This is a genomic window from Actinacidiphila paucisporea, assembly GCF_900142575.1.
Taxonomy (GTDB): Bacteria; Actinomycetota; Actinomycetes; order Streptomycetales; family Streptomycetaceae; genus Actinacidiphila; species Actinacidiphila paucisporea.
The window spans coordinates 385,137-429,213 of sequence record NZ_FRBI01000003.1 but is presented as its reverse complement, the minus strand read 5'-3'; the positions used below and the strand labels follow the sequence as shown (position 1 = coordinate 429,213).

46 protein-coding genes, 1 tRNA gene and 1 pseudogene (1 of these 48 running past the window's edge) are annotated in these 44,077 nt (G+C 73.0%); 22 read left to right on the top strand and 26 right to left on the bottom strand.

The window, feature by feature from the left end; all coding sequences use genetic code 11:
* Positions 1–241: 241 nt before the first annotated feature.
* Positions 242–1,774: an MDR family MFS transporter gene (locus tag BUE44_RS08065; protein WP_079189579.1), complete on the bottom strand. Its 1,533-nt coding sequence runs from the start codon at positions 1,772–1,774 to the stop codon at positions 242–244.
* A 300-nt stretch (positions 1,775–2,074) separates the two neighbouring features.
* On the opposite strand from BUE44_RS08065, the gene BUE44_RS08060 reads away from it, so the two are divergent.
* Positions 2,075–2,263 carry a hypothetical protein gene (locus BUE44_RS08060; RefSeq protein WP_073495344.1) on the top strand — a complete coding sequence of 63 codons (189 nt, stop codon included), beginning with the start codon at positions 2,075–2,077 and terminating at the stop codon, positions 2,261–2,263.
* 25 nt (positions 2,264–2,288) lie between these two features.
* Here the strand turns inward: BUE44_RS08060 and BUE44_RS08055 are convergent, their stop codons facing one another.
* The 8 genes from BUE44_RS08055 to BUE44_RS37795 all read right to left on the bottom strand — a co-directional run bounded on the left by BUE44_RS08055 (position 2,289) and on the right by BUE44_RS37795 (position 6,605).
* Complete coding sequence (locus tag BUE44_RS08055) at positions 2,289–3,125, bottom strand: RNA polymerase sigma factor SigF (RefSeq protein WP_073495341.1); 837 nt, start codon at positions 3,123–3,125, stop codon at positions 2,289–2,291.
* 166 nt (positions 3,126–3,291) lie between these two features.
* Positions 3,292–4,113, bottom strand: coding sequence for an RNA polymerase sigma factor SigF (locus tag BUE44_RS08050; RefSeq protein ID WP_407640009.1), 822 nt, complete (start codon positions 4,111–4,113; stop codon positions 3,292–3,294).
* 178 nt (positions 4,114–4,291) lie between these two features.
* On the bottom strand, positions 4,292–4,585 hold the full coding sequence (locus tag BUE44_RS08045) for a Dabb family protein (RefSeq protein ID WP_073495335.1): 294 nt from the start codon (positions 4,583–4,585) through the stop codon (positions 4,292–4,294).
* Between the two features lie 34 nt (positions 4,586–4,619).
* Positions 4,620–4,784, bottom strand: coding sequence for a hypothetical protein (locus BUE44_RS37800; protein WP_200804360.1), 165 nt, complete (start codon positions 4,782–4,784; stop codon positions 4,620–4,622).
* 205 nt (positions 4,785–4,989) lie between these two features.
* Positions 4,990–5,076, bottom strand: a tRNA-Ser gene (locus BUE44_RS08035).
* A 41-nt stretch (positions 5,077–5,117) separates the two neighbouring features.
* Positions 5,118–5,555: a nucleoside deaminase gene (locus BUE44_RS08030; protein ID WP_079189562.1), complete on the bottom strand. Its 438-nt coding sequence runs from the start codon at positions 5,553–5,555 to the stop codon at positions 5,118–5,120.
* 92 nt (positions 5,556–5,647) lie between these two features.
* Complete coding sequence (locus tag BUE44_RS08025; protein WP_073495326.1) at positions 5,648–6,187, bottom strand: tRNA adenosine deaminase-associated protein; 540 nt, start codon at positions 6,185–6,187, stop codon at positions 5,648–5,650.
* A 253-nt stretch (positions 6,188–6,440) separates the two neighbouring features.
* Positions 6,441–6,605, bottom strand: a complete 165-nt coding sequence (locus BUE44_RS37795; RefSeq protein ID WP_200804359.1) for a hypothetical protein — start codon at positions 6,603–6,605, stop codon at positions 6,441–6,443.
* A 158-nt stretch (positions 6,606–6,763) separates the two neighbouring features.
* Here BUE44_RS37795 and upp point away from each other — a divergent pair, with 158 nt between their 5' ends.
* Positions 6,764–7,399 (top strand): uracil phosphoribosyltransferase, encoded by a 636-nt coding sequence (gene upp, locus BUE44_RS08015; RefSeq protein ID WP_073495323.1) that lies wholly within the window; start codon positions 6,764–6,766, stop codon positions 7,397–7,399.
* Between the two features lie 47 nt (positions 7,400–7,446).
* Here the strand turns inward: upp and BUE44_RS08010 are convergent, their stop codons facing one another.
* From BUE44_RS08010 to BUE44_RS08000, 3 genes are all read right to left on the bottom strand, one after another.
* Entirely contained in the window at positions 7,447–8,109 is a 663-nt protein-coding gene (locus BUE44_RS08010) for a LytR C-terminal domain-containing protein (protein WP_073495320.1), read from the bottom strand.
* Positions 8,110–8,130: 21 nt separating this feature from the next.
* Positions 8,131–8,427 carry a type II toxin-antitoxin system VapB family antitoxin gene (locus BUE44_RS08005; protein WP_033173270.1) on the bottom strand — a complete coding sequence of 99 codons (297 nt, stop codon included), beginning with the start codon at positions 8,425–8,427 and terminating at the stop codon, positions 8,131–8,133.
* Between the two features lie 139 nt (positions 8,428–8,566).
* Positions 8,567–9,469, bottom strand: a complete 903-nt coding sequence (locus tag BUE44_RS08000) for a LysR family transcriptional regulator (RefSeq protein ID WP_073495317.1) — start codon at positions 9,467–9,469, stop codon at positions 8,567–8,569.
* 132 nt (positions 9,470–9,601) lie between these two features.
* Here BUE44_RS08000 and BUE44_RS07995 point away from each other — a divergent pair, with 132 nt between their 5' ends.
* The 4 genes from BUE44_RS07995 to BUE44_RS07980 all read left to right on the top strand — a co-directional run bounded on the left by BUE44_RS07995 (position 9,602) and on the right by BUE44_RS07980 (position 13,971).
* Positions 9,602–11,011 (top strand): MFS transporter, encoded by a 1,410-nt coding sequence (locus tag BUE44_RS07995; protein WP_073495477.1) that lies wholly within the window; start codon positions 9,602–9,604, stop codon positions 11,009–11,011.
* A gap of 100 nt (positions 11,012–11,111) precedes the next feature.
* Positions 11,112–12,815, top strand: a complete 1,704-nt coding sequence (locus BUE44_RS07990; RefSeq protein ID WP_073495314.1) for a SpoIIE family protein phosphatase — start codon at positions 11,112–11,114, stop codon at positions 12,813–12,815.
* A 58-nt stretch (positions 12,816–12,873) separates the two neighbouring features.
* Positions 12,874–13,377: a DnaJ family domain-containing protein gene (locus BUE44_RS07985; RefSeq protein WP_079189560.1), complete on the top strand. Its 504-nt coding sequence runs from the start codon at positions 12,874–12,876 to the stop codon at positions 13,375–13,377.
* A 33-nt stretch (positions 13,378–13,410) separates the two neighbouring features.
* Positions 13,411–13,971, top strand: coding sequence for a hypothetical protein (locus tag BUE44_RS07980; RefSeq protein ID WP_079189578.1), 561 nt, complete (start codon positions 13,411–13,413; stop codon positions 13,969–13,971).
* Positions 13,972–13,993: 22 nt separating this feature from the next.
* Here BUE44_RS07980 and BUE44_RS07975 read toward each other — a convergent pair whose 3' ends face one another.
* Positions 13,994–15,133, bottom strand: a complete 1,140-nt coding sequence (locus BUE44_RS07975) for a TolB-like translocation protein (RefSeq protein ID WP_073495307.1) — start codon at positions 15,131–15,133, stop codon at positions 13,994–13,996.
* A gap of 298 nt (positions 15,134–15,431) precedes the next feature.
* Here BUE44_RS07975 and BUE44_RS07970 point away from each other — a divergent pair, with 298 nt between their 5' ends.
* From BUE44_RS07970 to BUE44_RS07955, 4 genes are read left to right on the top strand one after another with little or no spacing between them, the layout of a single operon-like run.
* The gene (locus BUE44_RS07970) at positions 15,432–15,860 is read left to right on the top strand and encodes a FluC/FEX family fluoride channel (protein ID WP_073495304.1); all 429 of its coding nucleotides are present in this window, start codon (positions 15,432–15,434) and stop codon (positions 15,858–15,860) included.
* Between the two features lie 39 nt (positions 15,861–15,899).
* Positions 15,900–16,289, top strand: coding sequence for a DUF190 domain-containing protein (locus BUE44_RS07965; protein ID WP_073495301.1), 390 nt, complete (start codon positions 15,900–15,902; stop codon positions 16,287–16,289).
* On the top strand, positions 16,286–16,660 hold the full coding sequence (gene crcB, locus BUE44_RS07960; RefSeq protein ID WP_073495298.1) for a fluoride efflux transporter CrcB: 375 nt from the start codon (positions 16,286–16,288) through the stop codon (positions 16,658–16,660). The genes BUE44_RS07965 and crcB overlap by 4 nt, the downstream gene beginning before the upstream one ends.
* Before the next feature lie 40 nt (positions 16,661–16,700).
* Entirely contained in the window at positions 16,701–16,973 is a 273-nt protein-coding gene (locus tag BUE44_RS07955; protein WP_073495294.1) for a hypothetical protein, read from the top strand.
* Between the two features lie 92 nt (positions 16,974–17,065).
* On the opposite strand, the gene BUE44_RS07950 is transcribed toward BUE44_RS07955, so the two are convergent.
* Positions 17,066–17,569, bottom strand: a complete 504-nt coding sequence (locus BUE44_RS07950; protein WP_073495291.1) for a DUF5949 family protein — start codon at positions 17,567–17,569, stop codon at positions 17,066–17,068.
* A gap of 180 nt (positions 17,570–17,749) precedes the next feature.
* On the opposite strand from BUE44_RS07950, the gene BUE44_RS07945 reads away from it, so the two are divergent.
* The gene (locus tag BUE44_RS07945) at positions 17,750–18,025 is read left to right on the top strand and encodes a chaplin (RefSeq protein ID WP_073495288.1); all 276 of its coding nucleotides are present in this window, start codon (positions 17,750–17,752) and stop codon (positions 18,023–18,025) included.
* A 57-nt stretch (positions 18,026–18,082) separates the two neighbouring features.
* On the opposite strand, the gene BUE44_RS07940 is transcribed toward BUE44_RS07945, so the two are convergent.
* Both BUE44_RS07940 and BUE44_RS07935 read right to left on the bottom strand, forming a co-directional pair.
* Positions 18,083–18,952, bottom strand: coding sequence for a tyrosinase family protein (locus tag BUE44_RS07940; protein WP_073495285.1), 870 nt, complete (start codon positions 18,950–18,952; stop codon positions 18,083–18,085).
* Positions 18,953–18,967: 15 nt separating this feature from the next.
* Entirely contained in the window at positions 18,968–19,393 is a 426-nt protein-coding gene (locus BUE44_RS07935) for a tyrosinase cofactor (RefSeq protein ID WP_235001962.1), read from the bottom strand.
* Between the two features lie 425 nt (positions 19,394–19,818).
* Here BUE44_RS07935 and BUE44_RS07930 point away from each other — a divergent pair.
* A pseudogene (locus BUE44_RS07930) lies at positions 19,819–20,964 on the top strand (glycoside hydrolase family 26 protein); the annotation flags it as partial.
* Positions 20,965–21,267: 303 nt separating this feature from the next.
* Here BUE44_RS07930 and BUE44_RS07925 read toward each other — a convergent pair.
* From BUE44_RS07925 to BUE44_RS07890, 8 genes are all read right to left on the bottom strand, one after another.
* Positions 21,268–22,437 carry a GNAT family N-acetyltransferase gene (locus BUE44_RS07925; protein ID WP_073495276.1) on the bottom strand — a complete coding sequence of 390 codons (1,170 nt, stop codon included), beginning with the start codon at positions 22,435–22,437 and terminating at the stop codon, positions 21,268–21,270.
* The gene (locus tag BUE44_RS07920; RefSeq protein ID WP_235001961.1) at positions 22,434–23,033 is read right to left on the bottom strand and encodes a lipopolysaccharide biosynthesis protein; all 600 of its coding nucleotides are present in this window, start codon (positions 23,031–23,033) and stop codon (positions 22,434–22,436) included. The genes BUE44_RS07925 and BUE44_RS07920 overlap by 4 nt, the downstream gene beginning before the upstream one ends.
* 8 nt (positions 23,034–23,041) lie before the next feature.
* Positions 23,042–24,157 (bottom strand): glycosyltransferase, encoded by a 1,116-nt coding sequence (locus tag BUE44_RS07915; protein WP_073495269.1) that lies wholly within the window; start codon positions 24,155–24,157, stop codon positions 23,042–23,044.
* A gap of 361 nt (positions 24,158–24,518) precedes the next feature.
* A complete protein-coding gene (locus BUE44_RS07910) occupies positions 24,519–25,259 on the bottom strand; it encodes a polysaccharide deacetylase family protein (RefSeq protein WP_073495266.1) in 741 nt (246 codons plus the stop codon).
* Positions 25,249–26,925, bottom strand: a complete 1,677-nt coding sequence (locus BUE44_RS07905) for a lipid II flippase MurJ (protein WP_079189559.1) — start codon at positions 26,923–26,925, stop codon at positions 25,249–25,251. The genes BUE44_RS07910 and BUE44_RS07905 overlap by 11 nt, the downstream gene beginning before the upstream one ends.
* Positions 26,886–28,223, bottom strand: coding sequence for an O-antigen ligase family protein (locus tag BUE44_RS07900; RefSeq protein ID WP_073495259.1), 1,338 nt, complete (start codon positions 28,221–28,223; stop codon positions 26,886–26,888). The genes BUE44_RS07905 and BUE44_RS07900 overlap by 40 nt, the downstream gene beginning before the upstream one ends.
* A 7-nt stretch (positions 28,224–28,230) precedes the next feature.
* Entirely contained in the window at positions 28,231–30,090 is a 1,860-nt protein-coding gene (locus BUE44_RS39225; RefSeq protein ID WP_265737151.1) for a sugar transferase, read from the bottom strand.
* On the bottom strand, positions 30,087–31,307 hold the full coding sequence (locus BUE44_RS07890; protein ID WP_073495255.1) for a glycosyltransferase family 4 protein: 1,221 nt from the start codon (positions 31,305–31,307) through the stop codon (positions 30,087–30,089). Before BUE44_RS07890 ends, BUE44_RS39225 begins: the two co-directional genes overlap by 4 nt.
* A gap of 378 nt (positions 31,308–31,685) precedes the next feature.
* Between BUE44_RS07890 and BUE44_RS07885 the strand changes: the two genes are divergently transcribed.
* The 8 genes from BUE44_RS07885 to BUE44_RS07850 all read left to right on the top strand — a co-directional run bounded on the left by BUE44_RS07885 (position 31,686) and on the right by BUE44_RS07850 (position 40,381).
* On the top strand, positions 31,686–32,096 hold the full coding sequence (locus BUE44_RS07885; RefSeq protein WP_073495252.1) for a rodlin: 411 nt from the start codon (positions 31,686–31,688) through the stop codon (positions 32,094–32,096).
* 276 nt (positions 32,097–32,372) lie between these two features.
* Positions 32,373–32,612 (top strand): chaplin, encoded by a 240-nt coding sequence (locus BUE44_RS07880; protein ID WP_073495249.1) that lies wholly within the window; start codon positions 32,373–32,375, stop codon positions 32,610–32,612.
* Between the two features lie 130 nt (positions 32,613–32,742).
* Positions 32,743–33,291 carry a chaplin family protein gene (locus tag BUE44_RS39505; protein ID WP_073495246.1) on the top strand — a complete coding sequence of 183 codons (549 nt, stop codon included), beginning with the start codon at positions 32,743–32,745 and terminating at the stop codon, positions 33,289–33,291.
* Positions 33,292–33,473: 182 nt separating this feature from the next.
* Positions 33,474–33,812 carry a hypothetical protein gene (locus tag BUE44_RS07870; protein WP_143172488.1) on the top strand — a complete coding sequence of 113 codons (339 nt, stop codon included), beginning with the start codon at positions 33,474–33,476 and terminating at the stop codon, positions 33,810–33,812.
* A 136-nt stretch (positions 33,813–33,948) separates the two neighbouring features.
* Positions 33,949–34,356, top strand: coding sequence for a rodlin (locus BUE44_RS07865; protein WP_073495240.1), 408 nt, complete (start codon positions 33,949–33,951; stop codon positions 34,354–34,356).
* A 163-nt stretch (positions 34,357–34,519) separates the two neighbouring features.
* On the top strand, positions 34,520–35,488 hold the full coding sequence (locus BUE44_RS07860; protein WP_073495236.1) for a GlxA family transcriptional regulator: 969 nt from the start codon (positions 34,520–34,522) through the stop codon (positions 35,486–35,488).
* 2 nt (positions 35,489–35,490) lie between these two features.
* Positions 35,491–36,186 carry a DJ-1/PfpI family protein gene (locus BUE44_RS07855; RefSeq protein ID WP_073495233.1) on the top strand — a complete coding sequence of 232 codons (696 nt, stop codon included), beginning with the start codon at positions 35,491–35,493 and terminating at the stop codon, positions 36,184–36,186.
* A 157-nt stretch (positions 36,187–36,343) separates the two neighbouring features.
* Complete coding sequence (locus BUE44_RS07850; RefSeq protein WP_235001960.1) at positions 36,344–40,381, top strand: bifunctional nitrate reductase/sulfite reductase flavoprotein subunit alpha; 4,038 nt, start codon at positions 36,344–36,346, stop codon at positions 40,379–40,381.
* Positions 40,382–40,442: 61 nt separating this feature from the next.
* Here BUE44_RS07850 and BUE44_RS07845 read toward each other — a convergent pair whose 3' ends face one another.
* Together BUE44_RS07845 and BUE44_RS07840 are read right to left on the bottom strand one after the other, a co-directional pair.
* Positions 40,443–40,859, bottom strand: a complete 417-nt coding sequence (locus BUE44_RS07845) for an SHOCT domain-containing protein (RefSeq protein ID WP_073495230.1) — start codon at positions 40,857–40,859, stop codon at positions 40,443–40,445.
* A 13-nt stretch (positions 40,860–40,872) separates the two neighbouring features.
* Positions 40,873–42,333, bottom strand: a complete 1,461-nt coding sequence (locus BUE44_RS07840) for a DUF2252 domain-containing protein (protein WP_073495227.1) — start codon at positions 42,331–42,333, stop codon at positions 40,873–40,875.
* 177 nt (positions 42,334–42,510) lie between these two features.
* Between BUE44_RS07840 and BUE44_RS07835 the strand changes: the two genes are divergently transcribed.
* Positions 42,511–43,362, top strand: a complete 852-nt coding sequence (locus BUE44_RS07835) for an ABC transporter ATP-binding protein (RefSeq protein WP_073495224.1) — start codon at positions 42,511–42,513, stop codon at positions 43,360–43,362.
* A 98-nt stretch (positions 43,363–43,460) separates the two neighbouring features.
* A protein-coding gene (locus tag BUE44_RS07830) for an ABC transporter permease (protein WP_079189575.1) crosses the window boundary here: on the top strand, positions 43,461–44,077 show its 5' portion. Its footprint extends 142 nt past the window's final position; 617 of the gene's 759 nt are visible here — the first part of the coding sequence; it begins with the start codon at positions 43,461–43,463; its stop codon lies off the right edge, out of view.

The window sequence follows — 44,077 nt, the reverse complement described above, 5'->3', positions numbered from 1 at the left end:
GCCCGCCCGCCTCCCGCCGGAGCCCGCCCGAAGGGGCACGCGCGCGTCTGCCGCGAACGCCCCGCCCATCGGCGCGACCCTCGACACGCGTGTGCGGGCCCCGGCGAGCAGCCTCGGCCGTCCCCTGCCTCAGCCGTCGCCGGAACCCAGGGCCTGGTGTCCAGGCCCTCCCCGCGCCTCCGTGCCTGGACCTCTCCGCTGTGGCACAGGCCGGGTGGACGGGAGTCTCAGTGACCGGCCGTCATTCCTTCTCCTCGGCCGTCGCCGTACCCGGCGCGCTCTGCTGCAGACCGCTGCGGGTGCGCAGGGCCACCTCCTTGACGAAGACGACCAGCAGGAAGGACAGCAGGGCGAAGGGTGCCGCGTAGAGGAAGACGTCGCCGATGCCGTGCCCGTACGCGCTCTCGACGACGCCGCGGACCGGCGCCGGCAGGGTCGCGACGTCGGGGATGCCGCCGCTGTCGCCGGCCGAGGCCTTGACGTGCAGTGCGCTCAGGCCGTCGGAGACGAAGTGGGTGACGCGGTTGCCGAGGACCGCGCCGAGCGCGGTGACGCCCACCGCGCCGCCGAGCGACCGGAAGAAGGTCACCAGGGAGCTGGCGGCGCCGAGGTCGGCGGCTGAGACCTGGTTCTGCACGGCGAGGACCAGGTTCTGCATCATCATGCCGACGCCGAGGCCGAGCAGCGCCATGTAGACGGCGACCTGCCAATACGGGGTGTCGTAGCGGAGCAGGCCGAGTGTCGCGGAGCCGGCGGTGAGCAGCAGGCCGCCGGCGACCAGGAAGGCCTTCCAGCGCCCGGTGCGGGTGATGATCTGACCGGTGACGGTCGAGGCGGCGAACAGCCCGGCGATCATCGGGATGGTCATGATGCCGGACATCGTGGGCGTGCGGCCGCGGGCCAGCTGGAAGTACTGGCTGAGGAAGACCGTGCCGGCGAACATCGCGACGCCGACGAAGAGGCTGGCCAGCGAGGTGAGGGTGATCGTCTTGTTGCGGAACAGCCGCAGCGGCACGATCGGCTGCGGGGCCCGCGACTCGACGAAGAGGAAGACGGCGCCGAGCAGGACCGCGCCGGCCACCATGACGTACGACTGCCAGGACAGCCACGCGTAGTTCTGGCCGGCCAGCGAGACCCAGATCATCACCAGGGAGACGGCCGCGGTGATGAAGAAGGCGCCGGCCCAGTCGATGGTGACCTTCCGCTTGACCACCGGCAGGTGCAGCGTCTTCTGCAGCACGATCAGCGCGATGACGGCGAAGGGCACGCCGACGTAGAAGCACCAGCGCCAGCCGAGCGCGGAGTCGACGATGACGCCGCCGACCAGCGGGCCGCCGACGGTGGCGACGGCGAAGGTGGCGCCGAGGTAGCCGCTGTAGCGGCCGCGCTCGCGGGGCGAGATCATCGCGGCCATGATCACCTGGGTGAGCGCGGACAGGCCGCCCGCGCCGACGCCCTGGATCAGCCGGCAGCCGATGAGCATTCCGGGGCTGGTGGAGAAGCCGGCCACGACGGAGCCGGCGACGTAGATCACCAGCGCCAGCTGGATCAGCAGCTTCTTGCTGAACAGGTCGGAGAGCTTCCCCCAGATCGGGGTGGTGGCGGTGACGGCGAGCAGCGAGGCCGTGACGACCCAGGTGTACGCGCTCTGGCCGCCGCCGATGTCGCCGAGGATCCGCGGCAGCGCGTTGGAGACGATGGTGGACGACAGGATCGCCACGAAGAGCCCGAGCAGCAGCCCGGAGAGGGCTTCCATGATCTGCCGGTGCGACATCGGCGCCCCGGCCGAGATGTCGGGCGGGGTGCTCGTGCGTGCGGTTGTCGACGGGATCGCCATCAGGCCTCCATTTGATTGCCTGAAGCAACCATAGGCTCGATGGTTGTATACGGCAAGTTCTGTGGGTCCGCTGTGGCGCACACCACGAAGCGGCCGCGCGCCCGTCACGGAGCGCCGCGGCCCGTCGCCGAGGTGTGAGAATCGCCCCGAACAGGCGCGCGTCAGGCGCGCATCAGCGCGGATGAGGGGCCTGCGGGGGGTGCGGGGGATTCCGCCGACACGCTAGGGTCAGGCGGCATGTCGAACAACCCTGAGAACAACTACGATCCGGCCGGCAACACTCAGATGTTCCGCGCCTTCGTGGACGAGCAGCCGCCCGCCGTCGAGGTGCAGCGGGCGCAGGCCCGACCCCGTACGGGGCTGATCATCGGACTGGTCGTCGCGGTGCTCGTCATTGTCGGAGTGGTCGCACTCGCCATGAAGTAGGGCGCCCGACCACTCCGTCCCGTCCTCACGCTTCCGCGGTCAGGCCCTCGCGCAGCTGGGCCAGTGTGCGGGTCAGCAGCCGGGAGACGTGCATCTGGGAGATGCCGACCTCCTCGCCGATCTGCGACTGCGTCATGTTCGCGAAGAACCGCAGCATGATGATCTGCCGCTCGCGCGGCGGCAGCTGGGCCAGCAGCGGCTTGAGCGACTCGCGGTACTCGACGCCTTCGAGCGCGGCGTCCTCATAGCCGAGGCGGTCGGCCAGCGTGCCCTCGCCACCGTCGTCCTCGGGCGGCGGGGAGTCCAGCGAGCTGGCCGTGTAGGCGTTGCCGACCGCCAGGCCGTCGACCACGTCCTCCTCGGACACGCCGAGGCACAGGGCGAGTTCCGCCACGGTCGGCGAGCGGTCGAGCCGCTGGGACAGGTCGTCGCTGGCCTTGGTGAGGGCCAGCCGCAGCTCCTGGAGCCGCCGCGGCACCCGCACCGACCAGGACGTGTCGCGGAAGAACCGCTTCACCTCGCCGACGATGGTCGGCATCGCGAAGGTGGGGAATTCCACCCCGCGCTCGCAGTCGAAGCGGTCGATCGCCTTGATCAGGCCGATCGTGCCGACCTGGACGATGTCCTCCATCGGCTCGTTGCGGCTGCGGAAGCGGGCCGCCGCGTAACGCACGAGCGGGAGGTTCAGCTCGATCAGCGTGTCGCGTACGTAGGTGCGTTCCGGGCTGTCCACCGGCACTTCCGCAAGGCGCAGGAAGAGCGAGCGGGACAGCGTACGGGTGTCGATGGCCTCGCCGTGAAGAGCATCGTGCGGTGCGTCGGTGGTACGGAGCACCTTGGGACTGCCCACCTGTACGGACATGCCACCCCCTTGAGGTCGCGGACGGGTGTCGCTAGCGACGTTGTTCCTCCACTGGAATACCGGAGGTGCGCTCGCGACAAACGCGGTATCCGCAGAATGTCACATGTCGGCAACACGCTGTAGCGCCAAGTCGACATATCTGCGCAGGTGACTTACTCCCTTTCGGTTACGCTTCGAGCTGGTTTGCGGACCTCAGCCGGGCGAAGCTCCGGGACAGCAGGCGGGACACGTGCATCTGGGAAACCCCCAGCTCAGCACTGATCTGCGACTGCGTCAGGTTGCCGAAGTAGCGCAGCAACAGGATCCGGCGTTCCCGCTCGGGAAGCTGCACCAGAAGATGCCGGACCAGGTCGCGGTGCTCGACGCCGGACAGGGCCGGGTCCTCGTAGCCGAGCCGGTCGAGCAGCCCCGGGGCGCCGTCGCCCTCCTGGGCGGCCTCCAGCGAGGTCGCGTGGTAGGCGCGGCCCGCCTCCAGGCAGGCCAGCACCTCGTCCTCCGACAGCTTCAGCCGCTCGGCGATCTCCGCGGTGGTGGGCGATCTGCCGTGCAGCACGGTCAGGTCCTCGATCGCGCCGCTGACCTGTACCCACAGCTCGTGCAGCCGGCGCGGTACGTGCACGGTCCGCACGTTGTCACGGAAGTAACGTTTGATCTCGCCGACCACGGTCGGCATCGCGAAGGTCGGGAACTGCACCCCGCGCTCCGGGTCGAAGCGGTCGATCGCGTTGATCAGCCCGATCGTGCCGACCTGGACCACGTCCTCCATGGGTTCGTTGCGGCTGCGGAAGCGGGCGGCGGCGTAGCGCACCAGCGGCAGGTTGACCTCGATCAGCGCCGCGCGGACCCGGGTGTGCTCGGGTGTGCCGGGATCCAGTGTGCGAATCTGTTCGAACAGCACCTGGGTGAGTGCCCGCGCGTCCGCCGCGTTGGTGCTCGGGGTGCGCGTCCTGCCGCGGGGATACGTCGTTGACGCCGTACGGGCCGGCACCGGCACATCACACCCCACACTGGTCGACTCATCCGGCAAAAGCGGTCATAGCATCACAATTGATGTGTGGGGTGCGCAAGCACCGCATATTGCCGTGTTGTACAACCGCAGTGCGCCCCGGCACGAAGAAGCCCCCCGCCGCAACCGGCAGGGGGCGTACAGCGAACGTCCGTACGGCTCAGATCTCGTAGTCGGCGATCACCCAGGTGGCGAATTCCGCCCACGGCGCGACCGCGGCCTGGTGCGCCGGGTGTGCGAGGTAGCGCTCCAGCGCGTCGCCGTCGGCGACCGAGGAGTTGATCGCGAAGTCGTACGCGACGGGCCGGTCGCTCACGTTCCAGCCGGTCTCCCAGGAGGCCACCTCCGGCACCAGCGCCCCCAACTCGGCGAACCCCCGCGCGCCCGCCACGACGCGTGGCTCGTCCCGCGAGACGCCCTCGTTGAGCTTGAACAGCACCAGATGCCGGATCATCGAACCCCTCGCTCGCTACGTGCTGGCAGTCCTGCTAGTTGACCAGATCGTGCATGAACTGCCCGATGCTCTTGGCCGCGTTCGATATCCCGACGAAGCCTACTTGCACAAGATCGGCAGCCCTGGCCGGCTGGCTGATGATCGTGTAAAGCACGAAGATCACCAGCAAGTACGTGGCGACCTTCCTCGCCTGCGCCATGCTCCTTGCCCTCCCCAGCAGCAGCCACGCACCAATGGTCACAAGTGTGCAATCAGCGAAGTCTATCCATCAGTTGGCGCCATCGGGCGCCCGCCCAGCCCTCTGATCCTATGAACGTGACACCCGCCATCCACCCGTTCCCCGCAGAAAACGACGATGGGCGCCCACTCGACTGAGTGGGCGCCCATCGTCGTCACGATCAGAGCGGTAGCGGTGGGATTTGAACCCACGGAGGAGTTGCCCCCTCACACGCTTTCGAGGCGTGCTCCTTAGGCCGCTCGGACACGCTACCGAGACAGATCCTAGCCCACGCGACGGCGTGCGCCGAAATCCTCAGGGGCCGGCTGTCCGGAAGAAGTGGGTGAGGAGGGCGGACGCGGGGGCGGGGAGGACGCCGGAGATGACCTCGGGGCGGTGGTTGAGGCGGCGGTCGCGGACCAGGTCCCACAGGGAGCCGGCGGCGCCGGCCTTGGCGTCGGTGGCGGCGTAGACGACCCGGTCCAGGCGCGACTGGACGATGGCGCCGGCGCACATCGTGCAGGGTTCGAGGGTGACCACCAGGGTGCAGCCGGTCAGCCGCCACTGGCCGGTGGCCGCCGCGGCGCGGCGGATGGCCAGGATCTCGGCGTGCCCGGTCGGGTCGCCGGTGGCCTCGCGCTCGTTGCGCGCGCGGGCCAGCACGGTCGTACCGTCCGCGGACAGCACGACCGCGCCCACCGGGACGTCGCCGGTGAGCGGGGCCTGTTCCGCCTCCGCCAGGGCCAGCCGCATGGCGGCGGCCCACGGGTCGCGTACCGGGTCGGCCGGGCGGGCCGGACCTGCGGCATCCCCTGGCGGAGGCTCCGGTGGCGGTGGGTGTGCTGTCAGCGGACCGCCTCCAGTACGTCGGCACAGCCGAGCGCCTCGGCGATCTCGCCCAGTGCCTCACCGGTGAGCGCGCCGTCGCCGCTGAGCGCCAGCAGCTCCTTCGTGCTCATCCCGAGGTCGACCAGCAGATCGGTCTCCCCCAGCGGGCCGGTCGGCACATGGTCGTCGGAGGAGCCCGCCACGGCTTCCTCGTCGTCGTCGGTTTCGCCGTCCTCGGTGCCGTCGAGGTCGACCAGGTCGTCGAGGTCCTCCGGGTCGCGGCCCAGCACCTCGTCCGTGAGCAGGATCTCTCCGTACGAGCTGCGGGCGGCGGCTGCCGCGTCGGACACGTAGATTCTGGGATCCTCTTCACCGTCCACCCGGATGACGCCGAACCAGGCGTCCTCCTGCTCGATGAAGACCAGAACCGTTTCCTCCTCGTCGCCGGCCGCGCGGGCCAGATCGCTCAGATCGGCGAGGGTTTCCACATTGTCGAGATCGGGTTCGCTCGCGTGCCAACCGTCCTCGGTGCGCGCGAGCAGTGCGGCGAAGTACACCGTGACTCTCCCACTGGTCTCAGGCCGTCCGGACCGGGTGGGGCCGCTTTCGACTTCTGTCGGCCCCGCCCATCGGCATCGTGGCAGAAACCGGGGCGTTGCGAAGGGTCTTCGGCACTGCGACGTGCCAGGTCTTCGTCACTTCTGCGAGATTCGGCGATCTTGTACGGCCATTGTGGGGGTGCGGAGGTCACCCCGAGGCTGACAAGCGGTCACGCTGCGCACACGGGTGCGCAGCAAAGATCACGGACTTTCACCAACGGAAGGTCCGCATCCGCATCTGCTGCCGCATCCGCGCGGCGCGCGCCTTGCGGGGCTGGACCCGCTCGCGCAGCTCCTTCGCCTCGTCGAGCTCCCGAAGGAACGAGGCGCGCTTGCGGCGGCGCTCCAGATCGCGGTCGTCGTCGTGGTCCGCCATGGGCGCCCACCATCCCTGGACTCGGTTCACCCGGGTGACGCACCGGGCGTACAGACCCAGTTTCCCTCTCACGGGCGGTTTACCCCACCGGCCGCGCAGGAGCCGCGAGTGAAGCGGGGCTGGCAGGGACCCACGGGGTGGCAGATACAGTCATCCGTATGCGTCTCCACGTTGTCGACCACCCGCTGGTCGCGCACAAGCTCACCACCCTGCGCGACGAGCGCACCGACTCCCCGACCTTCCGGCGCCTGGCCGACGAGCTGGTCACCCTGCTCGCCTACGAGGCGACCCGTGACGTCAGGACCGAGCAGGTCGACATCCGCACCCCCGTCGCGCCCACCACCGGGGTGCGGCTGTCCCACCCGCGGCCCCTGGTGGTGCCGATCCTGCGCGCCGGCCTCGGCATGCTCGACGGAATGGTCCGGCTGCTCCCCACGGCCGAGGTCGGCTTCCTCGGCATGGTCCGCGACGAGAAGACCCTGGAGGCGACGACATACGCCACCCGGATGCCCGATGACCTGTCCGGCCGGCAGGTCTACGTGGTGGACCCGATGCTGGCCACCGGCGGCACCCTGGTCGCCGCGATCAACCTGCTGATCGACCTGGGCGCCGACGACGTCACGGCCCTGTGCCTGCTCGCCGCCCCCGAGGGTGTCGAGGTGATGGAGCGCGAGCTGGCGGGCAAGCCGGTCACCGTGGTCACCGCGGCGGTCGACGACCACCTCAACGACCGCGGCTTCATCGTCCCGGGCCTCGGCGACGCGGGCGACCGCCTCTACGGCACGGTCGGCTAGCCGCCGGCCCCCTGCGAGCGTGCCGGCGCCCCGGAGGGCGCCCCTCGTCAGTGGCGGACCGCCGCCACTGACGGGGTCGGCGTGCAGGCGGGCTCGGGCGCGGGCGGGTTGGCCGCCACGATGCGGGCCTTGTTCGCGTCCGCAGGTGTGGCCAGCGCGGTGAAGCGCGCCCCGATCATCAGATCGACACTCTTGTCCTTACGTGTCGGATCGATCTTCACCGTCGATCCCGCCACCTGGGTGCCGGCCTCCCGGGCAGCGGCCTCCGCGGCGGGGCCCGCCACGATCAGGGCCGACTGGGTGACCTTCTTGTCGTAAGGCGCCGGCGCATTGCCGAACTTGCCCACCTTGAAGCCGCGTTTGGCCAGCTCATCAGCGGTGGACTTGGCGAGACCGCCCCTCGGTGTGGCGTTGTAGACGTTCATCGTCACGCCGGCGGGCTGCGGCAGCGCCATCGGCTTCAGCGCGGGCGACGGCGTCGCGACGCAGGGCCGGCTCTGCGGGGCCGCGTTCGCCTTGGTGTCGTCGCCGGCGCCCTTGAAGACGTGAAAGAGCTGCAGCGCGCCCCAGCCGAACAGGCCCAGCACGACGACCGAGGCGACGAGCGCGGCCGCCACACGGCCGCGCTTTCTGGGTCGTCGCATCCGCGGATATGTATCCCCGGTGACTCGGTACTTCCCGCCCATCCCAGAGGGCGTCAGCATGCTCATGAGCGCAGCGTAAGCGGATTGTCAGTCCATCTCCAGGACCCGGGCGTGGAGCACTTGACGCTGCTGCAGTGCGGCGCGTACCGCCCGGTGCAGGCCGTCTTCCAGATAGAGATCACCCTGCCATTTGACGACATGTGCGAAGAGGTCGCCATAGAAGGTGGAGTCCTCGGCGAGCAGCGTCTCCAGGTCGAGCTGTCCCTTGGTGGTCACCAACTGGTCCAGCCGCACGGGTCGGGGGGCGACGTCCGCCCACTCACGCGTACTCACCCGGCCGTGGTCCGGGTACGGCCGAGTGCTTCCGATGCGCTTGAAGATCACACGGAAAGCCTACCGGTCCGGCTCGCGCGGGCGCAGCAGTGGCGGCGCGGTGCCGTGGCGGCAAACGGTGCATATCCGGACGGGACGGGAACATGTCATGCCGGAAGGTCGACATGGCGGGCGTTCCCCGCCCGCGGGATCAGGCGGTGGCCGCGTAGAGGAGGGCGCGGGTCGCGGGGTGAGTGGGGGTGGAGGGGGGCCAGGTGAGGCGGAGGTGGAGGGTGGGAAGCGGGAGGGGCAGGGAAACCAGGGTGCCGGCGGCGAGGTCGGGAGTCACCGCGAAGGCGGGGAGCAGGGCCATGCCCACGCCCTGCCTGGCCCAGGCCCGCATGACGGCGACGCTGCCCGCCTGAACGCGTTCGACCGCCGGCCCGAAGAGCCGGCCCGCGGCGAGCGCGAAGGAGCAGGACGACGCCGTGTTGACCAGCAGCCGCTGCCCGTCGAAGTCGGCGGGGACCAGGCCGCGGGCGCCGGCGTGCGGATGGGTGGGGGAGCCGACCAGCACCAGTGGGACCGGGTCGAGGTCGAGGAAGTCCAGCGGGCCGGCAGGGGGCACCGGGAAGCCCAGGTCACCCAGGGCGTCCCCGGTGTCGAGCACCAGGGCCGCGTCCAGCTCGCCGGCGACCACCGCGGCGAGCAGCACGTCGCGGGACGGCTCCGAGCGCACCTCGACCCGCAGCCCGGGGCGCCGGGCGGCGAGCCTGGCCAGGATCGCCGGGACCAGCTCGGCGGCGATCGACTCCAGGGCGCCGAGCCGTACGCGCGTCACCTCCCGGGCCGCGGCGTCCGCGGCCACCACCTCGCGGCGGGCCTGCTCGGCCTGGTCGAGCAGGCGGCCGGCCCAGGCCAGCAGCCGCTCACCCGCGGCGGTGGTGCGCATGCCGCGCGGGTCGCGGACGAAGAGCTGGACGCCCAGGGACCGCTCCAGTGTGCGGACGGCCTGTGACACCGAGGAGGGCGCCAGGCCGAGCGCGACGGCGGCGTCCGTGACGCTGCCCTCGCGCACGACGGCCTCGAAGGTCCGCAACTGGCGCAGTTCCATCGCTCACTTCCCTCTCCCGTGCGTTCGGGCGGGCCGAACGCCGTGTGCGGCCGCGCCGGTGGAGGCGGTGTGCGGCCCGGCCGCACGCTGGCAGCCCTTGCGGACCGCACGACTGGAATGGTGATGCCCGGCATGTCCCCCGACCGGAAACCGTACGCGCTGATCGGTATCGCGCTCGGCTACTTCATGGTGCTCCTCGACATGACCGTGCTGTCGGTCGCGGAGCCCGACCTGTCGCGTTCGCTGGGCGGCTCGGTGGCCGGCCTGCAATGGGCGGTGACCGGCTACACGGTCGCCTTCGGCGCGCTCCTGCTGTCCGCCGGCGCGGCCGCCGACCGCTTCGGCGCCCACCGGCTCTTCCGCGGCGGCGTGGCCGTCTTCGGCGCCGGGTCGCTGCTGTGCGCGGCGGCGCCCGGGTTGTGGACGCTGGTCGTGCTGCGCGGGGTGCTCGGCGCCGCGGCGGCGGCCTGCGTGCCCAGCTCGATGGCACTGATCACCCGGCTCTACCCGGAGCCCGCCCGGCGGGCCCGCGCGGTCTCGGTATGGGCCGCGGTCAGCGGGGCGGCACTCGCCGCCGGGCCGATCGCGGGCGGGCTGCTCGTCGGGCTCGCCGGCTGGCGGGCCGTCTTCCTCGTCAACGTGCCGATCGCCGCGCTCACCCTCGCCCTGGTGTCGGGAAGCGCCGTCCACTGCCCCGCCGCGCCCGACCGGCGCGTCGACCGTACGGGGCAGGCACTCGCCTGCGCCGCCCTCGCCCTGGGCACGGACGCGCTGATCGCGCTGGGCGGCCGGCACTGGGCGCACACCGCGTGCTCGTTCGGCGCGGCAATTGCCACGGGCGGCCTCTTCGCGGCACGCGAGCGGCGCAGCACCTCGCCCGTGCTGGCAGGGGCGGTGCTGCGGGCTCCCGGCATGGCGGCGATGCTGCTGGCCGGGGCGGCGGTCGGCTTCGCGCTCACCGGGGCGCTGTTCGTGCTCCCGCTGCTGCTCCAGCAACGCCTCGGCTACAGCGCCGTCGGCACCGGCCTGGCCTTCCTGCCCATGACGCTGCCGACCGCCTTCAACCCGCTGCTCACCGGCCGACTCGTCGCCCGCACCGGCCCGCGCGGCCCGGTCCTGGCCGGACTGTGCCTGCTCACCGCGGGCGCCGCGGCCATGGGCGCCACCGTATGGGCCGGGGCGCCCTACGCCTTCCTCGCGGCCGGGCTCGCCGCCGCCGGCTTCGGCGTCTCCTTCGCGCTCCCCGCGCTGACCACCGCGGTCATCACCTTGGCACCCGAGGGCACGGCCGGGTCGGCGGGCGGCCTCTTCAACGCCGTGCGCCAGCTCGGTGCCACGATGGGTGTCGCGGTCCTCGGCGCCTTCGCCACGGTCGCCCCGCACCGCGGCGGGGGCCGCGCCGACCACGGTGTGGGCGGCGCGCTCCTGCTCGCCGCCGCGGTGTGCGCCGTCTGCGCGACCGTCGCCTCCGCCGGCCGCCGCCGCTCCCCACAACCCGCGGCGCCCCGGCCCCTCACGCCCGCCCGCGAACGCCAACCCTGAACGGCGGCGCCGACCCGGTGGGTGGTGTCGCAGATCGTGCGGGTCGCGCGCACTGTGGAAGGTAGGTGCGGGACGGCAGGAACGGGCAGGAGGGACGGGGATGCGCGACGACCCTCCGGCGGACTTCGGGGCGTGGGCGTGGCGGGCGCTGCTGGACGGCACGACGGCCGGGGTGGCGGTGCTGGACACCGAGCTGCGCTTTGCCTACGTCAATCCGGCGCTGGCGGCCATGAACGGGCTGGACGCGGAGGCGCACATCGGGCGGACGATCGGCGAGATCGCCCCCCGGGTGGACGCCCGCGTCGAGACCATGCGCAAGGTCCTGGAGGACGGCCGCACCCGCGAGGTCGTGTCGAGCGGGCAGACCCGCGCGCACTCGAAGCACCCGCTGCGGGTGTGGCGCGGCAGTTACCACCGGCTGGAGGACGCGCAGGGCCGGGTGCGGGGGCTCGGCGCGGTGGTCTTCGAGGTGAGCGCGGAACGCGAGGTGCAGGCGGAGCTGGAGCGGACCAGGGAGCGGCTGCAGCTGCTGGACGCGGCGGCGGTGCGTATCGGCCGGACGCTGGAGGTGGACCGCACCTGCCAGGAGCTGTGCGACCTGCTGGTCGAGGTGATCGCGGACGTGGCGACCGTGGAGGTGCTGGCGATGAACGGCGCCGAGGGCCGCCCGCCGCCGGGCGGGATGCTGCGGCTGTGCCGGGCGGCGATGGCGGCGGTGCCTCGGCTGGGCGAGTCGGTGCGGCAGTTCGGCGTGCCGGGCGAGCACGTCGACTACCAGCCGGGCTCGGCGATCCCGCGCTGCCTGGAGACGGGCCGCCCGATGGCGTACAACGTGCCCTCGGACGCCGACCTGCGCCGGTCGGCGCCGAGTGCGGAGCGGGTGGACGCCTACCGGGCGGTGGGCATCCACTCGGGGCTGGTGGTGCCGCTGGCGGCGCGCGGGGAGCAGCTCGGCACGGTCACGATGATCAGGGCGGGCTCGTCGCCCCCCTTCGACGACGAGGACATGGCGGTGGCGCACGCGCTCGCCGACCGGGCGGCGATCAGCATGGACAACGCCCGCCGCTACAGCCGCGAGCACGGTATCGCCGTTGAATTGCAGCGGGCGCTGCTGGCGGCGCCCGGGATCCCGCACCCGCAGATCGATGTCGCCACCCGCTATCTGCCGGCCGGGGAGACGGATCTGGTCGGCGGCGACTGGTTCGACACCCTGGCGCTGCCGTCGGGGATCACGCTGCTGGCGATGGGCGACGTGATGGGCCACGGCGTCGAGGCGGCGGTGGAGATGAGCCACTACCGCTCGATGCTGCGGGTGGTCGCGGGCGAGGGCGAACCGCCGGACGGCATCCTGCGCAGGATGGACGCGCTGCTGGCCGCCGCGGGCACCGAGCGGCCGGCGACGTGCCTGCTGGGGCTGGCCGACCCGGTGCACGGCGGCTGCTGGTTCGCGAACGCCGGCCACCTGCCGCCCGCCGTGGTCTCCCCCGACGGCCGTGTGCGGCTGCTGGACGTCCCGCCGGGCCCGCCGCTGGGAGCGGAGCTGAGCGGGCGGTACGAGGCCGTGTACGTGCCCTGGCGGGCCGGCGACACGCTGCTGCTGTACACCGACGGACTGGTCGAGCGGCGCACCGAGGACATCGACACGTCGTTGGCCAGGCTGGCCGGGATGGAGCTGCCGCACGCGGCGGGTCCGCTGGACGCGCTGCTGGCCCGTATCGTGCACCGGCTCGCGCCGTCCGTCGTGGAGGACGACGTGGCGCTGCTAGCCGCTCGCGCCCGGCTGCCGCTCGCGAGCCGCTTGTAGCCTGGAGGCGGCGCCGTGTGTGGCCGGGCGCCCCGTGCGGGAGCGGGAGGAGTGCGGCATGACCGAACGCAAGCCGCCCGGTGTCTCCTTCGAGACCTGGGCCGACAAGCAGATCCGCGACGCCGAGCGCCGCGGGGATTTCAAGGCGCTGCCGGGCGCCGGCAAACCGCTGCCGTCGCTGGACGCGCCCTATGACGAGCTGTGGTGGATCCGCGGCAAGATGCAGCGCGAGGGCCTGTCCGCGCTTCCGCCGTCACTGGTGCTGCGCAAGGAGGCGGAGGACGCGATGGAGGCCGTCGCGCGGGCCGCCACCGAGGCGCAGGTGCGGCGGATCGTCGGGGAGATCAACGACAAGCTGCGGGAGGCGCTGCGGCGCCCGCCCGAGGGGCCGCCGCTGGGCCGTGGGCTCTTCGACGCCGAGCAGGTCGTCGCCGACTGGAGGGCCGCGAGGGCGGTGGCCGAGTCCGCGCGGGAGCCGGCACCGCCGCCGCGGCCCGCGGTGGGCGAGGCGCCGGCGCGGGGTGGTTGGGGCCGGCTGTTCCGCAGGCGCCGTTCGGCCTGATAAGCAAGGCGGATGCGCTTCGAAGCCGTTCCCATGCCGGAGTCCGTCGGAAACAGGCCGCGCGACGTACGCGGCTATCCCGTGCCCGCGATCACGCCGTGGGAGGAGGACCGGCCGCAGTTCGCGCTGACCGACTACGAGCGCAGCGCGAAGTGCGCCCGCGAGCGGCTGTGTTCCGTGTGCGGTGTGCTGATGCCGCGCGGCCCGGTGTGGCGGGTGGTGGGCGGTCCGGAAAGCGCGGCAATAGGCGAGGCCCTCGCGGCCGGGCGCCCGTACCGCAACATGGCGGCGACCCTCGAAGGCCCGGGGCATCGGGCGTGCATGCTCTACGCCTCGATGGTGTGCCCCTACCTGGCCAGGCCCAACGCCCGGCGCGGCACCAGCGCGAACACCCCGGACGACATGACGGCTCATGTGGTCCGGGGTGCGGTGCGCGGTTCGATGGGCGCGGTGGTCGGCTTCGCGGACTACGAGTTCGCGGTGACGCCCTCGCAGGTGCTCTTCCGCTTCGTGGACGTGGTGGAGTTCCTGCCGCACGATGTCGCCGACGCCCATCTGGACAGGCTGCGGGCGGAGTTGGCGGAGGGCCGCTGACCGGGCCGTACCGCCGGGCGGATCAGTTGCGGTAGGCGGGCAGGCCCACGTAGCCGGACACCTTGACCGGGGCCTTGGAGCCGTCGGCGGGCAGGGTCACGATGCCGCCGGGGGTGCGGGCGGCGATGGTCCTGCCGTCGGCGGAGAAGGTCGGCTCGGTGTAGTCGGTGGTGGCGTGCGGCGTGAGGTCCTTGAAGGTCGGGCCGCCCTTCGCCCTGGGCGTCTCACGGAAAAGGTGGTCGTGGCCCCCGACGGAGCGCACGAAGACGAAGCCGCCGTCATCGGTGGGCGCGGACGCGGGCTCGGAGCCCTTGGTGATGGCAGAGCCCTGCTGCCGCAGGTAGTCGTCGCGGATGTAGACCTGCCCGTCGGCGCTGTTGGCGTAGACGGAGCTGCCGTACGTGCCGCCCCCGCTGGGCCACGTGTTGCCGGCCTGCGGCAGCAGCTGGATGTCCGGGCCGGACTCGCGGTTCAGGGACAGCACGGTGGGCGTGGCATTGTGCCCGGTGGCCGGGACGCGGTAGAGCTTGGATACGCCGCTCTTCCGGCCGGCGAAGATCAGGTTGTCCATCTTCGGCAGGTTGACGGTGCTGTCCGCCTTCCGCACCTGCCAGGTGGGATGGGACCAGTTCTGGCCGCCCGGGTTCTTCGCGACGACCGTACGGCCGCTGCCGTCCGGGTTGCTGACGACCAGGTTGCCGGCGCCGTCCACGAAGGCCGCCTTCCTGCCGTCGGGGGACCATGCTAGGTCGCGTACGGCGGTGCCGAAGTCGACCCGGGTGCCGTTCATCACCACGAAGCGGGTGCCGTCGCTGATGGTCAGCCCGTTGTGGGCGGTGCCGTTGACCAGCGGCTGCGCCTTGGGCGCGGTGTCGGCGGCCGGCTTGCCCGAGGCCGCGGTGCCGCCCGTGCCGCCGGTGCCGCCCGTGCCGCCCGTGCCGCCGGTGCCGCCGGTGCCGGTGCCCGTCGCCGTGGCAGTCGCCGACGGGGCGGCGCTGGTGGTGCTGCCGCCCGCGGTGCTGGTCGCGGACGGCTTGGCGCCGTCGGCGCCGGTGGCGTCCTGGGGGCCGCAGCCGGTCAGCACCAGGCCGAGGCCGGCGGTGATGCCCGCGGTGAGGGCGATGGCGATGGCGGTACTGCGGCGCTTGGGACGAGCGGACATGGTGGTTCCCCCCACGGGATGTGTACGGCGGCTGGTGCAGCGGCGCTGTAGGCGCCCCCTGCTGTGAGACAAAGCCTGCCCGGCCAACGTCCCTCTCCTGTGCGCCGGTTGTCACGTGCGTGCAACAGCCGCAAAGCGCCGCCTTCCCACCCCTGCCCGGTGCACTCCGCCCGTGGCCGGCTCGTAGCGGTCGGCCGCCGCAATGTGCCGCGGGAAGGCGCACTGATGTGCACGCGGGAAGGCGCACTACGCTGGCCGTCCCCGCGATCCGCACCCGAACAGCAGGAGACGCCCGACCATGCAGGCGCAGCAGCGGCCAGGCCTCATGCACGACCAGTGGCCCGTGGTCGGCGCGGTGGCGGCGGGCGGCGCCGCCGGGGCGTGCGCCCGCTACGGCGCCGTCCTGCTGTGGCCGCAGACGCCCGGCACATTCCCGTGGACGACGTTCTGGGTGAACGTCTCCGGTTGCGCGGTCATCGGCGTCTTCATGGTGGTGATCACCGAGGTGCTGGTGCCGCACCGCCTGGTGCGGCCGTTCTTCGGCACCGGAGTGCTCGGCGGCTACACCACCTTCTCCACCTACGCCGTCGAGATCCGCCGCCTAACCGATGCCCACCAGGCCGCCACCGCCTTCGGCTACGCGGCCGCGACGCTCGCTGCGGCGCTCGGCGCGGTGTGGGGTGCGGCGTGGGCGACCCGCCGGGTGCTGGTCCGCAGGGCACGATGAGAGGCGACCAGAGGGGTCACGAGGGGACAGGTGACGGCCATGGCGGCCGATGAGCCGGACGACGGCGGCGACGGGACGCGGCGGCTCTCCGGCGCCGCGCTGCGGATGACGGTGCTGCTCGGCGAGAGCGCCCGGTGGCACCACAAGCCGGTCTACACCGAGATCGTGCATCGGGCGCGGCGCGCTGGCCTGGCCGGTGCCAGCGTCTTCCACGGCGTCGAGGGCTTCGGCTCGTCGTCGGTGATCCACACCGCCCGGCTGCTCTCGCTCAGCGAGGACCTGCCGGTCGCCGTGGTCGTCGTGGACACCGAGGAGCGCGTCCGCGGCTTCCTGCCCGAGCTGGACGAACTCGTCGGCTCCGGCCTGGTGGTGCTGGACGCCTGCGAGGTCGTCAGGCACACCGCCCGCACCGGCGGCGGCGCGTCGTGAACTGGCTGCTGGTCATCGCGGGCGCGGCCGTCGGGGCACCGATGAGGTACCTGGCCGACCGGGCGGTCCAGTCCCGGCACGACTCGGTCTTCCCCTGGGGCACCTTCCTCGTCAACGTCGCCGGCTGCCTGGTGCTCGGCGCCCTCACCGGCGCCGCCGTCGAGGGCGCCGCGTCCTCGCACCTGCAACTGCTCGTCGGCACCGGGCTGTGCGGCGCGCTGACGACGTACTCGACCTTCTCGTACGAGACGCTGCGGCTCGCGGAGAGCGGCGCGAAGGCGTACGCGGCCGGCAACGCCCTGCTGAGCGTGGTTGCCGGGCTCGGCGCCGCCTTCGCCGGGGTGACGCTGGGCACCAGCGTGTGGGGGTGAGCGGGCGTGCCCTGGCGGGCGGTCACTCGTTGCACGGACCATGAACGTACGCCGAATCCTCAGCAAGGCGGCGGCAGGCTCGGTCCTGCTCGTCGCCGCCACCTCCGCGTCCGCGGCGGCCCAGGCCGCCGAACTCGGCAACACCCTCAGCACGACGGCGGTGACCGCCCAGTCCGCCGGTCAGCAGGCCACCACGGCGACGCAGGGAGTGCTCGCGCAGTCCGGTGTCGGCAGGAAAGTCACCGCCGTCAAGAAGGCCGTCCAGGCCGGCTCGGACGCCGTCAGCGCCGGCAACGAGCTGGTGAACCCCTAGGTCCCCGCGTTGCGTGTCCCCGCCCGCGGCGGCCGAGTGGGGACAGGCGATCCGGCTGACCAGCCGCGTGGCGACGGCGTTCGCGGTGACCGTCAGGACCTGAGCGAGCTCACCGGCACCAGGCAGTGCGCGGCCGTGCCCAGGACGGACTCGTCCGCCGCGAAGCTCTGGAGGGCGGCCTCGGTGACCGCCCTTCCCGGTACGGCCTCGGGCCAGGGCCGGCTGGCGAGGATGACGTAGACCGTCCCGCGGTCGCGCGCGGCCGCGACCCACTGCTCGGGGACGGGGCAGGCCACATGCAGGTACGGCATCGTCAGGACCGCCTTGCCGCCCTCGACCAGTACCTTCACCGGGGACTTCGGCACCCGGGCGACATCGAGAACGGTCCCGCCGACAGGCAGCCCCGCCTCCTTCGCGACCGTCAGAGCGGCTTCCTCGGAACCCTCCCGGCCCGCCACGCCGTCGCCGAGGGTGTAGGCCATCAGGAAAGCCATGTCGCGGTCGTCGTTCTGGTTCCCGCCCGCCCACGGGATCACCACGAGGGTGCCGAGGCGGCTCATCAGTGACGTGCCGGACGCGGCATTGGTCTGGGTCATGCGCCGGACCCTAACCGTCGGAAGCGGCGGGCTGCCGCGTATGTCACTCCATCGGAGCAACCCGATATCGAATCACTGGTTCAGCTCAACCTGCGTGACTATTCGTGATCCCCTTACGTTGCACACTGCGTCAAAGCCGCAGTGTTTTGCGGCTGTTTTTTCGTACCAGGGAGATGCTTGATGTCGCGTATCGCAAAGGCTGCGGCTGTCACCGCCGCCGCGGGTGCCGTTCTGGCCGCAGGCGCCGGAATGGCCGCTGCCGACTCCGGTGCCCAGGGCGCTGCCGTCGGTTCCCCGGGTGTGCTCTCCGGCAACCTGGCCCAGGTCCCGGTGCACGTCCCGGTCAACGTCTGCGGCAACTCCGTGAACGTGATCGGCCTGCTGAACCCGGCGTTCGGCAACCAGTGCGTGAACAGCTCGGAGACGCACGTGCACGACGACGGCGGCGAGTGGTAATTCCGCGTCAGTACGGCCTCCCGTCACCTCGCGTACGGGAGGCCGTTTCGCGTGCCCTCAGTCCTCTTCGTACGTGTAGAACTGCCGGTGGTCGAAGACTGCCGACGGCTTCACACCGAAGGGCGGCATCGGTTCGTCCGCGCTGACCACCCGGCCGTGCTCGGGGTCGTTCGCGGCCAGCGGCTCGGCCGGCAGGTAGGGCGATGCCGGGTGCAGGCGCTGCCAGCGCACCCAGATCAGGTCGATGAAGGAGTGGTGCAGCCAGAAGACCGGATCGTTCGGCGAGGCGGCACCGATCATGTGGCCGCCGACCCACTGGTGCACCCGGTTGTGCAGATAGCCGCCGAGGGTCTCGCTGACCGTCCAGCCCTCGATCTTGTTGCGGAAGCCCTGCGTGCCCGGCGCTGAATTCCACGGCGCCGTGTCGTACGTCCCGATCGCCAGCGCGTCGCTCAGCTCGGCCTGGCTCGGCAGCGCGATCGGGTTGTCGGGCCGGCCCATGTTGCGGGTCAGGTACTTCTCGTCGGTGACGCCGTAGGTGATCGGCCAGTCGCCCGTCCGGTACGCGAACGGCCCGGTCGTCACCTGCCCGTCGCTGTCCCGCCCGTCGCCGCCCATGAAGTCCGCCGCCCACAGCGCGGACATCGGCTTGTCGTCGACGGTCCAGTCCCAGTACGGGATGGTGATCTCGGCGTCGATCGTCCGCAGTTCGCGCTCGAACAGCAGCAGGAACTGTCGGTGCCAGGGGAAGAACGTCGGCGCCATGTGCGCCATCCGCAGCCCGCTCTCGCCGTCGGCGGCGAAGTATTCGGCGTGCAGCCGCACGTACTTGTCGTAGCCCCCGGAGTGCTTGAGCTCGATGACCGCCTCGACGAAGCGGGTGCGCTGGCTGCTGGTCAGATTGCGCTGGTTCATACGGGTGTACACCGGTGACGGCCCCGATCAGTGGTGGTGCTCGGTTGTCATGGACAGTCCGGCCCGCCCGATGACGTCGACCGCGCCCCTGGCGGTGGCCAGCGGCGTCGTATACGGCTGGTAGTGGTTGGCCGCGCTGATCCAGCTGCCGTCGACCCGCCGCATGACCCGCAACGGCATCCCGTCGACCGTGAGGGCCACCCCGTCCTCGCCGGCGTCGGGGAAGCCCTGGATGCGGCGGCCCCGGTAGACCTCGTCGAAGAGCGCGGCCACCGCCCCCGGTGCGAGCGGCGCCTCCGGCGCGCCGTCGGCCCCTGTGTCGGCGAAGGGGTCGCCGGGCACGTCGTCGGCCGGCTGCTGATGCGACGTCAGCATCGGCCGCAGCGCCGCCGCGGTCCCCGACACTGCGGCGACGGCCGTCACGCCCGTCCTGATCACCCGTCTGCGGGTCACGGAGGAGCGCGGAGATTTCCCGCGGCTTTTCTCTGTGGCATCGGATTCGCCCATGGCCGACTCCCCTTGTCCGTTTGTGACGGTCGACTGCCGGGCCATCATGCAGCCGTAGGGGTGAGCAACTCCGGACTATCGGTGAGCGGCGACCGGAAATTCATCCGCCCGAGTGATTCCCGCATCGGCTTCCTGCCGGTATGAATCGGCGGCATTGACGATACGTCGGATGACGGTCCAGGGCCCGTATTCCCTCATGTGTACGGAGCTTGACGACGCGTATGGCCCATGTCCGGGCGCACATTGATTCCTCATACGTTATGACTGGCGGAGAGGAGGCACGCTCACCCCACCCGTGCCTGTGCGGGTGTGCGTCCCCGGCGCCCGCGCCCGACGAGCAAGGAGTGACCATGGCCAACGGACGCCACTGGATGGCGGGCACGGGCGTCGGAGTCGCCGCGGCTGCACTGCTGATGACCGGCACGGCGCCTGCCGCTCTCGGCTCCGCCTTCACCGGCACTCCTCCCCGCCCGGCGCCGCTGAACGCCCCGTATATGGGCGCCTTCACCGACTCCGGCAGCCAGGGCGTCCAGAACCTCGCCGACCTGGAGGACTGGCTCGGCGGCACACCGGTGCGGGTCGGCCACACCTACCTTCCCGGTGACAGCTGGGACGCCATCGAGGGCGAGCAGGACCTGCTGCAGCCGTGGGCAGACTGGCGGCGGGCCGACCCGAGCCGGCTCTTCGTGCTCAATGTGCCGATGCAGGAGCGCAACGAGGACCACCTCGGCGACCGCGAGGTCCGCTCGCTGATCCGGCGGGGCGCCGAGGGCGACTTCGACGAGCACTTCACCCGGCTGGCGCGGCACCTGGTGGAGCTGGGTGTGCCCGACACCGTGATCGTGCTCGGCTGGGAGATGAACGGCACCACGTACTCGCACCGCTGCGGCCCCGATCCGGAGGACTGGAAGGCCTACTGGAACCGCATCGTCACCGCGATGCGGGCAGTGTCCGGCCAGAACTTCCGCTTCGACTTCGCGCCCAGCCGCGGCACCGACGACGTCCCGTGGACCGAGTGCTACCCCGGCGACGACACCGTCGACATCATCGGCATGGACTCCTATGACCAGCCGCCCGGCGAGTCCTTCGACGAGCAGGTCACCCAGCCCTACGGGCTCCAGGCGCAGGTCGACTTCGCCTCCCGGCACGGCAAGGAGGTCTCCTACCCGGAGTGGGGGCTGTTCAGGAACGGCGACGACCCGGACTACGTCGAACACATGCTGCACTGGATGAGCGAGCACAAGGTCCTCTACCAGACCGTCACCGACTACTGCCCGCACGGGGTGTGGCAGTGCTCGGAGAACCCGAAGTCCTCCAGGGTCTTCCGTGCGATGCTCTCCGCCGCCGGCACCCGGCCCGAACCGCTGCCGTCCGCGACGCCAACGGCGACCCAGAAGCCCATTGCCACGCCTTCCGTGACGCCGAAACCCTCCGTGCGGCCCCCGGCTGTGACGCCGAAGCCGACGGCGCCGCCGAAGCCCTCCGTGACGCCGACCCCGGCTGTGACGCCGAAGCCAACGGCGCCGCCGAGGCCCACCGTGACGCCGAAGCCGACGGCGCCGCCGAGGCCCTCCGTGACGCCGAGACCGGTCCCCGCCGTACCGACGCCCGCGCCGACCGCGCCCGGCACCCCCGCGACGCCGCCAGGGGCCGCGCCCGTACCGAAGCCGTCGCGCCCTGCCGAGGGGTGCCGGCCTCTTGAGCTGAGCGACGAGATGAAGAAGCAGTACGAGAGCGGCGAGGTCTGTATCCACCTCACCAAGAAGGTGCCGAAGGCGAAGGGGGCCCCGAAGAGGACCGCGTGACGCACCGGCCCCGCGTCACACCCGGCGTGCCCGCAGGTCGTTCAGGCGGGCGCGCCAGGCCCGGAGCGCGGGCAGCCGGGACGCGGCGGCGCGGACCAGGCGGGTGCGGGCCGCGGCCAGTGCGTGGCGGGTGTGGAGAACCGGCGCGAGCGGGCGGTTGGCGAGCAGCAGCCGCTCGTTGGCCAGGTGCTCGGGCCGCCAGTGGAATTTGTGCGGCTCCGCGCCCCGCAGCAGCGACAGCACCGGCCGCCCGGCGCCTGCCGCGTGGCGTACGCCGTGCCGCATCAGCAGCGTCGTCACGTCGACCTTGGTGCGGCGCAGGTCCGGGTGGGCGCCGTAGAGGTATCCGCCGGCAAGGGCGGGCGACAGGACGGTCAGGTTCGCCGCGACCACCGTGCCGCCGACGCTGAATTCGGTCACCACCGCGTCGCCCGCCGCCACCATCGCGGCCGCCGCGCGCGTCAGGTGCTCGGCGAACCGCGGCCGCACGTGCTCCGGTGTCACCCCGCGCCCCCGCCACTGCATATGGTGCAGCCGCAGCATGGTGGCGACCGCGTCCCGCACCTCGTGCGCGGCGACGTCGCGCTCGACCACGCCCGCCGCGTCCAGCTTGCGCAGATCGGCCCTGATGCGCTGGCCGCGCGAACTGCCGACCCGCGCGACGAGCCCGTCCATCGGCAGCCCGGGCAGTTCCAGGCACACGGAGCCGGCCGCCCGCCGCTTGGGCCCGCGCCACGTCTCGTACAGCGCCAGGGCCGCACCGCCCGGCCGCACCTCGCGCAGATCGACCACCGCCCCGCGCGCGGCACGTCGCAGCCCGGCGGCGAGGGCGGCGGTCACCTGCGCGTCGGGCGCGCCGCCCGACGAGGCGTCGGCCGCGACCAGGACGTCGGCGTAGTCCGTGATCCCGCCGCCCAGCGGCAGCAGCACCGGCAGCGGCCGATAGGTGCGCAGCAGCGGCGCCGCGCCCACCAGGACGCCTTGGCGGCGCACCAGCACCACCCGGAGCCGGTCCCGGCGGGTGGCGTACGACAGCCACCAGGAGTGCAGCCAGGCGTGGCTCTGGAAAGGCGTCGCCTGCGGGCAGCGCCGGTGCAGGGCCGTCCACTCCTCCGCGAGCGCGGCGAATTCCCGCGGGTCGCGGCAGACGGTGACGGCCAGGTCGCCGGCGGGGGCGGGCGTCACACGCTCTCCCGGACCGCGCGGGCGTGCGCCGGCGCCGGTACGGCCGCCGCGCCGTCCGCGTCCTCGCGCCGCGAAGCCGGCCGTACCAGCAGCGCCAGCGCGCCCAGCAGGCCGCCGGCGCTCGCGCCTACGGCCGCGGAGAGCGTCGCCGACGGCGAGGCGGGGGAGGCGGGCGCGGAGGCGGGCGAGAAGACCAGCAGGCGTACGCCCGTACTCGCCGCGCTGCGGTTGCCGGTCGCCGTCAGCGACCGCGCCACGGCATTGGCGTAACGTGCCGCGGCCGCGCCGCTGGACGCCGTACCGGTCACCGAGATCATCGGCGCGTCCGGGGACGTCTGCGCCTGTACGTGCCCGCGCAGGCTGTCCGCGGGCGCCCCGGCGGCGGCCTGGGCCCCCGCGAGCACCGCGGAGCCGGTCACCACCCGGCCGTACGCCTGGGCGAAGCCCAGTGCCGTCGGCGAGTCGGCGTGGTCGGGTACGACCATCACATAGCTGGTCGCGGCATATTGCGGCGCCGCGGTGAGCCCGTAGCCGAGGCCGCCGAGCAGGCCGACGCCGATGCCCAGCGGGAGCGGAAGCCAGCGGGGTGCCTTCATGGGCGTGCTCATTTCTTCCTGGCGGACGCGAGGGCCGAGGCGTACAGGGCCAGGACGCGGTCCGCGGTGTGGGCGATGTGGTAGTGCTCGACGGCCGCGGGCACCGCCAGCCGCACCGGGCCGGCCCGGCGCTGCCGGCCGATCGCCGCGGCCAATTTCCCCGGGTCGCCGCCGACCCGGCTCGCGCCGGGCGCGTCGCACGGCGGCAGGTCCTCGATCGCCGGGCAGGCCGCGTACAGCACCGGCAGCCCGGCCGCCAGCGCCTCCACCACGGCCAGCCCGAAGGCCTCCTCCGGGCTCGGCGACACGAACAGGTCCGCCGCGGCGAGCACGCCGGGCACATCGGGCCCGCCGTCCTCGGAACTCATCACCGCGACGCGGTCCGCCGCCCCGAGGTCCGCGGCGAGCCGTAGCAGATTGCCGCGCTCCGGGCCCGTTCCCGCGAGCAGCAGAAAGGTGCCGGGGTTCGCGGCGGCCGCGCGGACCAGCAGGTCGAAACGCTTGGCCGGCACGAGGCGGCCGACGCCTGCCACGGCGTAGTCCGCGGGCGACAGGCCAAGCCGCTCGCGCACCGCCGCGCGTACGGCGGGGTCGTGGCGGAAACGCGCCGGTTCGATGCCGTTGGGCACCAGGCGGATCCGGTCCTCCGCGACACCCCAGTCACGCAGCCGTTGCGCGACGGTCGCGGACACCGCGGCGGTGCCCGCGCCCATCCGCTCCGTCACGCGGTACAGCGCCCGCGTGCCCGCGCTCAGCGGCCGCCCCTCGATCTGCGAGTCCCCCAGCGAGTGCTCGGTAGCCACCACCGCCGGCACCCCCGCCAGGCGGGCGGCGATCCTGCCGTACACGCAGGCGCGGTAAAGATGCGTGTGCACCAGGTCGAACCCCCCCGCCCTGATCACCCGCACCAGCCGCGGCACCGCCCCCAGATCCCGGTTCCCCCGCATCCCCAGGTGCGTGACCCCCGTCCCGTCCGCTCTGATCCCCTCCGCGACAACCCCGGGATTCGTCAACGTCACGACATGACACTCCGCCTCCTCCACCGGCAAATACCGCAACAACAACCTCAACTGCTGCTCAGCCCCCCCAACCCCGAGCCCAGTGATGACATGCACGACCTTCACCCCCTCTCACCCCCCACCCACTGCAGTTGCAAACCATCGTGTGAAGTCGCCGTCCAGCCCCGACAGGGGCGCGCCTGATGGACGGTCGTGTGTAGACGGCGGCCAGCCAACAGCAGGGGCGTGGGGAACCGCGCGCGCAACCACGTCGGACGGTCGTGTGAAGTCGTCCAGCCCCGACAGGGGCGCGCCTGATGGACGGTCGTGTGAAGGCGGCGGCCAGCCACGACAGGGGCGCGGGGAACTGCGCGTCCAACCACGTCGGACGGTCGTGTGAAGGCGGCGGCCAGCCACGACAGGGGCGTGGGGAACCGCGCAAGCAGACCCACTCGCAGCGGTGCCCACCTGCCCGCCGCGGCAGCGGCTAGGCATGGAGGCTCCGCAACCGCTCAAGCGGCCCCCGCCCCGCGGGAAACGCGTGCAGGATCCGCTTCGCACGCAGCCGCGCGGCCGAGTCGCGGTCGCCGACATACGTGCGGGCCAGCGCGAAGGACCCGGCGAGCGCGCCCGGCGCGACACCGCACGCGTAGGTGTAACCCGCGGAGCGCACCGCGCGGACGGCCCGCGCGTCGACCGCGCCGTACGGGTAGCAGAAGCCCTCGGGCGCGTGCCCGGTGAGTTCGGCGAGCAGCGCGCGGCTGTCGGACGCCTCGGCGGCGAGCCGTACGTCGTCCAGCGACGTGAGGTCGGTGTGGACGAGCCCGTGCGACCCGACCTCCATCCCGGCGGACCGGACCTGCCGGATCTCCTCCGCGGTGAGCAGCGGTTTTCGCGGCCCGTCCGCATCCCACGCGTTGGTGCCGCCGAGACGTCCGGGCAGGACGAAGACGGTGGCGCGGTGGCCGTACCGGAGCAGCAGCGGCACGGCCGTGGTGAGGAAGTCGGCGTAACCGTCGTCGAAGGTGAGCCCGACGAGCCCGCGCCCGCGGCCTTCCGCCCGGGCCCGCAGGAGTTCGGCGACGCCGACGCCGGTGAGGCCGCACCGCCGCAGCCAGTCGAGTTGTGCGGCGAGGCGCCGCGGGCTGACGGTGACGAGGTATGGGTCGTCGCGGCAATCTCCCACGGAGTGGTACATGAGCACCCAGGGGGCGGCTTCAGGCGGCATGGGGCAGGCTCCGAACGGGTGCGCCGACCGCGGCGGCCGCGGCGGCGAAGGCGAGCGGGACGGTGAGACAGCAGGCGGCCGCGGCGAGCGCGGCGGGGGCCCCGGGGAGCAGCCGGGTGGTGCACCACCCGGCACCGGTGGCCGCGGCGGCGGCGAGCACGTACCGGGACACCGCCGCGGTGAGGGCGGGCACCCGGACGGGCACCGCGCGTGCGGGCAGCCCCCGCAGCAGGAGGACGGCGGTGAGGCTGATCCCCGCGGCATTGCCGGCCGCGATGCCGTACGCGCCCCACGGCGTGACGGCGGCGCCGTCGACGACGGCGGTGAGGCTCAGGCCCGCGGCCATGGCGGCGACGGGATACCAGGTGGGCCGGGCGGCGGAGAAGTACGGCCGGATGAGCGCGCCGACGAGGCTCTGCCCGAGCAGCCCGAGTGCGTAGACCCGCATGACGGCGGCCGTCGCGGCGGTGTCGGCCGCGTCGAAGGCCCCGCGCTGGAAGAGCGTCGAGACGATCTGCGGGGCGCAGGCGACGACATAGGCGGTGCCGAGCAGGACGACGACGCAGGCGAGCGTGAGGTCCCGCTCGACCCGCTGCCTGGCACGCTCGCGGTCCCCCCCGGCGAGGGCGCGCGACACGACGGGAAAGGTGACCGTGCAGACCATGAGCGACAGCGCCATGGGCAGTTGCGCGACCTTCTGGGCGTAGTTGAGGTGCGAGATCGCCCCCGCGGGCAGCCCGGCGGCGAAGAACCGTTCGACGAGCACCTGCGTTTGCCGGGCGACGGCGAACAGGACGACGGGCACGACGAGCCCCATCCCGAGCCGTACCCGCCCCGCACTGCCCGGGCCGTCAGGGCCGGCCGTGGCCGTGTCGCCGCCGTTCACCCCTGCCGGGTGGCCCGGAAGGCGCGACTGGCCCGGCACCATTGCCACGCCTTCCGCGCGCGTCGCCCCCGACCGCATGACGCGGACGAAGGACGGCAACTGGACCAGGACCATCAGCGCGCCGCCGACCGCGACACCGGCGGCGGCCGAGCGGACGCCCCAGCGGCCGTGGAGGGCCAGCAGGGTGGTGATGATGCCGACGTTGTAGGCCACGTAGACGGCCGCCGGGGGGAGGAAGCGGTGGTGGGCGCGGAGGGCGGCGCTGAGGTAGCCGGCCAGGCCGAAGGTGAGGATCGTGGCCGTGGTCAGGCGGGTGCAGGTGACGGCGAGGCCCGGGGCGGCGAGGCCGGGGGCGAGAAGGTGGACGGCGAGGGGGGCGGCGGCGAGGAGGGCGGCGGTGGCCACGGCCAGGAGGGCGGCGAGGCGCGGCAATGTACCGCGGACCAGCGGCCTGGCGCCGCCCTTGGCAAGGGCCGCACTGAAGGCCGGGACGAGCAGCAGGGCCATCGCGTCCTCGATGAGGACGGTGGCTGCCAGTTCGGGGACCGTCCATGCCACGAGGAAGGCGTCGCTGTCCGCGCCCGCGCCGAAGAACCGCGCGATGACCTGGTCGCGTAGCAGCCCGAGCACGGAGCCGGCCACGCTCAGCCCGGCCGTCACCGCGGCGGCCCGCGCCACGAAGCCGGGCGGGGGCGCCGCGTGCCGTGGGCCGGGCCGCGGCCGTACGCGTACGACGTCGGTCACCGCGCGCCGCCGCCCTCGGTGTGCAGCGCCCACCATGCCGCGAGGCCCAGAAGCAGCGCGGTCAGTACGGTCGAGGGGCCGCCGATGTCGGCGTAGAGGAAGTCGACGCACTGCCAGAGCAGCAGCCCGACCGCGGCCAGTCCCGGCCCGGCCCTGCGGGCGGCGGGCCGGCCCGTGAGGAGCCGGCGCAGGCCGAGCGCGATAAAGGCGGCCCAGCCGCCGACCAGCAGGGTGCAGCCGAGCAGGCCCTGCTCGCTCAGCGCGAGCAGGTACATGTTGTGCGGAGAGAGCAGCGGTTCGCGCGCGAACGCCTGCCCTGCCCCCGCGGTGTCGCTCGCCGACGACAGCGCGAGACCGGCGTGGCCGTCGCGCTCCGCGGGGAAGTTCTTGAGGCCGACGCCGGTGACGGGGTGTTCGCGCCACATGCCCAGCGCGGCGGACCAGAGGGTGTAGCGGTCGGTGACGGAGGAGTCGGGGGCATCGGTGACCTGGGTGATGCTGGCGGCGCGCGCGCCGATCAGCTGGGATCCGACGCCGAGGCCGCCGACGACGACGACGGCGCTCGCGGCGAGCGCGGCCAGGACGCGTACCGCCTGGCGCCGGCCCGCGAGCAGGATCATCGCCGTGCAGGCGACGGCGGTGGCGATCCACGTACCGCGGCTGAAGGACACCGCGAGCGGGACGACGAGCACCGCGGCGCAGCAGATCGCCGCGGGCCGCAGCCATTGCGGGGCGCGGGGAGCCGGCGGTGCCAAGGCGTAGCCGGCGGAGATCACCAGTCCGTACGCCACGACCGTCGCCATGCCCATCACGTCGGAGGGGCCGAAGGTGCCGACCGCGCGGATGTCCTCGCCCATGTACGACGCGCCGCTCGCCGTGGCGTATTGCCACGTGCCGATCGCACCCTGCACAAGGGCGAGCAGCACGATCGCGGCGGCGACCACGCCGAAGTCGCGGCGGTCGCGCAGCAGCAGGACCACGGCGGCGGGCACGGCCACGAAGACCTGCACATAGCGCAGGAATCCGGCGAGCCCCGCGCCCGGGTCGAGCGAGGTGACGGCTGCCGCGGCGAAGCCGAGCGCGGGGGCGCCGAGCACGGCGGCCGCGGAAGGGGTCAGCGGGCGGGCGCGGTCACGCAGCAGCCGGACCGCCGCGGTCGCGACGAGCACCGCGGAGGCGGCGTCGGCCGGGGTGACCTTCCCCGAGGTGCTGACGTCGCCGGTGGTGACGGGCGCGGCCAGCAGCAGCACGGTGGCCAGCGCCGGCAGCAGCGGCGCGTACCGCCGCAAGCGGTGCGGGATGAGCGGCGGGAGGGCCGCCGTCGCAAGGGCCATGAGCCGGTCAGCTCCCGCCGCAGCGGAACAGCGTGGCGGCGGTCCGCAGCAGGATCGACACGTCCTGCCACAGCGTCCAGCTGTCGATGTAGTGGTTGTCGAAGCGCGCGCGGTCGGCGATCGAGGTGTTGCCGCGCAGCCCGTGCACCTGGGCGAGGCCGGTGATGCCGGCGGGCATCCGGTGCCGGTCGGCGTAGCCGGGCAGGGTCTGGCTGAACTGCGTGACGTAGTAGGGGCGTTCCGGGCGCGGCCCGACCAGGCTCATGTCGCCCCGCAGCACATTCCACAGCTGCGGCAGTTCGTCGAGCGAGGTGCGCCGCAGCAGGTGTCCCGCGCGGCTCATCCGGTCGTCGTCGGCGACGCTCCACAGCGTCGCCGACTCGTGCTCGTCCGCGGGGCGCAGCGTACGGAACTTCAGCAGCGTGAACGGCCGCCCGTGCAGACCGATCCGCTCCTGACGGAAGATCACGCCGGGGCCGTCCGCCAGCCGCATGGCGAGCGCGCACGCGGCGAGCACCGGCGCCAGGCAGAGCAGCGCGGCGGCGGCGACGGCGGCGTCCAGCAGCCGCTTCCCGCCGCGGGCGGCGCGGCCCGGGGTCGGCGGATACGGTTCGAGCCGGCGGCACGGATGGCCCCACAAATGGCCGGCGCCGGCGCCATTGCCGGGCCTTCCGCCGTCGACCTGCCACAGCCGGCAGCCCTGCGCGGCGAGCAGCCGTACGGTCGCGGTGGTCCTGGCGTCCAGCGCCGCGGGTCCCGCGACGACGGCGTCCCGTACGGCGTTCTGGATCACCGCCCGGGTCACGTCGCCGGGCGAGGGCAGCACGGGCAGCACCGGCGGCGGTACGTACGACGCGTGCGCGGCCTGCGGGCCGCCGCGGGCCGGCCGTTCGGGCGGCGCCGGGCGTACGGGGATGGGCGCGGCGAGGCCCACCGGGCGCATGCCGTACTCGGGGCGGGCGTGCAGGACCGCGGCGATCCGGGCGGCGGACGCCGCGTCGGCGCCGACGACCAGCGTCGAGGACGGGCGCCTGCGGGCCGTCCAGCGGCGCGCCGCGTAGACCACGGCCCGCAGCGCGCCCGCGACGCCGACGGTCACCCCCACCGCCGCGGGAAGCGTCCCCCAGCCGAGGGCGCCGGTCCCCGCCACGACCGCGAGCAGGCCCCATGCCAGCACCGCGCGCCAGGCCAGCCCGGGCAGTTCGGCGAAGGCCCCGGGCGCGAAACCGGGCCGGTACAGCCCGGCCCTGTACTGTGCGAGCAGCAGGCACCCGGCGACCACACACCCGGCCAGCACCCCACGCGGCAGCGCGGCCGCGACCCCCGCGACCGCCCCCACGCAGTCCGCGGCGGCCAGCACTCCCCCGACCCGCTCCCGCACCGCCCGATGCCGCGGCTGCCCGGCCCCCCGCCGCCCGGGGGCACGGGAGGGGGCGGCCACGGGGGCACTCCGGGCGCCGCGGTAGGCCGCGGTGCCGGCGGACTGCGGGGCGCCGGCGTCGTACGTCCGCGTGCCACCGGCGTGGGCGGGGCCCGTGGCGGCGTCGTACGTCCGCGTGCCGGCTCCGGTGGCGCCCCCGCCGGTGTCGTACGTCCGTGTGCCCGCCGGGTGCTGGGTGGTCGTGCGGTTGCCGTGGCCGTCGGTCCCCGGGCGGCCCGGGGCCTGCTCGAACGGGCGCGGGCCGCCGTCCTGCGCGGCCTCCGCGCGGTAAGTGGTCGTGCCCCGGGCCGGTGCGGGCTCGAACGGGCGCGGGCCGTCGGGGCGTTCGGCATCCGGGCGGCCGGGTCCGTACGTCCGCGGTGCCGTCACCCGTTCGGAGTCGGGGCGGGTCGCGTCGCAGGTGCGGGGAGTGGGCTCGGGGGTCACCGGGGGAGCCGCCGGGCGCGGGCGGGGTGCGGGAGGGCCAGCACCTCGCGATAGACCGCCGCGACGTCGGCCGCGGCTCTCGCCCCGTCGTGCCGGTCGCGGGCCTGGGCGAGGGCGCGCAGGGACGCGGCGGTCCGCACGGGCCGGTCGGTGAGCAGCCGAAGCAGCGCCGCGGACAGGGCGGCGGCATCCTCGACGGGGACGACGCAGTCGGCGGCGTCGACCGGGTGGAGGCCTTCGCGGGCACCGCTCACGTCGGTGGCGACCACCGCGCGCCCGCAGGCCATCGCTTCCAGCGGCGCCAGCGCCATGCCCTCCCAGCGGGAGGGCAGCACGACGACGTCCGCTGCCTGATACCACGGCACGGTGTCGCGGGCGGCGCCGGCGAGCAGGACGCCGGGTGGCGCGCCGAGCAGCAGCCGCCGGTGGTCGGGCCCGTCGCCGACCAGGACGAGGCGGGCGGCGGGAAGTGCCGCGGTGACCGCCGGCCAGGCGCGCAGCAGCACGTCCTGGCCCTTCTGCGGGCACAGCCGCCCGACGCAGACCACCAGCGGCGCGTCCGGCCCGGCATCGGACAGCGCGGGCAGCGCGGCCCTGACGGCGTCGCGGTCGGCGGTGGGCCTGAAGCGGGCGAGGTCGACGCCGTTGCGCACCACGGCCCAGCGGGCGCGCAGGCCGACCCGCCGCCCGGCACGGCACTCCGCGTCGCTGACGCACAGCACCCGGTCCGCCCAGCGCGCGGCGTACCGCTCCCAGGCCCGCGCGGCCGCGGCGGTGGCGCCGCCGACCGCGTCGAAGGACCAGGCGTGCGGCTGGAAGACGGTCGGCACCCGGCCGCGTACGGCGAGGCGTACGGCGAGGCCCGCCTTGGCGCTGTGCAGGTGCAGCAGGTCGGGGCCCACCGCGCGCACGAGTCGGGCCGCCGCGGCGACCTCGCGGGGGAGCGCGGGGCCGGGGGCGCGGCCGGCCGGCCAGTGCACGATCCGCGCGCCGGCGCGCTCGGCGGCTTCCGGCAGCATGTCGGGCGCCGGCATCTGCGGGTCGGGCGCCCTCGTCCGCCCCCGGGCGCCCGGGTCGGGGCAGCCGACGACGACCCGCGCCCCCGCCCGTACCTGCGCGCGGACCAGGTCCGCCACGACGCGGGCCACTCCGCCGTCGACGGGCTGGGCCATGTGCAGCACCGTCAGCCCGGCAAGTCCGTCCTGCTGTTGCGGCATCGCGCGCCGTTCTCCCTCTACGAGCCCGTCAAACCCCGCCACTCGGTCCCGCGGGCGGGCGGCTGTGTGGTCTCAACGAATGCCGAGCCGACCAGGTAATCCCGGGAAACAGGAATGCACCGTCGCAGAAGGCGCGTCGAGAATCACGTAAGCCGCGCGAACAGGCGGGCCGTTCAGCTCTTATGAAGATCACATCGCAGGGAGAAGACGTCATGTCAGCCTGCCGGTGCAGGCTCACTCCTGTGCCTGGTTCAGGCGACGGCCACGGGTGAAAATATCCGTTCGGATGAAGGGTCATTACCAAACTTCTGAATCGGTGTTGGGCAGTTCGACCCATTTTCCGGGGGCGTTCCCCCTCCGGTTCGGAAAGGACCCACCGTGATCAAGGAATTCCTCGCCGCGGCTGCCGTGGCCGTCTCCGTCGCAGGCGTCTCGGCGTCGGTTGCTCCGCAGGCGATGGCCATCGGAGACGATCACGGGACTGCGACGGCCAACGGCAACGGTTCCGAGCAGAACTACGGCAACACCTCCACCGGCGGCTACATGAGCCCCTCGTTCGCCCTGATCCAGGGCTCGCTCAACAAGCCGTGCGTCGCCCTCCCGGCCAAGGCCAACCTCGGCGCGGTCGCCGGCGTCATCCCGGTGCAGGTCCCGGACGTCAACGTGCTCAGCTCGCCGCAGAACCAGCAGTGCACCGAGAGCTCCAGCCAGGTCAAGGGTGACGAGCCGCTGTCGCACGTCCTGGACGGCATCCCGGTGCTGTCCGGCAACGGCCGGACCAACCACTGAGGACGCGGCCGCCACAGGGGCCGCCGAGTCCCCCCGGTCGCGGCTCCGACCGCCGGTGGAAAGTCGGCGACTGGGGCCGTTCCTCGTAACGGTAGGCAGATTCACGCCCTCCATTCGAGTGGACAACGTCCCCGAACGGGGGTTGTGAGTCACCTATCGGCATCAATCGTCGTTGACCGTTCGGCGCGGTGCACGACACCCGCGAATGGCGGGTCCGCCGTCACGAAAGCCGTGACAGGGGGAGGTCGCCGCCGCCGACAAATAAGGAGTAAAACCATGAAGAAGATCACCAGGGCCGCAGCGTTCACCGCCGGAACCGTCATCGCGATGGGCATCGCCACCCCGGCGTTCGCCAGCGCCGGCGCGAGCGCCGTTGCCGCGAACTCCCCGGGCGTGGCCTCCGGCAACCTCATCCAGGTGCCGGTGCACGTACCGGTCAACGTGTGCGGCAACACCGTCAACGTCATCGCGCTGCTGAACCCCGCGTTCGGCAACGCCTGCGTCAACGCCGACTGACGACCGGAGTCGAACCGGTCGGGCACCACGCTCTGATCAGGTCCCGCCCGGCCGAGTGCGCAGCGCTCCCGGGCGCCCCGTCATCCTCACCACCTTATGTACGAGTTGCACGAGCGGAGAAAATGAGTCGATGCGACGACAGATCCTGAACCGGAGTCTGCTCACCGTTGCTGCCGCGAGCAGTATTCTCGCCGCGACGGGAGGCTATGCGAACGCGGACTCCGACGCGCAGGGCGGTCCGAGCGAATCGGGCCGTTCAGCCGCCGTCCAGTCGCAGGAGGCCGATTCGCCGAGCGACAGCTATTCACCCGGGGCAACCGCTGAGGGCACTGCGGAGGGCTCCCCCGGACTGCTTTCCGGAAACAACGTGAGTCTCCCGGTCGAGGCGCCGGTGAACGTGTGCGGCAACTCCGTCGACGTCGCCGCGCTGCTCAACGCGGCGAGCGGGAATTCCTGTGCGAACGCTGAGGTGCCCGCCACCCCCGTGGTGCCGGGACCGCGCGCCGAGCCGCCGGCTCAGGCCGCGACGCCCGAAGTGCACACGCAACTCGCGGAGACCGGCGCGTCGTCCGGCGCGGTGGGCACGGCGGTGGGCGCGGGCGCGGTGCTGCTGATGGGCGGCGCGATGCTCTATCGGCGCTCCACTCGTGCGGCGCGTGTACAGCGTGCGAATTCTTGAGCGATTCCTGAGCATTTTTCTGCCCGGGTGCGGAAAGTCAAGCTGTTGCCGCACTATCGGGTGATTGTCAGGCGACGGGTCCGCGCACAGTTTCTGTTCAGAAAAGTAGTCGTTGTCATTCCGGAAGGAATACGGCGCTACGGAAAGGGTGGCAAGTGAACTACTCGAAGGCTGCAGTGGTTGTGGTCGGATCCATCATGGCGGTCGGCGTGGGTGCCCCCGCGTTCGCCGACACGGCGAGCGCCGACAGCGCGAGCACGGTGCCCACCAGTATCAACGGCGGTGTTGTGCAGGTTCTCAACGAGCAGCCGCTGCAGAAGGCCGCTGACGCCACGCAGGCCGCACCCATGCTGAGCACGCTCGCCCAGGCGAGCGACCACCTCCGGGGCGACACTTCGGCCGACGCTCTCGTGGGCCAGGCGGCTCTGGTCGCCCAGGGCGTCGCCGAGTCCGGTCTTGTCGGTGCCGTGCCCGGCGCCCTGCTGCTCGGCGGGGTGCCGCTCAGCGGCGTCAGCACCTGACGGGCCGTTACGTCATGGGCGGCCCGGCTCGGCCATCGAGGGGAACCGCCGGAACCGAACCGCGGTGTGCGGTCGGCCGGGCCGCCCGGGCCCTTCCTCCAGAACCACGCGTCATAGCACCGCAAAAGGACACTCAATGATCAAGAAGATGCTGGCCGGAGCCGCTCTCGCCGCCTCGGTCGTCGCTGTCGGCGCCACCGCCTCCCCGGCCATGGCGCTCGGCAACGACGACGGCACCACGACGGTGAACGGCAACGGGTCCCAGCAGAACTACGGCAACACGAGCACCAGCGGCACCCAGAGCCCGCAGATCGGTCTGGTGCAGGGCAGCCTGAACAAGCCCTGCATCGCTCTGCCCGCCAAGGCCAACGTGGGCTCGGTCGTTGGCGTCGTCCCGGTGCAGGTCCCCGACGTCAACGTGCTCAGCTCGCCGCAGAACCAGCAGTGCGCCGAGAATTCCAGTCAGATCAAGGGCGACGAGCCCCTCTCGCACATCCTCAGCAACATCCCGGTCCTGGCCGGCAACGGCGTCCGCAACGGGTGACGTTCCACCCCGCGCGACCCGCATCACCCGCTCCACCCCGGGCCGCCGGCGATCCCGCCGGCGGCCCTCCCTCGTTCCCGGCCTCCCGCCCGTGGCGGCCATGGCAGGAAAGGTGGGAAACCCGTCATTGCCGCCACCCGGCCGGGCTGCCAGGCTGAGCCGCGTGACCAGCCATGACGTGCTCATCGTGCTCTTCGAGGGCGTGCAGAGCCTCGACGTGACCGGCCCGCTCGAAGTCTTCGCGGGGGCCGCCGGAGCGACGGGGGAGGCGGACCCACCCGCGTACCGGGTACGGACCGCGGCGCTCGGCGGCGGGCCGGTACGCACCTCCGCCGGGCTGCGGCTGCTTCCCGACGAGGACCTGCGGGCCGCCGCCGCGCCCGACGTCCTGCTGGTGCCCGGCGGCCGCGGCACGTACCCGGCGGACCCGGAGGTCGTCGCGCGGATCGCGGCGCTCGCCCCCGGCGCCGGGCGGGTCGTGTCCGTCTGCACCGGCGCTTTCCTGCTGGCCGAGGCGGGGCTGCTGGCCGGCCGCCGGGCGACCACGCACTGGGCGTATTGCGGCGCGCTCGCCCGCCGTTTCCCGCGCATCACGGTCGACCCCGAGCCGATCTTCGTACGGGACGGCCGGTACGCGACCTCCGCCGGTGTCACCGCGGGCATCGACCTGGCACTCGCGCTGGTCGAGGAGGACCTCGGCCGGGACGTCGCGCTCGCGGTGGCCCGCGGGCTGGTGGTCTTCCTGCGCAGGCCCGGCAGCCAGGCGCAGTTCAGCACGCAGCTGGCCGCCCAGCTCGCCCAGCGGCACCCCCTGCGCGAGGTCCAGCGCTGGATCACCGAGCATCCGGACGCCGACCTGTCGGTGGACGCGCTCGCCGGACGCGCCGCCCTCTCCCCGCGGCAATTCGCCCGCGCTTTCCGCGCCGAGGTCGGTGTCACACCAGGCCAGTACGTCGACAGGACCCGGCTGGAAGCCGCCCGCCGGCTCCTTGAGGACACCGGGTCGGGGATCGCCGAGATCGCCCGAGCCGCCGGCTACGGCACAGCCGAGGCCATGCGCCGCGCCTTCGTCCGCACGCTGGCCGTCCCGCCGGCGGAATACCGCCGGCGCTTCCACGCCGTCAGGAGTTGAGGATGCAGATAGCCGTACTGCTCTACGAGGGCTTCACCGGGCTCGACGTGGTCGGCCCGTACGAGATCCTCTCCCGTATCCCCGAGGCCGAGGTGGTCTTCACCGCGGTCGAGGCCGGCCCCGTACGTACCGACATGGCCAGCCTCGCGCTGACCGCCGACCGCCCCCTGGCCGAGGTCACCTCCCCCGACCTGCTGGTCGTCCCCGGCGGCCCGGGAACGGGGGCGGCGCTCGGCGACGCGTCGATCCTCGACTGGTTCCGTGCCGTCGACCCCGGCACCACCTGGACGACCTCCGTCTGCTCGGGTTCCCTGCTCCTCGCCGCCGCGGGCCTGCTCACCGGCCGCCGCGCGGCCTCCCATTGGATCGCCCTGGAGCACCTCCCCTCCTTCGGCGCCGTCCCGAGCACCGACCGCGTCGTCTTCGACGGCAAATACGCCACCGCCGCGGGCGTCTCCGCCGGCATCGACCTCGCACTCCACCTGGCCGGGCGCCTCGCCGGCGACGCCGTGGCCGAGGCCATCCAACTCGTCGTCGAATACGCTCCCGACCCGCCGTACACCACCGGTTCCCCCTCCTCCGCACCACCGGAACTGCTCGCCGCCCTACGAGCGAGCGACCTCGTCGTCCTCCCCCCCAGGGGCGCGGGGGACTGCGCGACAAGCCACGACGCGCCGCCACGCTTACGGCTACCGTGAGGCGCAGCCCGCGAAGGGGAGCGGCTCACATGCGGTCGCCCCCCTGTGTGCAGAGGGCGTAACCGCGGGCGGCCCGCGGGGTGACCGCCGCGTAATGGCGGGTTCGTAGCGTCGGGCGGGCGTGGCCGCGGGGGTCGCGCGGGGGAGGAGCCGCCACGTGGGGACGACGACGGTGCGGACGGTGTGCTCGTACTGCGGCGTCGGCTGCGGGCTCCTGCTGGACGTGGGCGCCGGTCCCGACGGGCGCCGCACCGTCCTGAAGGCCGTCGGCGACAAGGCGCACCCGGCGAACCGCGGCCGTCTGTGCACGAAGGGCGCCACGACCGCCGACATGCTGTCCGCGCCGGGCCGGCTGGAGCGGGCCCTGGTCAGGCAGGAGCGCGGCGCCGAGGCCGCCCAGGCGCCGGTCGCGGAGGCGATCGCGCGGACCGGCCGCCGCCTGCGGGCGATCGTGGACGAGCACGGCCCCGACGCGGTGGCGCTCTACGTCTCGGGCCAGCTGAGCCTGGAGGCGCAGTATCTGGCGAACAAGCTCGCCAAGGGCTTCATCGGCACCAACCAGATCGAGTCCAACTCCCGCCTGTGCATGGCCAGCGCGGGCAGCGGCTACAAGCTGTCGCTGGGCGCGGACGGCCCTCCCGGGTCGTACCAGGACCTGGACCGCGCCGACGTCTTCCTGGTCATCGGCGCGAACATGGCCGACTGCCACCCGATCCTCTTCCTGCGGATGATGGAGCGGGTCAAGGCCGGGGCCAAGCTGATCGTGGTGGACCCGCGGCGCACCGCGACGGCCGCGAAGGCGGATCTCTTCCTGCAGATCCGCCCGGGAACGGATCTGGCGCTGCTCAACGGCCTGCTGCACCTGCTGCACGCGACCGGCCGTACGGACGAGGACTTCATCGCCCGCTGGACCGAGGGTTGGGAGGCGATGCCCGACTTCCTCGCCGACTACCCGCCGGCGGCGGTCGCCGACCTCACCGGCATCCCGGAGGCGGACATCCGGAGGGCCGCCGAGCTGATCGGCGGCGCGGCAGAGTGGACGAGCTGCTGGACGATGGGCCTCAACCAGTCGACGCACGGCACCTGGAACACCAACGCGCTGATCAACCTGCATCTGGCGACCGGCGCGATCTGCCGCCCCGGCAGCGGCCCGTTCTCGCTCACCGGCCAGCCGAACGCCATGGGCGGCCGGGAGATGGGCTACATGGGCCCGGGGCTGCCCGGGCAGCGCTCGGTGCTGGTGGCCGAAGACCGGGCCTTCGCCGAGGACCTGTGGGGGCTGCCGCCGGGCACGGTGCGGGCGGACGGCGTCGGGCGCGGCACCGTGGAGATGTTCCGCCGGATGGCCGACGGCGACATCAAGGCCTGCTGGATCATGTGCACCAACCCGGTCGCCTCGGTCGCCAACCGCCGCACCGTCATCGAGGGCCTGGAGGCGGCCGAATTCGTCATCACGCAGGACGTCTTCGCCGACACCGAGACCAACGCCTACGCCGACGTCGTGCTGCCCGGTGCGATGTGGACGGAGTCCGACGGCGTCCTGATCAACAGCGAGCGCAATCTCACCCTCGCCCGGCAGGCCGTCGACCCGCCGGGCGAGGCGCTGCCCGACTGGCGGATCATCGCCGAGGTGGCGCGCGCGATGGGCTACGGCGACGCGTTCGACTACGCGGGCCCCGAGGAGGTCTTCGACGAGATCCGCCGGGCCTGGAATCCCGTCACCGGCTACGACCTGCGGGGCGTGACGTACGAGCGGCTTCGCGAAACCCCCGTGCAGTGGCCGGCGCCCACCGCGGAGGGCCCCGACCGCAATCCGATCCGCTACGTCGAGGGCGACGGGCTGCGCTTCCCGACCCCGAGCGGCCGGGCCGTCTTCCACGCCAGGCCGCACGTGCCGCCGGCGGAGATGCCCGACGACGACTTCCCGTTCGTGCTCAACACCGGCCGGCTGCCGCACCAGTGGCACACCCTGACCAAGACCGGCAAGGTCGCCAGGCTCAACAAGCTCAACCCCGGGCCCTTCGTGGAGCTGCACCCGCGCGACGCGGCGGAGTTGGGGATCGCCGAGGGCGACGCGGTGGAGGTGGCCTCGCGGCGCGGCCGCGCGGTGCTGCCCGCGGTGCTCACCGACCGGGTGCTGCCGGGGTGCTGCTTCGCGCCCTTCCACTGGAACGACCTCTTTGGCGAATACCTCAGCGTCAACGCCGTCACCAGCGACGCGATCGACCCGGTCTCCTTCCAGCCGGAGTTCAAGGCGTGCGCGGTGTCGCTGACGCGGGTCGCCGCGCCGGCCGCCGGGCAGGAGACCCCCGAGCCGTCCGTCCTGCCGGCCGGCGACGCGGCCCTCGCCGGCGACGTCTTCGGAGTGTCCGACCTGGCGCCGCCGGTGCTCGCCGAGCACGAACGCCGGTATCTCGTCGGCTTCCTGGCGGGCCTCGGCTCCGGCCTGGCGGGGGTGCCGGTGCTCCCGCCCGACGCGCCCTTCGCCCCGGAGCACGCGCTGTGGGTCAACGGGGCTTTGGCGGGCATGTATTCGCGGCTGCCCGCCGCGCCCGCGCCCGTGCCGCACGCCGAAGTCCCGCGTGCCGGGCGGGAGGTGGTGGTGCTGTGGGCCTCGCAGACCGGCAATGCCGAGGAATTCGCCGTCGCCGCGGCCCGGCGCCTCACCGGTACCGGCCACCGGGCCACCCTGCTCGGCATGGCCGACGCCTCGCCCGCCGCGCTCCCGGCCGCCGCCGACCTGCTGCTGATCACCAGCACCTTCGGCGACGGCGACGCCCCCGACAACGGCACCGGCTTCTGGGACGCGCTCACCGCGCCCGACACCCCGCGCCTGGACGGCCGCCGCTTCGCCGTACTGGCCTTCGGCGACTCCTCCTACGACGACTTCTGCGGCCACGGCCGCCGGCTCGACGAGCGCCTCGGCGAGCTGGGCGGCGTACGCCTCGCACCCCGCGCGGACTGCGAGCCGGACTACGAGCCGTCCGCCCTGGCCTGGCTCGACCGGGTGCTCGGGGCACTCGCCGACCCCGCCCCGGCCGCCCCGCCCGCACCCGCGCCCGCCCGTACCGTACGCCGCGCCGCCGGCGGCACCGCCCGGCTCACCGGCAACCGGCTGCTCGGCCTGCCCGGCGCCGCGAAGGAAGTACGCCGCTTCACCTTCGACACCCGCGACAGCGAGGTGCCGCTGCCGTACGAGGCGGGCGACGCGCTCGGCGTCCTGCCGGTCAACTCCGCCGCCCTGGTGGAGGAATGGCTCGCTGTGGCCGGCCTCGACCCGCACACCGGCGTCACCGTCCCCGGCGTCGGCGACGTCCCGCTGGGCGAAGCGCTGCGCCGGCACCTGGACATCACCAGGATCACCCCCGACCTGCTGCGCTTCGTCGCCGACCGCACCCACGACCGGGTGCTGAGGAGGCTGCTGCGGCCCGACAACAAGGACGAGCTGGCCAAGTGGTCGTGGGGCAGGCAGGCCGTGGACGTCGTCGCCGAATACGCCGTGAAGGCCCGCGCCGGCGAGTGGACCGGGGTGCTCAAGAGGCTCCAGCCGCGGCTGTACTCCATCTCGTCCAGCCCGCTCACCGACCCGCAGCGCATCGCGCTGACCGTCTCCGTCGTGCGCTACGACAGTCCGGGAGGGCGCCTGCGCGGCGGCGTCTGCTCGCCCTTCCTGGCCGACGCCGAGCCCGGGACGACGGTGCCGGTGCACGTCAGGCGCACCCCGGGCTTCCGGCCGCCCACCGACCCGGCCGCCCCCATGATCATGGTCGGCCCCGGCACCGGCGTCGCCCCCTTCATCGGCTTCCTCGACGAGCGCCGCGCGCTGGGCCACCGCGGCCCCAACTGGCTCTTCTTCGGCGGCCAGCACCGGGCCACCGACTTCTACTACGAGGACGACCTCACCGCCCGCCTCGCCGACGGCACCCTCACCCGCCTCGACACCGCCTTCTCCCGCGACCAGCGCTCCAAGACCTACGTCCAGGACCGCATGCGCGAACACGGCCCCCTCCTGTGGTCCTGGCTCCAGGACGGCGCCCACCTCTACGTCTGCGGCGACGCCTCCCGCATGGCCAAGGACATCGACGCCACCCTGCACGCCATCGCCACCACCCACGGTGGCCTCACCCCGGACGCGGCGACCGCCGCCATCAAGTCCCTGATCACCGAGAAGCGCTACGCCCGCGACGTCTACTGACGGTGACGGCGTTCGTGGTGACATGGGGGATGGCGCCCCGCAAGGCGCCACCCCGCGGCCCTCAGCTGAGGATCTTCTCCTTCGCCCGCTGGAACTCCTCCTCCGACAGATGCCCCGTGCTCCTCATCTGGGCCAGCTTGGCCAACTCGTCGGCGGACGAGCCGCCACCCTCGGTACCCGCGGTCTTGCGGATGTACTCGTCGACCTCCTTCTGCTGCGACTTCATGTGGTGCGCCTCCCGCCGTCCCATGCCGGACCCGCGCACGCAGACGTAGATGAAGACGCCCAGGAAGGGCAGCACCAGGACGAACACCAGCCAGGCGGCCTTGAGCCAGCCGTTCATGGAGTCGTCGCGGAAGAGGTCGGCGACGACCCGGAAGAGCAGGAAGATCCACAGCACCCACAGGAAGACCCACATCGCGGTCCAGAAGGCGCCGAGCACGGGGTAGTCGTAGGCGAGATACACGGTGTCGCTCATGGTGGCCTCCGGGTCAGCCGGGTGTGACGGGGGTGTCGGACGTGGTCGGTTCTGAGGAGACGGGGACGCGGCCGTCCGCCGCGGCGGCGGCGAGGGCCTGGTAGTCGCGTTCGTTGCGGTCCGCGTACGCCTCGGCGAATTCCGCCAGGGCCCGGTCGAGCACCTCGCCGCCGCCGGCGTAGGCGGACAGCGCGACGGGGTCGCCGGAGCGGGCGTGCGCGCGGGCCAGGGAGGCGCCGCAGAGCCGGGCGAAGAGCCGCAGCATCGTGGAGGTCATGGTGTCGGGCTGCGCGATGCCCTTCCAGTCGCGCAACTGCCGCACGTAGAAGTCCCGTTGCCGCCCGTCGAAACCGGTGGCGCGCTCCCAGCCGAGCAGGATGTCGCCGGCGGACTGCATCAACCGCTGCCCGGCGACGACCCGTTGGCCCTGGTTGTCGTAGCGTGCGGCGCCTGCGTAGGGAGTGAGGACCGAAGGCCCGGCCTCCTTGGCCTGGAGCAGCAGCGGGTCCTCGTCGTCGCGGCCGACGGCCAGGATGATCCAGCAGCGGGTGCCGACGCTGCCGACGCCGACGACCTTGCGTGCCATGTCCACCACCCGGAAGCGGCTGAGCAGCAGCCGCCGCTCGGCCGGCAGGCTCTGGCCGTAGCGGTGGAGCAGCTCGTGCAGCAGCTTCTCCAGCCGGGCGCGCTGCTCGTCGGGCAGCAGGTCGCGCAAAGGGGTGATCAGCGGCGGGTCGGGGGTGATCCTGCGCTGCCCGTCCTCGACGTGGGTGAGCTTGTCGAAGGCCTGGGCGGTGGTTCTGGTGCGGGCCTTGGCGAGGGCCTTGCCGGTCCGTTTGCGCACGCTCGCGCCGGGCTGCTCCTTGGGCAGCAGCGACGTCAACTGCTCGGTGTCGTCCTGCGCGTACCAGATGTCGAGGGTGCCCATGCCGGCGAAGAGCTGCATGCGCTCGCGGTACGCCTCCACCGCCCCGCGGACGATCGCGCCACGCCGCTCGGCGCCGAAACCGCGGGCCCGGGCGGCGATCTCCAGGCTGGTCGCGAGCCTTTTGAGGTCCCATTCGAAGGGGCCGGGCAGTGTCTCGTCGAAGTCGTTGATGTCGAAGACGAGGTGCCGCTCGGGGGAGGCGAGCAACCGGAAGTTGAGCAGGTGCGCGTCCCCGCACAGCTGGGCGGTGAGCCCGGTGTGCGGTGCCGTGCCCAGGTCGGCGGCCATGATGCCGGCGGCACCCCGGTAGAAGCGGAAGGGCGACTCCAGCATGCGGCCGTAGCGGATCGGCACCAGCTCGGGCAGCCGGTCGGCGGACTGCCGTTCCAGCAGGTCGACCGGGTCGAAGCGCTTCTTGCCCGGGCCGAGGCGGGCCTGCGCCGACCGTGGCACGCGGCGCCGGGCCGCCTTGCCGTACGCGGCACGCTCGGCGGGGCTGCCGTGCGGGACGGCATTGCCAAGAGGGTCCTGCACTTCGTCAGGCATGCGCCCACCGCCCTTCGGGTGACTCCATCCTCACTCCGGCCCGCCAACCCCGCCACGCGAGCAGCCGTCACAGAGGGTGACTGGTGAGTGACGGCTGTGCGCGTCCACCGATCGGTGGACGCGAGGGGGACCGTCCGGTCGTTCCGCGCGGGGGGCGCGGAGCGGGATCGTGGTGCCATGACGGACGACGTGGTGAGGGTGCGCGGGCTTCGCAAGCGGTACGGCGGTGTCGACGCGGTGAACGGGGTGGATCTTGGCATCCGGCGCGGTGAGGTGTTCGGGATCCTGGGGCCCAACGGGGCCGGCAAGAGCACGACCGTGGAGATCCTGCAGGGCCACCGGCGCCGCGACAGCGGCGAGGTCACCGTGCTCGGGCAGGATCCGGGCAGCGCGGGCCGCCGCTGGCGGTCGCGGGTCGGCATCGTGTGGCAGGACCAGTCCGCGGCCGCCGAGCTGACCGTCGCCGAGACCGTACGGCACTTCGCGCGCTACTACCCGCGGCCGCGCGACCCGGCCGAGGTCATCGACCTGGTGGGGCTGACCGACAAGGCCGGCAGCCGCACCAAGGCGCTGTCCGGCGGGCAGCGCAGGCGGCTCGACGTGGCGCTCGGCGTGATCGGCGACCCCGAGCTGCTGCTGCTCGACGAGCCGACGACCGGCTTCGACCCGGTGGCGCGAAGGCAGTTCTGGTCTCTGATCCGCAGCCTCGCCGACGAGGGCACCACGATCGTCCTCACCACCCACTACCTGGACGAGGCCGAGGCGCTGACCGACCGGCTCGCGGTGATCGCGGCCGGCAAGGTCGTCGCGGAGGGCGAGGCCGGCTCGCTCGGCGGGCGCGCGCAGGCCGGGGCGACCGTGCACTGGGCGGAGCCGGACGGCACCGCACGCAGCGAGCGGACCGACACCCCGACGCGTACGGTCGCGGAGCTGGCCGGCCGCTTCGACGGTGAGATACCCCGGCTGCGGATCACCAGGCCCACGTTGGAGGACACCTACCTGCGGCTCATCGGATCGGAGGACAAGTGACCGCCGGCACCGCCGCCGCGGCGGCGCTCGACCCCGCGCGGGACGACAGCGCCGCCCGGCTGCCCACGGCGTGGCGCCTGGGCCTGCTGCGCGGGGCGATGGAGATCCGGATGTTCTTCCGGCTGCGCGAGCAGGTGGTCTTCACCTTCGCCTTCCCCATCGTCTTCCTCTTCCTGTTCGCCTCGATCTTCCACGACGACATGGCGAACACCGGCTCCACCGCGTCGCAGTACTACGTGGCGTCGATGACGGCCGCCGGCATCATGTCCACCAGCTTCCAGTCGCTCGGCATCTCCATCGCGATCGAGCGCGACGACAAGGTGCTGCGCCGGCTGCGCGGCACCCCGATGCCGCCGGCCGCGTACTTCCTCGGAAAGATCTGGCTGGTGCTGGTCACCGGCCTGCTGGAGACGGCCGCACTGCTGGTCTTCGGCGCCACCGTCTACGACGTCGACCTGCCGTCCGGCGCGGCCGGCTGGCTCACCCTCGGCTGGATCTTCGTGCTCGGCATCACCGGCTGCGCGCTGCTCGGCATCGCGATCAGCAGCGTGCCCAAGTCCGGTAAGAGCGCCACCTCGGTGGTCGTCCTGCCCTTCCTGGTCCTGCAGTTCATCTCCGGGGTGTACATCCTCATCGACACCGTGCCCAACTGGATGCTGACCATCGGGTCGTTCTTCCCGCTGAAGTGGATGTGCCAGGGCCTGCGCGGGGTGTT

Bases quoted from the DNA above. Each gene is read 5' to 3' on its own strand.
- BUE44_RS07970 (WP_073495304.1), top strand. From the start codon at position 15,432: ATGCAGGCGCAGCAGCGGCCAGGCCTCATGCACGACCAGTGGCCCGTG.
- BUE44_RS07910 (WP_073495266.1), bottom strand. From the start codon at position 25,259: ATGCCGCCTGAAGCCGCCCCCTGGGTGCTCATGTACCACTCCGTGGGA.
- BUE44_RS07880 (WP_073495249.1), top strand. From the start codon at position 32,373: ATGAAGAAGATCACCAGGGCCGCAGCGTTCACCGCCGGAACCGTCATC.
- BUE44_RS08055 (WP_073495341.1), bottom strand. From the start codon at position 3,125: ATGTCCGTACAGGTGGGCAGTCCCAAGGTGCTCCGTACCACCGACGCA.
- BUE44_RS07965 (WP_073495301.1), top strand. From the start codon at position 15,900: ATGGCGGCCGATGAGCCGGACGACGGCGGCGACGGGACGCGGCGGCTC.
- BUE44_RS07980 (WP_079189578.1), top strand. From the start codon at position 13,411: ATGCCGGAGTCCGTCGGAAACAGGCCGCGCGACGTACGCGGCTATCCC.
- BUE44_RS07920 (WP_235001961.1), bottom strand. From the start codon at position 23,033: ATGAAGGCACCCCGCTGGCTTCCGCTCCCGCTGGGCATCGGCGTCGGC.
- BUE44_RS07840 (WP_073495227.1), bottom strand. From the start codon at position 42,333: ATGCCTGACGAAGTGCAGGACCCTCTTGGCAATGCCGTCCCGCACGGC.
- BUE44_RS07845 (WP_073495230.1), bottom strand. From the start codon at position 40,859: ATGAGCGACACCGTGTATCTCGCCTACGACTACCCCGTGCTCGGCGCC.
- BUE44_RS08010 (WP_073495320.1), bottom strand. From the start codon at position 8,109: ATGAGCATGCTGACGCCCTCTGGGATGGGCGGGAAGTACCGAGTCACC.
- BUE44_RS39505 (WP_073495246.1), top strand. From the start codon at position 32,743: ATGCGACGACAGATCCTGAACCGGAGTCTGCTCACCGTTGCTGCCGCG.
- BUE44_RS37795 (WP_200804359.1), bottom strand. From the start codon at position 6,605: ATGGCGGACCACGACGACGACCGCGATCTGGAGCGCCGCCGCAAGCGC.
- BUE44_RS07945 (WP_073495288.1), top strand. From the start codon at position 17,750: ATGTCGCGTATCGCAAAGGCTGCGGCTGTCACCGCCGCCGCGGGTGCC.
- BUE44_RS08045 (WP_073495335.1), bottom strand. From the start codon at position 4,585: ATGATCCGGCATCTGGTGCTGTTCAAGCTCAACGAGGGCGTCTCGCGG.
- BUE44_RS07890 (WP_073495255.1), bottom strand. From the start codon at position 31,307: ATGCCGCAACAGCAGGACGGACTTGCCGGGCTGACGGTGCTGCACATG.
- BUE44_RS07990 (WP_073495314.1), top strand. From the start codon at position 11,112: ATGCGCGACGACCCTCCGGCGGACTTCGGGGCGTGGGCGTGGCGGGCG.
- BUE44_RS08060 (WP_073495344.1), top strand. From the start codon at position 2,075: ATGTCGAACAACCCTGAGAACAACTACGATCCGGCCGGCAACACTCAG.
- BUE44_RS08030 (WP_079189562.1), bottom strand. From the start codon at position 5,555: ATGCGGCTGGCCCTGGCGGAGGCGGAACAGGCCCCGCTCACCGGCGAC.
- BUE44_RS07985 (WP_079189560.1), top strand. From the start codon at position 12,874: ATGACCGAACGCAAGCCGCCCGGTGTCTCCTTCGAGACCTGGGCCGAC.
- BUE44_RS07905 (WP_079189559.1), bottom strand. From the start codon at position 26,925: ATGGTGGGCGCTGCACACCGAGGGCGGCGGCGCGCGGTGACCGACGTC.
- BUE44_RS07950 (WP_073495291.1), bottom strand. From the start codon at position 17,569: ATGACCCAGACCAATGCCGCGTCCGGCACGTCACTGATGAGCCGCCTC.
- BUE44_RS07855 (WP_073495233.1), top strand. From the start codon at position 35,491: ATGCAGATAGCCGTACTGCTCTACGAGGGCTTCACCGGGCTCGACGTG.
- BUE44_RS07975 (WP_073495307.1), bottom strand. From the start codon at position 15,133: ATGTCCGCTCGTCCCAAGCGCCGCAGTACCGCCATCGCCATCGCCCTC.
- BUE44_RS07900 (WP_073495259.1), bottom strand. From the start codon at position 28,223: ATGGCCCTTGCGACGGCGGCCCTCCCGCCGCTCATCCCGCACCGCTTG.
- BUE44_RS08065 (WP_079189579.1), bottom strand. From the start codon at position 1,774: ATGTCGCACCGGCAGATCATGGAAGCCCTCTCCGGGCTGCTGCTCGGG.
- BUE44_RS37800 (WP_200804360.1), bottom strand. From the start codon at position 4,784: ATGGCGCAGGCGAGGAAGGTCGCCACGTACTTGCTGGTGATCTTCGTG.
- BUE44_RS07995 (WP_073495477.1), top strand. From the start codon at position 9,602: ATGTCCCCCGACCGGAAACCGTACGCGCTGATCGGTATCGCGCTCGGC.
- BUE44_RS07835 (WP_073495224.1), top strand. From the start codon at position 42,511: ATGACGGACGACGTGGTGAGGGTGCGCGGGCTTCGCAAGCGGTACGGC.
- BUE44_RS07955 (WP_073495294.1), top strand. From the start codon at position 16,701: ATGAACGTACGCCGAATCCTCAGCAAGGCGGCGGCAGGCTCGGTCCTG.
- upp (WP_073495323.1), top strand. From the start codon at position 6,764: ATGCGTCTCCACGTTGTCGACCACCCGCTGGTCGCGCACAAGCTCACC.
- BUE44_RS07865 (WP_073495240.1), top strand. From the start codon at position 33,949: ATGATCAAGAAGATGCTGGCCGGAGCCGCTCTCGCCGCCTCGGTCGTC.
- BUE44_RS08000 (WP_073495317.1), bottom strand. From the start codon at position 9,469: ATGGAACTGCGCCAGTTGCGGACCTTCGAGGCCGTCGTGCGCGAGGGC.